This window comes from Cumulibacter soli (assembly GCF_004382795.1).
GTDB classification, from domain to species: domain Bacteria; phylum Actinomycetota; class Actinomycetes; order Mycobacteriales; family Antricoccaceae; genus Cumulibacter; species Cumulibacter soli.
Genome location: NZ_SMSG01000003.1, coordinates 402,830 through 460,500, shown reverse-complemented (window position 1 = coordinate 460,500; position 57,671 = coordinate 402,830). Strand labels below are relative to the sequence as shown.

The following is a 57,671-nucleotide window of genomic DNA, read 5'->3' as shown; positions in this document are numbered from 1 at the left end:
CACTTCCCGAAGGCCTCCCGCGCGGCACGGGAATGTCTACGAATCGCCGCGGAGTGGCTCCCGAACTTTCGCCGTCTTGCGCCTACGGTAAATGGCATGTATAGAGCACGCTCTCTCGCTTCGGCCATCGTCGCGACCGTGATCACCGCGGCAGCCCTCGCGGGCGTCGTATGGTTCAGCGCTGTACTCGCGGCGCGCGGCACGAGCCAGGCGATTCTTCCCACTCTGCTCACTACCAACAACTTCGCGGGTCTGGAATGGCCGTTCCGGACCGACTCGCCGCCGACCTCGGTGCACGTGACGTTCTATGTTGCTGTTGCGCTGGTCGCCATCATCGCCGGTGTCGTCACACTGTTGACTACTCGCAAGGCCTCGCCACGTAATGGTGCCAGCGCGCTGCTGGGCACCTGGTTCGGTGTGCTGCTTGGTTCGGTTGTGGCGTCCGTGGCGGTCTACTTCATCCGAGTTGATGCGCTGGCGCCCACCGAGGCCGCCCGAAACGGCGTACTCGCCGAGCTGGTGCGTTCGTTCGCGTTCGGCGGCCTGCTGCTCGGACTCGTGCCGGCGGTGCTGTCCTGGGTGACGTTCAAGATCGCCAATCGCAGCCGTGCTGCCGAGTACGCCGCCGCGATGGATCTGGCTGAGGGGCGCGGCGAAGACGAGAACCCGTTCGATCTCGCTCCGGGCTCCAACGGCGACATTCGCCCGGTAGAGCCCGGGTTCACCTATCCGGCCGGCGACGTGTACGACGATGCTCCGTACCGTGACGCAGATCTGCCGCCGTCGGAACGCCGCACACCGTCGATGACCTTCACCGACGTCACCGACGCGACCGGCGAGGACTTCGCCGAGCGGGACCCCGCCGCACAGACGCCCGAGCCGACTCACGATCAGGAGCCCGTCGACGTGTCGTTTGGCGCTCCGTCGGCGCACGACGCGGCGGACGCAACGGCCAACTCGACCGAAACCGTGAGTATGGAGACGTCCGAGGACGCCACGTCGAGTGCGAACGACCTCGGCGAACGCGCTGCGGACTACGGCTACGCCGGCGATACGAATGCCTCCGGCGAGGAGCCAGTGCTACGGCAGACGGGGACGTAACCGCTTCTTCTGTTGCGGCTGTTCCGCCTCGAGATCGACGGCGTTCGCGTGAGCGAACGCCGTCGTTTCGTCTGTCTGGACGGCTTCACCCGCGACGGCCGCGCGGGCGGTGGTTGGCTTGCGGTGTCGCGAGGGCGCGCTCACGCCGTCCGACAGACGACGACTGGTCACGATGAACGCCGTGTGCGCGATCATCCGATGATCTGGGCGGACGGCGAGCCCCACCACATGCCAGGGTCGCTCGAGGGTTTCCCACGCAGACGGCTCGGTGAACGAGCCATGCGCGCGCAGAGCTTCGACGAGTCGTGAGAGTTGCGGAACGGTCGCCACGTAGCCGATCAGAACCCCGCCGGGACGCAGCTTCGCCGCGACGGCTTCCAGCGGCTGCCACGGGGACAACATATCTAGGATCACCCGGTCGTAGACCTCATCGGTGGCGCCCACCTCGGCGAGGTCCCCGATTCGCAGGCTCCAATTCTCTGGCCGCGCGCCGAAAAACACGTCTACGTTCTGCTCCGCGATGACCGCGTGATCTTCACGGATCTCGTACGACGTCACCGAGCCCGTGGGCCCGACAGCACGCAACAGCGAGCAGGTCAATGCGCCAGAACCAGCGCCGGCTTCCAGGACGCGGGCGCCAGGGTGGATATCGCCCATTGCAACGATCTGCGCGGCATCCTTGGGGTAGATCACCTGAGCGCCGCGGGGCATCGACAACACGTAGTCGGCCAGCAGTGGTCGTAACGCGAGGTAGGCGGTGCCATCGGTCGAGGTGATCACGATTCCCTCCGGACCACCTAGCAGACTGTCGTGCTCAATGGCGCCGCGATGCGTGTGAAACTGCTTGCCGGCCTCCAACGTGATCGTGTACATCCGCCCCTTGGGGTCGGTGAGTTGGACACGTTCCCCTACGTGGAGCGGGGCGTTGTGGGTCGATGCGGCGGAGTCAGTCACTCGGTCAAGGCTACCGGTTCGCCGGCGAGCGCTTGCGCGCCCACGATGCCCAGCGGTACGCCGTCCGCGGCGAGGACCACAAACCATGGTGCGTCGTATCGGCGAATAGCGTGCAGCAGATCCAGGCAACTGGCATCCTCGGCCAGCAGGCGGTGCTCCGGTAGGGGTGTCGCGTGGTCCGTGAGCGTGCCGGTCGCCGAAGACACGATGGCGCGGTCGGCGTACGCGAGACCGTCAGCGGTGCGAACCAGCACGAGCGCATCGGGCACGATACTTGCACTCGCTGCGGGCTCTCGACCGTCCAGTACGGGAACTGGCATAAGTCGCTCGTACAACGGTTGACCGGCCAGGCGCGCTTCCTTGATCGCGTTGTCGCGACTCGCGGTTGCCATCGCCCACAGCGAGGCCGACATGATGGCGATGGCGAGTACCCAGGGGATCTCCCGCGACGGTTGCGTCGAGCTCAGTACGCGCCACAGGGCGTACGCGGCGAGGCCGGCGGAAATGACCTGGCCGAAGTAGGAGGCCATGATGGTGGCCTTGTGCTGGTTGCCGGTCGCTTTCCACAACACCGCGACCGCGACTCGGCCGCCATCGAGTGGCAGTCCGGGCAACAGGTTGAAGACTCCGATCGCGAGGTTCGCGAGCGTGATCGCCGACAGCAACATCCCCCATGCGCCGTCGACACCGAATCCAGGGCCGTTGCCCGTGAGGAGACTAATGGCGCCGGGCAGTCCGATGGCCAGTGAGACCGCTGGGCCTGCTGCGGACACGACGAGTTCACTACGTGGCGAGTCGTCCTCGCTGCGCACGGTCGTCGCGCCGCCCATGAAGCCAAGTTCGACCCGCTCGACGTCAAAATGCATCGCGCGCGCTGCCGCGACATGTCCAAACTCGTGCAACAACACCGACAGGCCCCACATCAACGCCATCACGGCTCCCAGCGCGATCGCCTGCGCCGTACCGAGCCACGACTGCAGCTGCCGCGCGTACAGCGGCACGATGACCAGCACGAAGAGGAACCACGAAGCGGTGATGTAGATGGGTGCGCCAAGAAACCGGCCTAACGGCAGGGGCGGAAGTGAAAAGCGCACGTCACCATCGTAGGCGGCTCACGAAATGTGTCGGCACGCTCACCTACTCTGGGAAACGTGCCAGACGAAGAGCTACTTGAGATGCCGATAACCGGTTCGCTGTCGCCGTCCCGCGCGGCCGACTTCAAGACGTGCCCGTTGTTGTATCGCTTTCGCAGCGTCGACCGGCTCCCGGAGAAACCGTCTCCGGCCGCGGCCCGGGGCACGGTTGTTCATGCGGTCCTCGAGAAATTGTTTGAGCTGCCGCGAGCCGAGCGCACACCCGAGCAGGCGCAGAGCATGGTAGAGCCTGCATGGTCTGAACTGCTCACCGAAGAACCCGTTCTCGGCGAGTTGTTTGGCGACGACCAAGGCAAAGAGCTCGCGACCTGGCTGGGCACGGCGCGAACGTTGGTCAAGAAGTATTTCGCGCTGGAGGACCCGCGACGCTTCGACCCGTCCGAGCGCGAAATGCTCGTGCAGACGGTCCTCGATGACGGCTTGCTCCTGCGTGGATATGTCGATCGCATGGATATCGCTCCGGACGGCCAGGTGCGCGTAGTCGACTACAAGACCGGCGCAGCGCCGCGCGAGATGTTCGAGGCGAAGGCCCTGTTTCAGATGAAGTTCTACGCGCTCGTGTTGTGGCGCACCACGGGCGCCATTCCAGCGCAGCTGAAACTGATGTACCTGGCGGACCGCGACGAACTCACCTACTCCCCCGACCAGGTCGAGTTGGAACGGCTGGAGCGACAACTACGCGCGCTTTGGGCCGCGATCGAGAAGGCGATCGAGACACAGGACTTCCGCCCTAACCCCAGCAGGCTGTGCGACTGGTGCGATCACCATGCGCTGTGCCCGGCGAAGGGCGGCACACCGCCGCCCTTCCCCGAGGAGCACGCGCTCAGCTACACGATCGACCGGCGGGCTGAGCGACCCACCGACTAGTCAGCCGACGATAGGGCCGGTGAGCGGCCAGTGGGTCTGGTGATTAGGTGGCGAAGTACTTCGCTTCGGGGTGATGGCAGACGAGTGCTGACGTCGACTGCTCCGGATGCAACTGGAAGCCATCACTGAGTTCAACGCCGATTCGAGACGGGTCCAACAACTCGACGAGTTTGGTCTGCTCCTCCAGATCCGGGCAGGCCGGGTAGCCGAATGCGAACCGCGCACCGCGGTAGCCGAGCTTGAAGTAGTCGTCCAGGCTCTCCGGATCCTCCGCGGACGCCGCGCGACCGTCATCGAACGTGAGTTCGGAACGGATCCGCTTGTGCCAGTACTCAGCCAGCGACTCGGTGAGTTGCACGGACAGTCCGTGCAACTCCATGTACTCGCGATACGAATTGTCCGCGAACAACTTGGCCGTCGCGTCTGAGATCTTGTTGCCCATCGTGACGATGTCGAACGCGATCACGTCCGGACGCCCTTCGGCGTCTGCCTGCTTGCGGCTTCGGAAGAAGTCCGCCAGACATAAGTGCCGATCGCGCTGCTGGCGAGGGAAGGTGAACCGCACCCGGTCCGAGCCATCCTCGTTCAGCACGATGACGTCGTCTCCTTCAGATACACACGGGAAGTATCCGTACACGACTGCGGCCTCTGAGAGCGCCTCAGTGTGAATCCGATCCAGCCATTGCCGCAACCGCGGACGACCCTCGGTCTCCACCAACTGCTCGAAGGACACTCCGTCGCGGGTGCCACGTAGGCCCCACTGCCCCATGAACGTGGCCCGTTCGTCGAGCATGCCGGCGTAGTCGGCCAGCGGGATCCCCTTGATCACGCGGGATCCGTAGAACGGGGCGGTCGGTACGGGATTGTCATCGGCGACGTCCGAACGAGCGGGAATCACCAGCGGGCCCTCTTTGGCCTTGCGTTCCTCCGCGATACGCAGCGAGCGAGCCCGCCGCTCTTTACGTTCTGCCTTCTTGCGCGCGCGCTCCTCCGACTCGGCCACGGTTACCTCCCCGCGGCTCGCGGCCTTGATGTCGTCCATCACCCGCAGGCCTTCGAAGGCATCGCGTGCGTAGTACACGTCCGACTGGTAAATGTCGTCCAAATCGTCCTCGACGTATGCGCGAGTCAGCGCTGCGCCGCCGAGCACCACCGGGAACCGGTCCGACAGCCCACGAGAGTTGAGTTCCTGCAGGTTCTCCTTCATGACTACGGTCGACTTGACCAGGAGCCCAGACATCCCGATCACGTCGGCGTTGTGCTCCACCGCTGCGTCGATGATTGCGTTGACCGGCTGCTTGATGCCCAGGTTGACCACGGAATAGCCGTTATTGCTCAGAATGATGTCGACGAGGTTCTTACCGATGTCATGGACATCGCCCTTAACCGTGGCCAGTACGATCGTCCCTTTGCCGTCGTCGTCCGTCTTCTCCATGTGTGGCTCGAGGTGGGCGACGGCCGCCTTCATCACCTCAGCCGACTGCAATACGAACGGCAACTGCATCTGGCCGGAGCCGAACAACTCGCCGACGGTTTTCATTCCGTCCAACAGCAGTTCGTTGATGATCTTCAGCGGCGGTATTGACTGCATTGCTTCGTCGAGATCATCCTCGAGACCGGCACGTTCACCGTCGATGATCCGACGCTTGAGACGCTCATCGAGGGGCAATGCGCGCAGTTCTTCTGCCCGGGATTCAGCGCTGCCGGCGACCTTGACCCCATCGAAGATCTCCAGCAGTCGGGTCAGCGGGTCGTACGCCGACTCGGTATTGGTGGCGGGACGGCGACGGTCGTAGATCAAGTCGAGCGCGACCTGCTTCTGTTCATCGTCAATCTTCGACATTGGCAGAATCTTGCTCGCGTGCAGGATCGCGCTGTCCAGCCCGGCCTGTTGACACTCGTTCAGGAACACCGAGTTCAGCACCTGACGCGCCGCGGGGTTCAGCCCGAACGACACGTTCGAGAGACCCAGCGTCGTACTGATTGTCGGGTACTTCTCTTTCAGCTGGCGGATACCTTCGATGGTCTCCAGCGCATCGCGCCGAGACTCTTCCTGACCGGTCGCGACGGTGAACGTGAGCGCGTCGATGATGATGTCGGGGTACGCCAGGCCCCAGCGGTCATGTAGTTCGTCGATCATCCGACTGGCGATCCGGACCTTTTCCGATGCCGTGCGGGCCTGGCCTTCTTCGTCGATAGTCAGTGCGACGACGGCCGCGCCGTGCTCGACAACGATGGGCAGCAGCCGCGACCAGCGGGAGTTTTCGCCGTCGCCGTCCTCCAGGTTGACCGAGTTGATGATGCAGCGCCCGCCGAGTCGCTCCAGCCCGGCTTCAAGGACGGGTACTTCGGTGGAATCAAGCATGATGGGCAGCGTCGTGGCGGTCGCAAATTGCTCTGCGAGTCGGCTCATGTCGGTGGCACCATCGCGCCCGACGTAGTCAACGCATAGATCGATGACATGCGAACCATCACGCGCGAGGCCTTTGGCCACTTCAACGCAGTCGTCAATGCGGCCATCGATGAGCGCTTCGCGGAAAGCCTTGCTGCCGTTGGTGTTCGTGCGCTCGCCCACCAGCAGCACACCGGCATCCTGCCGGTACGGGACGTGCTGGTAGAGCGAGGAGATCCCGGGCTCACTCACGGGCGTGCGCTGCGCCGGCTGCACGGCGTCGACAGCGGCGCGTAATGCGCGCACGTGCTCAGGTGTCGTGCCACAGCAGCCGCCGACGAACCGGACTCCGTAATCAGCGACGAACCGGGCGACCGCGGCGCTGAAGTCCTCCGGCCCGAGTGGGTACTCGGCGCCGTTGGCTCCTAGTACGGGCAGACCAGCGTTCGGCATCACCGAAATCGGAATCGGTGAATACGTCGAGAGATAGCGAAGGTGCTCGCTCATCTCGTCCGGGCCAGTGGCACAGTTCAACCCGATCAGGTCGATATCGAGCGCGCTGAGCGCCGTGAGCGCGGCGCCGATCTCCGAGCCCAGCAGCATCGTGCCGGTCGTCTCTACGGTGACGTGCACGATGATCGGCACATGGCGACCCTTGGCCGTCATCGCGCGTTTGGCACCGATCACGGCACTCTTGGCCTGCAGGAGGTCCTGGCAGGTCTCGATCAGCAACGCGTCCACGCCCCCGTCGATGAGACCATCGACCTGCTGACGATAAGCATCGCGCAACGTAGCGAACGTCGTATGCCCTAGCGTCGGCAGTTTCGTGCCCGGGCCAATTGATCCGAGCACGAACCTAGGGTCATCCTCGGTGGAGGAGAGATCGGCGCGTTCGCGTGCCAGTTGGGCGCCGGTGAGCGCGAGTTCGTAGATGCGTTCGGGGATGTCGTATTCAAGGAGGTTGGCGTAATTGGCGCCGAAGGTGTTGGTCTCGATGGCCTGCGCACCGGCATCCAGATAAGCGTCGTGAATAGCGCGAACGACGTCCGGGCGGGTGACGTTCAGGATTTCATTGCAGCCTTCTAGCTGGTCGAAATCCTCCAGGCTCAGGTCGTATCCCTGCAACATCGTCCCCATCGCCCCATCGGCCACGAGGGTGCCAGATTCGAGCGCAGCAATTAACCGGGAGGATGTAGGGGAAATCATGGACTCAGTCTATGGCCGCCGTGATCGGCCCCTGCCCGTAGGCTGGGGTGATGATGGCCTCAGACGACTACCTGCCGGACCTGGTCGACCCTACGATGATCTGCGCGTTTTCTGGATGGAACGACGCCGGCGAGGCCGCAACGACGACCGTCGAACACCTCGCACTCACCTGGGACGCCCGGGCGTACACCTCGATTGATCCCGAGGACTATTACGACTTTCAGGTGAACAGGCCGCACGTCGCCTTGGTCAACGGGGTCTCCCGGCACATCGTGTGGGGCACGGTCCGCGTCAGCATCGCCCGGATGCCGGTCTCTGGTCGCGATGTCGTGCTGCTGTCTGGGCCGGAACCCAATCTGCGTTGGAAGACGTTCTGCGAGGAGTTTCTCGAGATCGCCCGCGATCTTGGGGTCGAGCGGATCGTGCTGCTCGGCGGGATGAGCACGGACACGCATTACGAACGTCCTGTACCGGTGACCGGTAGCGCGTGGGACCCACGCTCAGCCGCCCAGTACCGGCTCGCGCAGTCCTCCTACGAAGGGCCGACGGGTATCACCGGCGTACTGCACGACGCCGCCGTCCGGGTCGGCATCCCTACGGTTTCCTTTTGGGCCGGGACGCCGTATTACGTGACGGCGCCGACCTGGACGCCGGCAACCGTCGCGCTGCTGAGGCGTTTGGAAGACGTACTCGAGGAACCGATCAGTGTGGAGTCGCTTGAGCAGCAAGCGGCGGCAGCCATCAGCGTTGTGCGGACGCTCGTCGATCAAGACCCGTCGATCCGCGAGCAACTCGACGCACTGGCCGTCGAGGAGGACCACGTCGACGAGGACGCAGCCGAACAACTCGCTGCGGACTTCGAGCGTTACCTGCGACGTCGTGATAGCCCCGGCGATGACGGCATCTAGGACCGCCAGCCGCGCGCCGTACGCCGTTCACGCGTAGTTAAGGATCCAGTCGGCCTCGCTCAGTAGGTTCACCTCGGCCATATCACGACATGCCGAGGAGTACCGATGACTGCTGCGCGAGGGCGCCGCTCCCTGTTGCCAATGTTCACGCCAAAACACGCGAATCGCTCGTCGCTGACCTGCCTGATGCGATGCGGGAATGCGTGTGACCATCAGCCGCCGAACAAGTCAGGCAACGATTACTTCGGCAATATCCTCACCTCGGCGCTGTCGCGCCGCAAGGTGCTGAAGGGCACGGCGGCGGCGGGCGCCGCAGGTGCCGGCACGATGTTGCTGAGCGCGTGCACATCGGATAACGACGACGAGCCCGGCACAGGTGAGAAAGCCGGCGCGGCCGACGGCCTACGGTTCCCACCGATCGCGCCTTCAGCGATCGACGAGGTCGTGATCCCGGACGGTTACGAGCAGAACGTGGTCATTCGATGGGGTGATCCGATCCTCGCCGACGCGCCGGAGTTCGACGCAGCGAATCAGACGGCTCAAGCCCAGCAGGGCCAGTTCGGGTACAACTGCGACTTCCTAGGGTTCTTCGAGCTCGAGGCCGGCACGCAATTGATGATGACGAATCACGAATACACCGACGAATACATCATGTTCCCCGATTACGACGCGCAGAATCCGACCGAGGAACAAGTCAAGATTGCCTGGGCAGCCCACGGGTTGTCGGTCGTCGCCGTCGAGGCACAAGAGAGCGGCGGTTCCGTCACCCCGATCGTCGGTCATGAGCTGAACCGCCGTTTTCACACGACCACCGAGTTCCAGCTCACCGGGCCCGCCGCAGGACATGACCTGGTGAAGACCTCCGCCGATCCGTCCGGCGAGATCGTGTTGGGCACCCTGAACAACTGCGCCGGCGGTCTGACCCCGTGGGGCACCTGGCTTACAGCGGAGGAAAACTTCAATCAGTATTTCGCGAACGCCGACAAGGTTACCGATAAAGCCGTCAAAGAGCGCCTAGAGCGCTACGGAGTCAGCGGCGAGGCCAGTGAGCGCCAGTGGGAGAAGTTCGACGACCGTTTCGACCTTACGAAAGAGCCGAATGAGGTCAATCGATTCGGGTGGATCGTGGAGATAGACCCATTCGATGGCTCATCGACGCCGAAGAAGCGCACCGCATTAGGCAGGTTCAAGCACGAGGCAGCAACGATCCGGGTTGCCGATGACGGTCGCGTGGTTGCGTATCTGGGCGATGATGAGGTGTTCGACTACTTTTACAAGTACGTGTCGAACGGAACAGTCGATACCTCCGACGGTGCCGCGGCGAAAGAGAATAACGACAAACTGCTCGACGATGGCACGCTCTATGTTGCGAAGTTTTCGGGCAACTCGCCGGAAGCAGAAATCAGCGGCGACGGCACACTTCCTTCAGACGACGCGTTCGACGGCACAGGTGAATGGATCAAATTGGCGTCCGGTGACGAGTCCTTCGTTGAGGGGATGACCGCCGAGGAGGTGTATCTGTTTACCCGTCTCGCCGGCGATAAGGTCGGCGCGACTCAGATGGACCGGCCAGAAGACGTCGAACCGCACCCAGAAACAGGGCACATCTATCTGGCGCTGACGAACAACAAGGATCGCGAGGTGGCCGAGGAGCCGAACCCCCGCACCAGCAACAAGGACGGTCACGTCCTTGAGGTCATCGAAGATGACGACGACCCCACCGGCGAATCCTTCGGATGGAATATCTTCCTGTTGTGCGGCGACCCTTCGGACGCGTCGACGTACTTCGCGGGCGCGGACAAAGAGAAGGTATCCCCCATCTCCTGTCCGGATAACCTGACGTTCGATGCACACGGCAACTTATGGATTTCAACAGACGGCAACACGCTCGGCGCGCACGACGGCTTGTACGGTGTCGCGCTGGAAGGCGACTACCGTGGTGAAGTCCGTCAGTTTCTCTCGGTCCCTGTGGGCGCGGAGACCTGTGGCCCCTGGGTGGCCAACGAGCGGGTATTCGTGTGTGTCCAGCACCCGGGCGAAACCGATGAGGCAACATTCGAGGCACCGAGTTCGCATTGGCCGGACGGCGGCGATAGCGTGCCCCGTCCATCGGTAGTCGGCGTCTGGCGTACCGGCGACGACATCGAGATTGGGATGGAGCAGACTGCCGCGGACGTCATCCAGGAACTCCCCGCGTAGGCACCCCGCGACCGACGGTGCGGCGATCCCTATGATCGCCGCACCGTCGACGTTCGACGTTCGACGTTCGACGTTCGACGGGAGTGTGCCCGACCGCTGCAGCATCCGCGCGCAACGCTGTAACCGATCGCGCCAGCCGCGGCCGCCTACAGCGCGATACCGAGCAGGGCGTCGATCGCCGTGCGCATACTCAAGCCCGCATCGGCGGAGTCCCCGGGCCCGGGCACTGTCTTGGCCCAGCGGCTGATCGCATCCACCGCACCGGCGGTATCAAGGTCATCGGCCAGTCGGTCACGGACGTGCACGAGCGTCGCAGTGATATCGGCGCCGCGGTCACGCGACACCGCCTCGCGCCATTCGACCAGCGTGCGTTCGGCCTCGCGAAGCAGCTCATCGGTCCACTCGCGGTCATCACGGAAATGGCCTTGCTGCAATAGGGCGAGCCGAATTGCCATCGGATCAACGCCGCCGGCGGTGAGGGTGGAAACCAGCACCAGATTGCCCAGCGACTTCGACATCTTCGTGCCGTCGTAACCGATCATGCCGGCCTGGCAGTAATGCCCCGCGAACGGGACGACGCCGGTCAGCGACTCGGCATGCGCAACCGACATCTCGTGGTGTGGGAACCGCAAGTCGCTCCCACCGCCCTGCACCGTGATCTGCTCACCGAGACGGGTCAGCGCGATGACCGCGCACTCGATATGCCACCCCGGTCGTCCGGCGCCCAGACTGCTGGGCCACGACGGATCACCGTCCCGCGCGCCCTTCCACAACAGCGGATCGAGGCGGTTGCGCTTTCCGGCGCGATCGGGGTCCCCGCCGCGCTCGGCGAAGAACTCCAACATTTGATTCTCGTCGTACCCGCTGACGTAACCGAACCGCTCGTCGGCCCTCACGTCGAAGTAGATGTCGCCGGTGCCGTCTTCAAGCCGGTACGCCGACCCATTGACCAGCAACTTCTCGATCGCCACCACCACATCATCGATCGTCTCCACGACGCCGAGATACTCCTGCGGCGGAATGATCCGTAGGGCTTCCATATCGGAGCGGAACAGGTCGGTTTCGCGCTCCGCCAGTTCTTGCCAGCCGATCCCGTCGCGGTGAGCGCGTTCGATCAGCGGATCATCGACGTCCGTCACGTTCTGTACGTAACGCACGTCGTGGCCCTGATCGCGCAGGACCCGCTGCACCATGTCGAAGGTCAAGTACGTGGCCGCGTGCCCGAGGTGAGTCGCGTCGTACGGCGTGATTCCGCAGACGTACATCGTCGCCGTACCGTCGGCGCGGACCTCGCGGACCGACTCGGTAGAACTGTCGAACAAACGCAACGGCGGTCCAGATCCAGCCACCGCGGGGACACACACATCAGGCCACGAACGCATGGATTTCAGGCTACCGTCAGCCCGAGAGATGTGCCCCAGCGGTAGTCGGAATCTCGCGACTAGCTGGCCACCGCGACGCCGCGGGCCTCGACGCCACCGGCGACCGAAATGCTCACGCCGGACACGTTGTCGTTGAATGCCGATGCGCTGTTTACCATGCATATCGGCATCATGTGCGGTGGGTTCTCAATCCACATGTCCATGAACTCTTCGTAGATCGGCGCGCGGTCCTCCGCGTCGACCGGGCCAGCCGCCTCGTAGGCCTTGTCCAGCATCTCCTGCGGGGTCTGCTCCCCCGGGTTATACAGCGCGCCTGGGATCAAGTACCGCACGATCGGGCCGTGCGGGTCTGGAATGCCGGTGTACGGGTTGATGTTTCCGTGCGCGGTCTTATCGACTGCGTACAGTTGCACGCCTTCGGCCGACGGCCCCGGCTTGATCGTCATGTTGACGCCGATCGCCTTGAAATTTTCCTGCAGGACTTCGGCAAGTTGTTGGTATTGGGTGATGTTGGTGGTGATCGCAGTCATCTCGACCGGTTCGGTGACGCCGGCTTCCTCCATTAACTTCTTGGCCTCTTCTGGGTCGTAGCCCCAGATGTCGCTACCGTCGCCAACTTTGTCGCTGTACGCGAAGCTGCTGGATGGCCAGGGCTGGATTTCCGGAGTGCAGAAGCCCTCGTAGAGACCTTCGGCGATCCCCTCTCGGTCGATCGCTAGGTTGACGGCTTTGCGGACCCGTGGGTCGTCGTACGGTTCAACCGCTTCGTTCAACATGAAGTAGACGAAGGTCGAAGTTGGAGCCGAGATCACATTGAGGTCGGAATTCTGCGCCGAATCGACGAAACTCGGATTCAGATACGCGCCGTCGAATTCTCCCGATTCCAGACCATTGAAACGAGTCTGATCGTCCTGCACACCGTAATAGGTCATCGTCGCGACATTCTGCGCCTCGGGATCCCAATAGTCGGGCGTCTTTTCGTAGGTCACGCGATCGCCGGGAATCGATTCAGTCACGGTGTAGGGGCCGATGCCAACCGGGATGTCGGAGATGGTGTCGGCCTTTGCAGCGGTAGGCGACACCATTATTCCGGGGCGGACGGCGAGTGCGGAGATAAGTGCGCCGAGCGCATTCTTTACCGTGATGTCGACGGTGTGCTCGTCGACCACCTCGACGGTTGAGATCTGCTCGACCTCGCCAGCGATGGTGCTGCCTTCTTCCAGCGCGCGGTCCAGGTTGAACTTAACGGCTTCGGCGTCGAACGGCGTCCCGTCCGTGAATGACACGTCTTCCTTGAGGTGCATGGTCAGCACCGTGCCGTCGTCGTTAGGTTCCCAGGACTCTGCCAGCATGGGCACGATGGTGCCGTCGTCTTCCATCCGCAACAGGCGATCGTAGACGGGATAGTAAAAGTTCAGGTCTCCACCGGTGATGCTTTGTACTGGGTCCCAATGCGTCACCGCCTGGCTCCACGCCCAGTCGAAATGGCCTTCCGGATCGTAGTCATCGGCGAGCGGAATCGCGTCCTCGACACCGTCAGGCGTGTTAGCGGGATCTTTCTCTTCCACGTCGCCGCATCCGGCAAGAAATAATGCCGCGGCGGTAGCGCCCGCGAGGGCTTGAACTCGTGTACGCATCTGTTGTCCAATCGATCGCTCGCTGGTTCATGATGCTTAGGGACCGTATCGAACAACTAATCGTTATGTAACAACGAATCCGACATCGGCGTATAACGAATTCGAACTTGTCCTCAGAACGGTGGGTACGGCACGGACGGCCAATCCGCAGACGGCAGCGGGTGGGTCCCGTCGCGCACCATCGATTCAATTCGCGCGCGGGTACGCCGCACCTCGGTGAGGGTGAGGTGCTCATGGAGCGTCTCACCGAGATCTGCGTCCAACGCATCGTGCAGTAGGTGCAGCACTTCGAGCGCCTCATCGGTCAGCGGTTCGCCAGCCCATTGCCACAGCAGCGTGCGGAGTTTGTCCTCTGCGCTGAAACTGACGCCGTGGTCGACTCCCCAAACTTCGCGCTCAGTGATTGGCGTGTCCGGCGCTGCCGGACGCACGATGATGTGTCCACCTTTACGGTCACTGTTGTTAATGACCGCGTCCAACACCGCCATTCGCCGCAACGAGTCGGGCGCGGAATTAATCAACTCGATCAGGTCGACATCTTCGTCGCCGTCCATCCATAGTTGCAGCATGCCCGTGCCGTACGGGGCGTCGTGCCGCAGCACGGTCGGCGGGATGATCCCCCAGCCGGTTTCCTCGGACACCGCGTACGCCGCGAGCTCCCGTCCAGCGAGAGTGCCGTCGGGAAAGTCCCACAGCGGCTGCTCGCCGCGAACGGGCTTATAGACCGCATGCGCTGTGCGATCGCCAAGGGTCACCGTGCACAACAGCGTCGCGTTGCTGGCTTCGACGATGCGGCCGAGAATCTCCAGCTCGCCCTCGCACAGCAGGGCTCGATCGTCGTCGTTCACGACAACGTGGCGCGGTGATACCCGTTCTGCCGCGGGCAGATGTGTCCGGCCGGATCGAGCGGGATACCGCACAGTGGACACGGCGTACGCCCGGCGTGGACTACCGCGTTGGCGCGCACGGCGAAGGCCCGAGCAGCTGCGGCGTCGATCGTCACCCGCAATACGTCCGGTGCGTCGTCGTCATCGGAGAAGATCTGATCCTCATCCAGCGACCCGGACTCCCCCGAGACCGCCTCGATCACGACGGCCTTGAGATCGTCGTCCCATGCCAGCCCGAGCGCGCTGACTCGGAACTCCTCGTCAACGGGCATCTCCAGCGGATCGAGGTCCTCCTGGGGCGACTCGATCGGCGGAACGGTCCCACGGCGTACTACCTCATCGACGATGTCCTCAAGTCGGTCGGCGAGTACCTGGACGTGTTCCTTTTCCAAGACGACGGACACCGTGCGGTTGGCATCGCTGGCCTGCAGGTAGAACGTGCGATCCCCGGGCTGTCCGACGGTGCCGGCGACGAACCGGCGCGGGTTGTTGAACTCGTAGACCTTGCGTGGCATAGGTGATTGACCTGCCGCCCTTTCACAGGTGGTGCTGGGACAATTCAATCTATCGCGCGCGTCGAGGGTGCGCCGAGCCCGACGGTCCGGCGCCGCCGCCGACCGCGGCATCACTGCCCGATGACGCCCCCGCAATATACGGCGCGAGGGTTCCCGAGGTGGAATTGGTGACCGCGACGAACGGTCGCTGCTCGGTATACCGAATCACCGTGATCGACGCTGGGTCGATCATGATTCGCTGAAACTGATCCAAGTGCAGACCCAGCGCATCGGCGACGATCGACTTGATGACATCCCCGTGACTGCAGGCCAGCCACACGCCGTCCGGACCGACCTTCGCATTGTGGCGACGAACAGCCCGGATCGCGCGCGCGGCCATATCGGTCATCGCCTCGCCGGTGCGGCCGGGGAAAGTCACCGCCGATGGGTGATTCTGTACCACCGGCCACAGCGGGTCTTTCGCCAGTTCGCTGAGCTTCTTGCCCGACCAACTGCCGTAGTCGGCCTCGATGAACCCGTCGTCCGTGACCACCTTTCGGCGACGAGTAGCGGCAACGGCGGCGATGGTTTCCTGGCACCGCTCCAATGGGCTACTGACCATCCGATCGAGCGCGATGTCGGCGATCCGTTCGGCGGCCTTGGCCGCTTGCTCGCGGCCGAGGTCATCCAGGTGCATGCCCGGTCGTCGGCCCGCCAGGATGCCCTTCGTATTCGCCGAGGAGCGCCCGTGGCGTAATAACAGCAGGGTCGTCATCGCAGGTCCAGCCAGGTTCGATTACCCGGCATCACGCGACACCAGATTTTTCCAGCGCCTCAATCAGCGCGCGCATCTGCCGGACCTTCTCCGGGAGGTCCTCGCCCGTGGGTGTGACGTTCAGGGTGTCCACACCCGCCTGCTGCAACGCGACAAGTCGGTCGGCTACCCGATCGACGGGTCCGATCAGCGAGGTGCGATCGACCAGTTCCAGCGGAATCGCGGCCTCAGCCTCGGCATAGTGCCGCCGCAGGTACAGGTCCTGGATCTGCTCAGCGGCCTCGGCGTAACCCAGGCGAACGACTGTGGCGTTGTAGAAGTTCTGTTCGCGGCTACCCATACCGCCGATGTACAACGCCTGGTGCGGACGGATCCGATTGGCCATGGCTTCCAGATCGTCACCGATAGCGACGCTCGATGACATGCCGATATCGAGATCGCTCAGCGCGCGTCCGGCCTTCGCCGCTCCGGCAGCGATACGTTCGAGTACCGGATCGAGTGCGTCGTACGCCGAGAACACGCCGAGCCAGCCGTCCGCGATCTCCCCAGTGAGTTCGAGGTTCTTCGGGCCGACCGACGCCAGATAGATCGGCACGTCCTCGCGCAGCGGCGGGGTCACCAACATCAGCGCCTTGCCAGGGCCATCGGGAATCGGCAACTGGAAGTGTTCGCCGTCGTACCGCACGCGTTCGCGTCGCAGCGCCATCCGGACGATGTCGATGTACTCACGGGTGCGCCCGAGCGGCTTCGCGTAGCCGACGCCGTGCCATCCTTCGGAGACCTGCGGTCCGGACACGCCCAGCCCGAGGCGGAATCGCCCGTCCGAGAGGGAATCGAGCCCGGCTGCGGTCATCGCGGTCATCGTCGGCGTACGGCCCGGGATTTGCATTACGGCCGAGCCGATGTCGATCCGCTCGGTTTTGGCTGCGACGTACGCCAGGGTCGATACGACGTCGTTCCCGTACGCCTCGGCAGCCCACACGACATCGAACCCGAGCTTGTCTGCCTCAATTGCCAACTCGATGTTTGAGCGGTCGTTGTGCCGGTTCCAGTAACCGAGATTCAGTCCGAGTTTCATTCGTCCTCCAGTGTTTCAGCGAGCCTCGGCTATACCAGGGCGCCAAGCGGGTATTTTGCTCCTCGTGGAGCAGCGTGTTGTAGGTAGAAGCGGTTTGGTCGTGTCCCGACTCGGTCTCGGCACGATGACATGGGGTCGGGACACCGACCGCGACGAGGCGACCGCTTGCTTGCTCGCGTACGTCGAGGCCGGTGGCAACTTTATCGACACTGCCGATGTCTATGTCGACGGCGAGAGCGAAAAGGTCGTCGGCCGCCTGCTACGGACCGTCGTACGGCGCGATCAGATGGTGCTGGCGACGAAGGCAGTCGGGCGCACCGGACCGGGTCCACTAGGCCGCGGCGCCTCGCGCGGACATCTGTTGTCGGCGCTCGATGCATCGCTGAAACGGCTGGGCACCGATTACCTCGACCTGTGGCAATTGCACGCGTGGGATCCGCTGGTACCGCTGGAGGAGACACTCGCGGCGCTGGATACCGCAGTTCGTTCCGGACGCGTGCGGTACGTCGGCGTGTCCAATTACGCCGGATGGCAACTAACCCGCGCCGCGACTATTCAGGCCCTGAAGAAGTCCGAGGCTCCGGTGGTGACCAGCCAAGTCGAGTACTCATTACTCGAGCGAGGTGTGGAGCGCGAGGTGATCCCGGCAGCTAGGGCGCTCGGCGTCGGCACCATCGCGTGGTCGCCGCTAGGGCGCGGCGTGCTCACCGGTAAGTATCGGCACGGAACTCCATCGGACTCACGAGCCGCTTCCCCGCACCTCGGTGAATTCGTACGTCGCTATCTGGGTCCGGGGCCGAACAGCATCGTGGAGGCAGTGGCGACTGCGGCCGATGGCCTCGGGGTCTCACCATTGGCCGTGGCGTTGGCGTGGGTGCGCGATCGACCGGGTGTGACGTCGGCAATTCTCGGCGCACGCACCGCCGGTCAGTTACAAGCGTCGCTGTCTATTGACGACCTGACCTTGCCGAACGAGATTCACCAGGTGCTCGATGAAGTATCGGCCCCCATCCTCGGATACCCGGAGCGCCGTCGCTAGTGGCTGAGTTCCGCCGGGTCCAGTGGCCCGAGGATGCGGACCCGACGTTCGCGGCATTTTGCGATGCAGGCCTGTGGCCGGGTCTGGGCATTACCACGGCCGCGGCGCTGCCGAAGGCCGGAATCGTCCGCGCCGATTTGGTCACCGAGGAGGCGCTACTGCGCATCCCTAAAGTGAAATCACAACGCGCGAACAGGCTGCTGTCGGCCTGGCTCGGTGCCCAACCGGTGTACGACGTGGTCCGCCTGCTGGTGCCGGCCGGTATCAGTGCTCGCGTGGCGTCGGCGATCATCGAGGAGGTCGGCGACGATTGTGTGCGGCTGATCGAACACGATCCGTGGCGGATCGTGGGCGTCCGCGGCATCGATGTGGCGGCCGCCGACATCGTCGCGAGGAACGTGCTCGGCTCACTCGATCGGCAGGACCCGCGCCGTGGACGAGCCGTGGTGATAGAGGCGCTGCGGGCAGACGCGATCGAGGGACACACCGAGACCGAGGTGCACGACGTTCTGGACGCGGTCCGCGCCGCCGGCATCGCGGACGTCACCGGCGCGGTGGAACGGGCGATATCCGACGACCTGGCTGTACGTCGTACGGACGACCTGCTCGCGCTCAAGGAGTACGCCGATTCCGAGGACTCCATCGCCGCTGACGTTGCGCGGTTACAGGCCGGCGCCAAGAAATGGGGGAACAAGAACTCGCTGCGTGATGCGGTCGAGGGACTCGACCAGAAACAGGCCGACGCGGTGGCGCTCGTCATGCGTGAGGGCGTCAGCGTGCTGACCGGTGGCCCGGGAACGGGTAAGTCACGTACGGTCCGTTCGATCGTCCAACTCGCGCTGGTCCATGAGAAAGAAGTCGCGCTCGCCGCCCCCACCGGTCGGGCCGCCAAACGCCTGGGCGAGCTAGCCGGCAGCGAAGGCATGACCGTGCACCGGCTGTTGGGGGCTCAAGGACGCGATGGCGGGTTCACCCACGATTGGGAAGACCCGATCTCGGCGGACATCGTGGTCATCGACGAATCGTCGATGCTCGACGTCGTGCTGGCCGCAGCGCTACTGGATGCCATCGCCGATGGCGCGCACCTGCTGATCGTCGGCGACGTGGCGCAGCTGCCGTCGATCGGTCCCGGGCGCGTGCTCGCCGACCTTATCGATGCCCGAACGATCCCGATCACTGAGTTGACCACCCTGTATCGGCACACCGAGGGCGGTCAGATCGCCCTGTTAGCGGCACAGGTGCGCGAGGGCGAGCTACCGCCGGTAGATGACCCGACCCGTGAGGTCGTCGTGGTCGGTGCGCGCGGCTCGGCCGAAGCGGCGCACCGGACCACGCAGCTGGTGACCGATTCGATTCCACGAGTCTTTGGGCTCGCTACCGAGGAGATTCAGGTAGTCACGCCGGTGCACCGCGGACCGGCCGGCACCCGGGAGTTGAACCTGGCGTTGAAGAAGCGGTTGAACCCCGGTCCGGGTGCGGTGTCCGGATTCGATCTCGGCGACCGGGTCGTGGCCACCGCGAACCATCTAGACGCCTCGCCGTTCGGGTATGCAAACGGCGAGGTGGGCACGGTCGTGGGCCTGGGCGATAAAACACTGACCGTTGAGTTCTCCTCTGGAACGGCAGAGATATCCGGAAAGGCGCTCGGCGATCTGCTGCACGGATGGGCGATCACCGTGCATCGGGCGCAGGGCTCAGAGTGGCCGGCCGTCGTGGCCGTGATACCGCCGGAGTCGGGGCGGTTGCTGGTCCGCGCGCTCGTCTACACCGCATTCACCCGCGCACAGCGCCACCTATCGATTGTGCACGGTTCCGGACCAGCACTGGCGTACGCCGTACGGCAGAAAGCGGCCCGCGTGCGTCGCACGTCCCTGGTGCCGCGGCTGAAGGGTCGCGCCGCATCCCGGTAGTTGGTAATCGCGGTGAAGGTGCTGACCACCGCATAGCATGCGGTCACGCGACGGCGGGTCAGCGTTGTCACGGATCCGATTGCTTCTAGACTGCCAGGATGCACCAGCCGATTGCGTACGAGGATCAGTGGGAGTACGCGCCAATTCGGATCCCAGCCGGGACGGGCGTGAAGCACGCCGCGCAGATGCTCGCCGCGCAGGCCGGGGTTGGCGGCTGGGAGTTGGCTCGCCTACTGAAGTACGCCGACGGCACCCGCAAGGTCGTCATGCGTCGCCGCCGACGCCACGAGCACCTGCCCCGCCCTATCCTCTGAGCTCCGCTACGCAGACAGCGACCGAGGGACGCCGATATCAGTGATCGCTCACTGATCCGGGCGTCCCTCGTCGTCCTACTCCCTCGGCCTCGTTCGACACCCTCGCTTCGTCGACAACCGACTGAATGATTCCGTGCCAGGCCCGTCGGCGGACGGTTGTCGGGACATGCATGGGGTGGCCGACGAGCGGGCTGCGGGTTAGTCGGGGATGACGACTACCTTGCCGGTGGTCTTGCGGCCGCCGAGATCGATCAGCGCCTCAATGACCTGCGACATCTTGTAGACCTTCGACACGTACGGCTTGATCTTGCCGTCGGCGTACAACTGGGTGAGCGCGGCATCGGCCTGTCCGATGGCTTCAGGACGCATCTGGCGGTAGTAACCCCAGTGCACCCCGACGACGCTGTAATTCTTGATCAGCACGTGGTTGGTCGCGGCCTGCGCGAATCGGCCCGAGGTGAACCCGATGATGAGGATGCGGCCTTCGAACGCAATGCACTTGGTCGACTTGTCGTAAATGTCGCCGCCCACCGGGTCATAGATGATGTCGGCACCGCGGCCGTCAGTCGCATCCTTGACTATCTGCACGAAGTCCTCGGTCAAGTAGTCGACTGCGATGTCGGCACCGAGCTCGGTGAGGATCCGCTTCTTCTCCGGGCCGCCGGCCGTCGCGATGACCGTTGCTCCAGCCGCCTTGGCGATCTGAATTGCCGAGGAACCCACGCCGCCGGCACCCGCGTGAACCAGCACGACCTCCCCCGCTTTGATGTTGCCGCGGATGTGCAGTGAGGCCCAGGAGGTCTGGTACGTCACTACGTAGCCCGCGGCCTCCTCGGCCGGCATCCCCGCTGGCACGGCAAAGATTCCATCGGCCTTCATCAATGCGTATTCGGCGTAGCCGCCGCCCGCGCCCGCATCGCTGAACGGTCCACCGCACACGCGGTCCCCAACCTTCCAGCGGGTGACGTCCTCACCGACCTCGACGATCTCGCCGCAGATCTCGACACCCGGGGTGAACGGCAGCGTAGGCGTCTGTTGGTACTTGCCCTGGCACAGCAGGATGTCCGGGAAGTTCAGCGCCGCGGCGAGCACCTTCACCTTGACCAGGCCTGGCCGTGTCTGCAGGTCCGGAGTGTCCTTCCATTCCAGGACGTCCTGTGGATCGCCGTTCTTCTCGACCAACCAGGCCTTCATCGATGTGCCTCCTCGGCATTGTGGTGTCTGCGGGTGATGGTTTAGAGACTCAGCAGGAATCGGTTCAGTACGCGCGTGCCGAACAGCAATGCGTCGACCGGGACACGCTCATCGATGCCGTGGAACAGTGCGGCGAAATCGAGGTCTGGTGGCAGTCGCAGCGGCGAGAAGCCGTAGCACTGCATGCCCAACTCGGAAAACGCCTTCGCATCAGTGCCACCGGACATCAGATAAGGCAGCGTGTGGCTGCCGGCGTCCTCTTCACGCAACGCGGCGGTCATCGCTTCGACGATCGGTACATCGAACGAGGTCTCGAGCGCTTTATCGTGCACGATCCATTCGCGGGTGACGTCGGGACCCAGCAGTTCGTCGATCTGCCGCTCGAACTCGGCCTCCTGGCCGGGGATGATCCGGCAGTCCAACGTTGCCGTGGCAGTGCTGGGAATGACGTTCGCCTTGTAGCCGGCTTGCAAACCGGTTGGATTCGCGGTGTTGCGCAGCGTAGCGCCTACGATCTTGCCCAGGCCCCCGAGCTTGTCGATCAACACCTCGGTATCGACATTCGTCAGGTCGGTATCCATGATCTCGCCGAGTCCGCCGACGAACTGGCGCAACGTGTCAGTCCACACCACCGGAAACTCATGCGCAGCGACACGCGCTACCGCTGCAGCGAGCTTCGTCACCGCGTTGTCACGGTGCACCATGGACCCGTGACCGGGGGCGCCAGTCGCGGTGATCTTCATCCAGGCCAGGCTCTTCTCGCCGGTCATGATTGGGTACACGTGAGTGGCGTCGTCGACGGTGAAGGAAAATCCGCCAACCTCACCAACCGCCTCGGTGCAGCCGTCGAATAACTCGGGGTGATGTTCGACGAGCCAATGCGCGCCGTGTACGCCGCCATGTTCTTCATCAGCGACGAACAGAAAGACCATCGGGCGATCCGGCTGTTCACCCGACCTCTTCCAGTGACGTAGGACCGCGATCATCATCGCGACCATGTCCTTCATGTCGACCGCTCCGCGGCCCCAGATAAATCCGTCCTTGACGACGCCACCGAACGGATCAACGGACCATTCCTCGGCGATCGCCGGTACGACGTCCAGGTGCCCGTGAACGAGTAGCGCGGGTTTGCTCGGGTCGCGCCCGGGTACATTCACGATCACGCTGGCGCGACGTTCTATGGACTCGAGCAAGGTAGTTTCGTAGCCGACCTCGGAAAGTACCTTTACGACCCACTCGGCTGCCTCCCGCTCGCCGACGATGGTCGCGGGGTCACCGGTGTTAGTCGTGTCGATAGTGATGAGCTCCGAGCAAAGGTCCACTACCTCGGAGAAATCGGGCTGGGTTGAGGGTGTCGAAGTCACACCCCATTCATACCTCACCGTTGGGTGCATCACAGCGGGTGGAGACCCCAGTCACGACGCACCCGATTCGAACGCCTGGTGATCTATTCTTTAATCCATACGGCATGTGCGCAGTACATGACGCGCGGGACGACTCCCCCGCCGTCAACGGATGGTGAGCGCTCAGCCTGGCATCGCAAGCAACCGCTTGCTGGTGTACGCGAGCGCAGATCGCACTGCGTCAGATTCTCTCCCGCCGACGATCGAGTTGGTAGTCGCCGCCCTTGTGGGCTCGCGGCGGGTTTTGCGGTGCGCCCATCTGCCTCACAGCAACGTGAGGAACTTTCACGATGGTAAAGAACTTCTCCGGTAACCCCGGAAAACAGAACCGCACAACAGGTGCGCGCAAGTCCGAATTTTCCGCGGGCGGACGTAAGCCGCGCCACGGTCAGGTCAATCGCGCCGAACGACGCGCTGAGCGCTATGCCGGGCAGGATCGCCCGCGCCGCTATGAGCGCGATCATGCGAACGAGTCGCGTGCGGACCGCTTCGAACGCGGCGACGCTCGAGGCGATCGAGGGCGATTCAATCGCGCAGAGCGCTCCGACGGGGCCGATAACTCGCGCCATGCGCAGAACTACTCCCGTGATGATCGCCGTGGCGGACGTCCCGAGCGGTTCGGGACTCGCCCAGAACGCAATAGCGGTCGGTACGAACGGTCGGAGCGCTTCGACTCGCGCGGTGGTCGTTCGGATCGCTTTGAGCACGGCGATCGCAGCGGCCACTCTGATCGCTCCGATCGTTTTCCGCGATCGGAGCGCGGTGGGCGTTTCGAGCGCGACAACGACCGCTTCGAGCGCCCGAATCGGCGTCCGGCTGGAGCCGATACTCGGTACGACCGTCGGGATGCGCGTTCAGGCCATCGCCACACCGATGGCGGACAGTTCGATCGTGGCGATCGCGGTGGGCGTTTCGAGCGCCGCGACGATGCCCGCTACAGCGATCGGCCTCGTCGCCGGTTCGATGACCGCGGCAGCGCGCCGAACCATGGTCACCACGTCGCTGGTCACGCCGACCACCGTCGCCAGGATCGGGATGATCGCGCGCGCAGCAACTACTTCAGCCGCGCCGACGAAGAGGCCGCTCTCGAGGGCAACTTCGACGAGTTGGTCCCGGTCGAGACGAAAGCCGCCGTGGACGTCGACGAGGCTAACGGTTTCGCCGCGATGGGGATCCCTGCACCGCTGGTCGCCGCACTCGCCGAACGAGGGATCGGTGCTCCGTTCGCGATCCAGGTCGAGGCGATCCCGTCGGCGCTTGGCGGAGCGGACGTATTGGCTCGGGCCGCCACCGGATCGGGCAAGACGCTGGCGTTCGGCCTACCGACCCTCACTCGGCTCACCGGCGGCACGCGCGAACCTAAGCGTCCTCGCGCGCTCGTCCTCACGCCCACGCGTGAACTAGCGATGCAGGTCGTCGACGCGCTGGCTCCGCTGGGTAAGGCTCTGGACCTGCGCACGCTGTTGGTCGCCGGTGGGATGCCGTACAAGAAGCAACTTGATTCCCTCGATCGCGGTATTGATCTGCTCATCGCGACGCCGGGCCGCTTGATCGACCTGATCGAGCGCGGTGCCGCGGACCTCTCCGGCATCGAAATGAGCGTGCTGGACGAGGCCGATCAGATGTGCGATATGGGGTTCGCCCCCGAGGTGCGTCGGATCCTCGAAGAGACACCCGCCGACAGCCAGCGGATGCTGTTCTCGGCCACCCTCGATGGTGACGTCGACGTACTCGTCAAGCGCTTCTTGACCGATCCCGTTCTGCACTCCACGGCGGACGTCGGCGCCTCAGTCGAGTCGATGGAACACCACCTATTCGTCGTCCACCCCGCCCGTAAGGCCGCAGTCGCTGCTGAATTGGCTTCGCGGCCAGGTCGCTCGATCGTGTTCGTACGGACGAAGTTGGGCGCGGACCGCGTTGCTGAAAAGATGCGCGAGGTCGGCGTGAACGCTCTGGCGATCCACGGTGGGTTGAGTCAGGGCCAGCGCACCCGTGCGCTCAACGCGTTCCGCGGCAACCACGTCCCGGTGCTCGTCGCGACCGACGTCGCCGCCCGTGGCATCCATATCGACGACGTCGAGCTTGTTATCCAGGCTGATCCGCCACAGGAGCACAAGACCTACCTGCACCGTGCCGGTCGCACTGCGCGTGCCGGCGAGGATGGCACCGTCGTCATGTTGGCCATGCCGCGCGAGCGTCGCGGCGCCGAACGGCTCATCGGTCGCGCCGGGGTCGAGCTGCGCGGCGTGTACGTCGAGCCAGGTGACTCGGCTATCACTGACATCACCGGCGGCGCGCAGCCGTCCGGCGAGCCGGTCGAGGAGTACCGTCCGCCGGTGAAGGCGCGTCCGGCGCGCGGCCCACGTCAGGGTGGCGGCTACCGCGGTCGCTCGGGCGGGTTCCGCGGCGACCGACGCGGCGGTGATCGCCGTTCGTTCGGAGACCGCCGACATGATGGCGGGGACCGTCGCGGTGGTGGTTACCGACGCGATAGCCGCGATTCGCGAGGACGCCGTCCGGACCGTCACGAGGCGTAAATCGGCCCCTTTCCTGCCGGTCGCGACCGCTGCTCGTGTGGTCGCGACCGGACGGAGGAAATAGGGGTACCCGCGCGGCAGAGGCGTTACCAGTGCTGTAACATTCTCTGCGCACCTTGTCCAGGTGGCGGAATGGCAGACGCGCTAGCTTGAGGTGCTAGTGTCCTTTATCGGACGTGGGGGTTCAAGTCCCCCTCTGGACACCAAAACGTAGGATGACCTGCATAAACATGACGAAACCCCGGCCCGGTTGGCCGGGGTTTCGTCGGTACCGCGCCTCACGTACGGCGGGACGTACAACGCAATCCCGCCGGCAGATCAGCGGCGGAAACTGCTGATGCTGCGCAGCAGTTACCCATCGTGCGAGTCCAATCGTGCTCAGCGCTGGCTGCGGCTGAACGGCAGCGACTCCTGCTGAATCAACAAGGTCGGGACGCCGGTGCGGCGATCGCGGATGGTGCACACCTGGGTGCCGGGCTTGCGGCCATCGCGTATCTCGCTGATCTCGATCCCAGCGGCCTTCAGCCGCTGAGCGGTGGCGTTGAGGTCGGCAACGCGCCACGTCACGCCGTAGAGCTGGTCGCCACCGGTGTGCTGCTCATCGCCGATGGGTTGCACGATCTCCAGGATGTCCTCGCCGCAGCGGAAGAACAGCATGTGCATCCCCCACTGCGGTGCGTGTCGTTCCAGCCGCAGTTCGATGCCCAAGCGCCCGCCGTAGTTAGCGATCGCGCGTTCTGCGTCGGCGGTACGCAACACCACGTGATCGAGTTCGACCTCCGGGTTGGGTACGGGAATAGGCGTTGAATCGGTGAGCCCGAAGCTGAGGCCGTTCACGACGAATCCTTCGTCGTCCAACTCAATCCCCCGTCGCCGGATCCGTTCGGCGGTCTTCGCCGGGTTCGCGGTGGCAAATACGGCTCGCGTCGTTTCAGCGGCCACCACCCTCAGGTTCCCGGCGGTGTGAGCGGGACCGAGCAAAATGTCGTACAGCGACTCGTCCGCTCCGGCGATGTCAATGCGGGCGATTCGATCGATCATGTCGGTGGGTCCTCTGCGTCGTGGCGGCGCCGCTGCTACGCGGCCGGTTTCTGCCGAAGTATCCACGACGACGCGATCCACCAGGTGAGAGTGGTTCGACGGCGCCCTGTCGTTGCGGCAAAATAGACACTCATGTCAAATGGCTTGGAGGTTGCTAGTGAACGTCGATGACTACCTGGCTGAGGCCGAGCGACGCCGGGCCAGTGTGCGCCCTGCCGACGTGCCCACTGAGGTTCGGTATCCACTGGGTGAGATTCCCATCGGCGATCAGGTTCGCGAGTGGGCGAAGCGCCGCGGGGATGCTGTGGCTGTGGCGTTCTACGGCCGCGAGATCACCTGGGCTGAGCTCGATGAGCTGACCGACCGCGCCGCCGGGTGGCTGGAGTCGCACGGCGTTCGCGCCGGGGACAGGGTCGGCGTGCTGCTGCCGAACTCGCCCCAGTTCATGATCGCGTTCCTCGGCATCCTGAAGCTCGGAGCGGTACACGTACCGATCAACACGATGTTCCGCGAGCACGAACTGCGCCACGAGTTGACTGACGCCGACGTTCAGGTCCTGTTCGCGGTCGACTCCATGCTTGAGGTGCTCGGCAATGTCATCGAGGAGACGTCCGTCAGGACCGTGTTGGTGACGTCCGCCTACGAGATGGCCGGGGACGAAGCACCGCCACCGGCACCACCGGCGACCACCAGCGCAAAGGTCCCCGAATACGACACGTGGGCGGATGTGCTGGCTGCCGACCGCGCAGCGTCGCGCGAGGTCGACCTCGACGCCCTCGCGGCGCTGAACTACACCGGCGGCACCACAGGGCTGCCCAAGGGGTGTGAGCACACCCAGCGGCACATGGTGTACGCCGTGGCCGCGTGGATGACCGCGAGCAACATCACAGCTCACCCGGTCCTGTTGTGTCACGTACCCGTGTTCTGGATTGCCGGCGAGGACATGGGACTGTTGTCCCCGGTCATCACCGGCGGAACCGTGGTGATCCTCGCCCGCTGGGACGCCGAGACCGTGATGCGCACGATCGATAAGTACAAGGTCGAGGTATGGATCGCTACCGTCGATAACTACATCGAGATCATCGAACACCCGCGGGTCGGCGACTACGACTTCCGCAGCCTGCACACCCCCTTGGCGATGTCATTCGTAGCTCGCGTCGATCCCGAGGTGCGCACCCGATGGCGTGCGGCCAGCCGCAGCGACGGAATCCTGCGGGAAGCCGCGTTTGGGATGACTGAAACCCACACGATGGACACCTCGACGTACGGGTTACAGGACGAGGATTGGGACATCTTGAACGAACCCGGTCAGTGTGGTCTTCCAGTGCCAGGAACCGAATTTATGGTCGTGGATCCGGCGACCGGCCAACCGCTGCCATTCGGCGAACGGGGCGAAATCATCGAGCGCAGCCCGTCGATTCTCACTGGATACTGGCGGAAGCCCGAGGCGACTGCAGAAGCGATTCGGGACGGATGGCTGTACACCGGCGATACGGGGTTCATCGACGAGGCCGGGTGCCTGCATTACCTGGTGCGAAACAAGGACATGATCAAGGTCAACGGCATGAGCGTTTTTCCGGCGGAGGTCGAAGCGTTCCTGTGCCGGCACGATGACGTCGAGACAGCTGCCGTCGTACCGCGCCCGGACGCCGACAAGGGACAAATTCCGGTCGCGTTCGTGAAACCGATCCAAGGACGCAGCATTGACGCCGACGAGTTGCGGGCTTGGGCAAAAACGCAGATGGCGACCTACAAGGTGCCGGAGGTGCGGATCGTGACCGAGTATCCGATGACGACCACCGGCAAGATCAAGAAGGCCGAACTCGCGATTGCCCTTCAGCAGCGATAGCACCGATCGGGCCCTTCTGAGCACCAGCGGGTCGGCCCGCGTCACGCAGGTGCCCAATGATCTGCGTTGGCGAAACTCACTCGCGGTAACGGTGCTGACTGGCATAGGCTGAATCGCCATGTCTCGACGTCCCCGTAACCGCCGCACCCCGCCGCGACGTACGCCGCACCAACTCGAGGCACGCCGTGCTGGGGTTCCCGCGCTCACCTATCCGGATCAACTTCCAGTCACTGCCCGCAAGGACGAGATCGCCGAAGCGATCCGCGACAATCAGGTCGTGGTGATCGCCGGCGAAACGGGGTCCGGCAAGACCACACAGATCCCGAAGATCTGCTTAGAGATCGGCCGCGGTATCGAGGGCCAGATCGGCCATACCCAGCCGCGCAGACTCGCGGCTCGCACCGTGGCCGAACGCATCGCCTCGGAGCTCGACGTCGCGATCGGTGCCGAAGTCGGCTATGCCGTGCGGTTCACCGACAAGGTGAGCCGGGACAGCTACGTGAAGGTAATGACCGACGGCATCCTGCTCGCCGAGATTCAGCGCGATCGCATGCTGCGCCGCTATGACACGATCATCATCGATGAGGCACACGAGCGAAGCCTCAACATCGACTTTTTACTGGGGTACCTCAAATCCCTGCTGCCCAAGCGCCCAGACCTCAAACTCATCATCACCTCGGCGACGATCGATCCCGAAGCATTTAGCGAGCACTTCGACCACGCGCCGATCATCGAGGTATCCGGCCGCACCTACCCGGTCGAGATCCGCTACCGGCCACTGGTCGACCCGGACAACACCGCTGCCCCGGAGCGTGACCTCGTCACCGGAATTATCGACGCGTGCGCCGAATTGGCCGCCGAACCTCCTGGTGACGTGCTGGTATTTCTGTCCGGCGAACGCGAGATCCGGGATGCCGCTGATGCGCTGCGGGAGCTGGATTTGCCGCGGACCGAAATCCTGCCACTGTATGCGCGACTATCAGCTGCCGACCAACACCGAGTGTTCAGTTCCCACCGCGGACGGCGGATTGTCTTAGCCACCAACGTCGCGGAGACATCACTGACGGTGCCCGGCATCAAGTACGTCGTCGATGCCGGCACCGCCCGGATATCGCGATACTCGCTATCTACGAAGGTGCAACGCCTGCCCATAGAGCGGATTTCACAGGCTTCGGCGATGCAGCGCAGCGGACGATGCGGCCGCACGTCCGATGGCATCGCCGTCCGGCTGTACTCCGAGGACGACTTCGATTCTCGCCCACAGTTCACCGATCCGGAGATCACCCGTACGAATCTCGGATCGGTCATTCTGCAGATGACCGCGGCACGGCTCGGCGACATCGAGACCTTCGGGTTCATCCAGCCGCCGGATAAACGCAACATCGCCGACGGAATGGCGCTGTTGCAGGAAATCGACGCGCTCAGGCGGGTCGACGGACGCGTGGAGCTGACGCAGACTGGTCGCACCATCGCAGCACTGCCGATTGATCCGCGGTTAGCCCGGATGATCGTGGAGGGCGGCAAACGCGATGCCGCCCTCGCGGTGATCGTCGTTGCTGCCGCACTGGCGATTCAAGACCCTCGTGAGCGGCCCGCGGAGCACGAAGCGCACGCGGATCAGCTACATGCCCGCTTCGTCGATAAGACATCGGACTTCCTGGGAATCCTTAATCTGTGGCGATACCTACGCGAGCAGCAGAAGTCATTGTCGTCCTCGCAGTTCCGCAAACGATGCAAGACCGAGTACATCAACTACTTGCGGGTGCGTGAGTGGCAGGACCTCGTCGCACAGTTACGAGAGGTCGCTGGCGCCGCCGGCATCCACACCTCCGCCGCTCGCCCGTCGGACGACGACGTTCATAAATCGGTGCTCACCGGGCTGCTCTCCCAAATTGGCCTGCAGGATGTCCGCAATAAGCGGGAGTACGTCGGTGCGCGCGGCGCTCGGTTCGCTATTTTCCCTGGATCGTCGTTATTCAAGAAGAATCCGCCGTACGTTATGGCCGCTGAACTCGTTGAGACGTCGCGGCTGTGGGCGCGCGACGTCGCGCGGTTAGACCCCGCGTGGGTTGAGGAAGTAGCGTCGCACGCCCTCAAACGTACATATAGCGAACCGCATTGGGAACGTAAGCGGGCCGCGGTCGTCGCGACCGAAAAAGCCACGCTGTACGGCGTGCCGATCATCGCCGACCGGCGAGTGAATTATGGGCGCATCGATCCCGTCGCGTCGCGGGAGATCTTTATCCGGCAGGCTCTCGTCGAGGGCGATTGGGACACCCGGCACCACTTCTTCAGACACAATCAAGATCTACTCGGTGAGATCGTCGAGTTGGAGGACAAGGCACGCCGACGCGATCTCATCGCCGATGACGAGTCTCTGTACGCGTTCTATGACGCACGTGTCCCATCCGAGGTCGTCTCGGGGCGCCATTTCGATAAGTGGTGGAAGCACCAGCGTCATGAGACTCCCGAACTGCTCAACTTCGGTGCCGATGACGTACTGCGTGATGGCGCGCAGCGCCCGGATGACGATGCGTTTCCTAATGTGTGGCGCGACGGAGACCGTCCGCTAGAGCTTGTATATACATTCGATCCGAGCGTAGTTCCGGCGGCCCGTGATGCCGAAGCTGACGGGGTCAGTGTTGACCTTCCATTGGTATCGCTGTCGCAGACCGATCCAGAGGAGTTCCGGTGGTTGGTACCCGGCCGTCGCGAGGAACTCGTCACCGCTTTGATCAAGTCCCTCCCGAAGGTGATCCGTCGTAATGTGGTTCCCGCTCCGGATCGAGCCCGCGCGGCGTTGAAAACCATCAGCCCACAGAAGGGCGCCCTGCTGCCTCAGCTTGCTGACGAGTTGCGCAGGCTCACTGGCGCGGCAGTCACGGAGTTCGATTTCGACTGGTCCAAAGTTCCCGACCACCTGCGGATGACCTTCCGAATCGTCGACGAGACGGGGAAGGTTGTCGCCTCGGGAAAGGACCTCGCTGTGCTGCGGGAGCACCTCGGTAGCGCACAGCGCGCACAAGTTGCGAAAGTTGCCGTAGCCAACGAACAGCGCGGCATTACTTCCTGGTCGATCGGCACACTCGATCAGGTGGTGGCGCTGCAGACCACGCACGGGCCGGTCGATGGCTTTCCGGCGCTGGTTCGTGAAGGCGACTCACTCGCGGTACGAATCCAGACCACGCAATTCGCTCAACTCAACGCGATGCGCGAGGGGGTCGCATGGCTCCTGGTCCATCAGTTGCCGCCGGTCGGCAGCCAAGTCACGCGCGCGCTCAGCGCCGCACAGAAGGTATCCCTCACGCAGACGCCGCACGCCAACCCCGCGGCACTGCGCGATGACGTACAACACGCGGTGGCCCTTCAGGAGATCGATACTGTCGGGATTCCTTGGTCCGAATCCGAGTACCTTGCGTTGCTGCAGACTGCCCGCGAGCGGCAGGTCGCGGGCACGCTCGGTGCGTTCGAAAAGGTGGCCGCCGTGCTCGAGCAGAAAATGGCGGCGGACCGCTCGATCGCGGACCTACCGCCCAAACCATTTGCCGTGCAACTGGCTGACATTCGAACGCAACTAGCTTTCCTGGTGCCGCCCGGATTCGTCAGTCTGCACGGCGTCGCGCGTCTGAACGACATCGCCCGGTATCTACGCGGTATCGCTGTACGCGCGGATCGGCTTCGCGCAAACCACCAACGCGATCGCCTGTCGATGCTGGAAGTGCACGACCTCAGCGCAGAGTACGACGACTTCGTGGCGACCTTCCGCAGCGATGAAGAGCTACCGGCAGAGTTGCGCGAGGTCCGCTGGATGATCGAGGAGTTACGGCTCTCCTTGTTCGCCCAAGCGGTGAAACCGCGTTACTCGGTCTCGACCGCACGGATCCGCAAGATTATGGACAAGTACTAGTCCGCTGGCGATCTAACGATGGCTGCCCGCGCAGGATGGGCGGCTGATTCTCGATACCGATCAGCGTCGACATCACGACGAACCCGCTGCTCCGGCCGCCCGCAAACCTCGCTTCAGGATCTTGCCGGAGGCATTCTTCGGCAATGCGTCCACCATTCGGTAGATGCGAGGCCGCTTGTATCGCGCCAGGTTGCTGATACACAACTCATCGAGTTCGGCTTCGAGCGGTTGCTGGGCCCCAGAGACGACGTAGGCGCAGACGACTTCACCCCACTTCTCGTCCGCGACCCCGACAACTGCACACTCGACGACCGCGGGATGCGCGGATATTACCTCCTCAATTTCGGTCGGGAAGATGTTCACGCCGCCAGAGATGATCATGTCCTTAGCCCGGTCCACGACATAGAGGTATCCCTCGTCATCGAGGTAGCCCAGATCGCCGCTGGTGACCCATTCCCCACGGAACGCCTCGGCTGTTGCCGCTGGGTTCTTGTAGTAGCGCACTCCTAGAGCCAGGCCCCGTTTGAAGATCATTCCGACCTCGTTTGGTGGAAGCTCGACGCCTTCGGCATCGAGGATTCGAAGCTCGCAGCCGAACCATGCTTGTCCGACACTTCGCGTTTTCCGCCGCTGGTCTATTGGCTTGAGTATCGAGTAGAAACCGGCTTCCGTTGCGCCGTAATACTCGTACAGTCCGGCGGAGGTGAAATAGTCGAGCAAGCCTTCCTTGGTGACGGTCAGCAGCGGGGCTCCTGCCGATACCAACACCCGCATCGATCTGACGTCGTAGTCCTGCCGGTCGGGCACCGAGAGCATCATCGTGTATAGCGTCGGCGCTGCTGGGGTGACGCTCACGCGCTCGCGTTCGATGAGTTGCAATGCCTCCTGCGGGTCGAAGGTCCGCTGCATTACGACAGTTCCGCCGACCATCAGCTGCTGCAGGCCCCACATGAATCCGAGCCCGTGATAGAAAGCGCCCGAAATCAGCATCACGTCGTCTTCTCGGATGCCGGTCTCGACCGTGATGTCGTACCAGTTTTGCCTAGCCATCCGCTGTGGGACTTCACATGCCTTCGGATAGCCGGTCGTTCCACCGGTAAAGGCCAGGTGGTAGATATCCATTTCCTCGGCGGTGAGACCATCCTGAACGGCGGGGGCCTCCGCCAACGAGACCTCGTAGTCTCCATACGGATGTGCGCGGACCGCCTCGCCGATAACGAGCACTCGATCAGCGCCGATCGGCAAATCCTTCAGCGCCTCCTCGAGAGTGTCCAGTACATCGGCGTCGACGATGACGATCGATGAATCACTGTGCTCGATCGCGTAGACGATCTCGCGCGCGACGAACCGATAACTGATCGGCACGATCGCTGCACCCAGCGCGGCAACTCCGTAAATGAGCTCCGGAAACTCGGCACGGTTCTGCAGGATCACCGACACCTTGTCCCCACGCTCAATACCAAGACCGCGCAGCATTCCCGCTACCCGCGCGCTGCGCTCGCTCAGCGCGGCCCAGGTGATTCGCTTCTCCCCCTCGATTACCGCAGGCTTATCCCGCAAGTGGTGCTTCTCGGCATGCCGATGTGGGATGTCACCAATCGTCAGCTGCTCGCGGTAGATCGACATTGGGCTCCTTCGCATTCCTGTGGGCGCCGGTCGGGACGATGAGGCGATCTTCCGGAACGGGCTCGAGATCCGTCACAAGCGAGTCCTCGAGCCAGTCAACCGCGCCCACTTTACAACTGTGTTAGGCACGGTAGTTCAAGCTTGTCTCGTTTGTAAAGTCGCGCCTCGCCCCCCACAAGACGCAGCAGGGTACTACTCGATCAGGTTTGCCAGTTTCAGCATGAGATCCGCAAGGTCGTTTGCGCACTCGACCCGAACAAGACGACCAGCGACGATCCCCTGAGCAAACTGACGTGTTGCCCCGGTGATCACCTCGGCCACGACCGTCGGGGCCAACAGCGGCGTCGCCCGACCCGAGTGACGCAGGCGCTCCAGATAACGCTCGTGGCGGCGGTGTAGCCGAAATTGCACATCGTCCAGCAAGTCCGAAAAACTCGGGTCCGACATCGACCGGTGCTCGATCAACGACAGAATCCCATAGTGCTGGGTCCAGCCCTCCAGGTATGCCCGTACGGCGCCGGTGAGCACATCGCGATCGTCCGTCGCCTCGCGTTCTTGAAGGGCCAAGAATGAATCGCGAACACCGTGGACAACGCCGCGCAGCAGGTCCTCCTTTGACGGAAAGTGCGTATAAATCGTGGGCCGCGAGACCCGGGCGCGGGCGGCAACGTCCGACACGCTGGCACCATCGAATCCGCGTTCGGCGAAGACCTCTTCCGCGGCGGCAAGGATGCGACTGACGGTTGACCCCGGTGGTGGTGCGCCGCTTGGCGACCTTTCCGTCGTGAGCCCCAGAAGTCGTTCATATATAGCGACCAGTTCTTCTACGGTCAGCGCACGGCGTTCGCGGTGCGCGGCGAACCCCGCATGGATCAGATTCGCGACCGCCGCCTCGCTCAGTGCTTCAGCGCTGGCGGCAGGGAGGGCTTTTCCCTCGCGCGCGAGGCCATCGATGAACGCCCGCCCCGACCGTACAGGCGTCGAAACGATCTCGTCCCACGCCTCACTGACGTGGGGATCGACTAGCGCTTGGTGCTGGATCACGGTCAGTATGCCGGCATTGCGGGTATAGACGTCCAAAGCTGCCGTGATCGACGATCTGATGACGGTTTTCGGATCCGTTCCCTTGGCTGCCTCGTGCTGTGCCAGCGACACCTCGGACCGTACGCGGTTTGCAAGTTCTCGCAGGACGTCCTCTCGCGAGGAGAAGTACACGTAGAACGTCGGCCGAGCCACCCCTGCATGATCAGCGATATCTGAGATAGGTGTGCCTTTGAAGCCCTGACGCGAGAAGAGTTCACCGGCTGAATCCAGTAGCCGCTGGCGCGTCGCATCATCGCCTCGAGGCTGCGTACTCCGAGATCGATTCGGCCTCATTGATCCACCTTCCCAGTCGGATAACGCTCGATCGATCCCAATCGCTCTACACGTCGGGCCTCGAAGGCTTAAGGAGGGCTCAGCTCGCCGCGCCTGATTGACAGTATCGTCAACATCAAGAACACTGGCGATCCCACACCATGACATTTTAGTCATCACCTCGTGTGCTCTGACCAACTCTGAAAGGGGCGTCTACGTGGGCCCTACCCACTCCGAATTGCTCGCGGAACTCGAACGACGGACATACCTGGCTTCCGATGAGGCGCGTGCGGAGCAGATTCAGCGGCAGCACGATCGAGGTAAGTACTCGGCGCGTGAACGAATCTCGATGTTGGTGGACAAAGATTCCTTCTGGGAATTCGGCGGACTGGTAGATGCAGCCCGTGGGACCCCCGACCAGCAGGACCTCCTCGCGCCCGCCGATGGAGTAGTGACCGGGATCGGTCGTATTGATGGGCGACCAGCGGCAATTATGTCGTTCGACTTCACCGTGTTCGGCGGCAGCAATGGAGTCGCCGGCGGATTAAAAGTCACCCGCTGCTGTGAACGGGCACTTCAAGATGGGATACCACTGGTGATGCTGCTCGATGGCGGCGGTCACCGGATCCAGGAAGGATTGGACAGTCACCACTTCGCCTGGGGATTCGAGACATTCAAGGAGTTCGTCGAGCTGTCGGGCTATGTGCCCATCGTCGCGGCAATGCTCGGTCCCGGTTTTGCGGGCCCGTCGAACTTCGCCGCATTCGCGGACTATGTGGTGATGGTACGGGGAATTTCCACCATGGGCATCGCCGGTCCCGCACTGGTCGAGGCAGCTACCGGCGAGCAGACCACCAATGAAGAACTTGGCGGCGCGGACCTGCAAGCGACTCTAGGCGTCACCGACCTCGCAGTGGACTCCGAACAGGAGGCGATGGATTCGGTCCGCTTGTACCTGAGCTATCTACCTTCATCAGCCGACCTGGCGCCGCCGCGGGACGCGTCGTACGAGCCAGGAGTCACTGGTCGACTTCGCACGATCGTGCCCACCAACCCCATGACCGGGTACGACGTCACGGAGGTGATCGAGGCAATCGTGGACGAGGCAACAGCGTTCGAATTGAAACCGACGTACGCCCCTAATCTCGTCACCGCGCTCGCGCGACTCGACGGGCGACCGATCATGGTCGTCGCGAACCAGCCGCTGCACATGGGTGGATCGTTGGACAGCCCAGCGTGCGAGAAGGCCGCCCATGCCGTCAGCGTTGCGGACGCATTCGGGTTGCCGCTGCTGTTCCTGATCGACATTCCTGGATTCCTTGTCGGCACGCGATCAGCCACAACGCAGTTGGCCAGACGTAGCGGCCGGCTGATGTTCGAGCTTGGTCAGGCGACGGTCCCACGATTCAGTGTCGTGCTGCGCAAGGGCTACGGCGCCGGCTACATCGCCATGGCCGGCGGACGAAGTTATCAGGCCGACGTCGCGCTCGCCTGGCCGACCGCGGAGATCTGTGCAATGTCGATCGAGGGCGCAGTCGATGTTGCGTTCCGCAAGGCGGTACTTCAGGCCGACGACCCCGCACAAGAGCGCCGCAATCTGATCGATAAGTTCCGCCGGCAGGTAGACCCGTTCCTCGCGGCCCAAGGCTTCGGCGTCGATGACGTCATCGACCCGGACGCGACGCGAGACATTCTCATCGGCGCACTCGATCGCGCACCGGCTCGCCACAAGCGTGTACCGGTGCCCAAACACCATGGCATCTCGCCGATCTAGGAGACTCATGCGTTTCGAAAGACTGATGATCGCGAATCGCGGCGAGATCGCGGTGCGGATCGCTCGCACCTGTGCCGAGATGGGTGTCACCTCGATCGCCGTGCACTCCCCCGCTGACCGCGGCGCGCTACATGTCCGAGAATGCGATGAGGCGGTGCAGCTCACGGCCGACGACGGAATCGAGCCATACCTGGACATCGAGCAGATTGTGCAGCGCGCCGTGGCCGCGCGCGCCGACGCTATCCACCCTGGTTACGGATTTCTTTCCGAGAACGCCTCCTTCGCAGCAGCCGTCCGCGCAGCTGGCATCGAATTCGTGGGTCCAAGCGCTGCAGCAATCGAACTGCTTGGCGACAAGGTGCGTGCCCGGGCTGTTGCTCAGCGGACGCAGGTTCCGGTGGTCCCCGCGCTCACCGGCGACTTGAGCCCGGATCAGGTTGCGGCGTTCGGCAACGAGGTTGGTTGGCCGGTGCTGGTGAAGGCCGCGAACGGCGGCGGCGGCCGAGGGATGCGGGTGGTGCATGGTCCCGATGAAGCTGCACGAGCCGTGGAGATCGCCCGTGCAGAAGCGCTCGCGGCGTTCGGGCGATCGGAGGTGTTCTGCGAAAAGTATCTGGTGAATGCTCGGCACATTGAGGTCCAGGTGCTCGGCGACCGATCCGGTCAGGTCATCACCCTTGGCACCCGTGATTGCTCCATTCAGCGTCGGCACCAGAAGCTCCTCGAGGAGGCTCCGGCCGCAGGGCTAACCCCTGACTTAGTGGAGGCGCTCAGCGCAGCTGCGCAACAGATCGCCCTAGAGGTCGACTACCAGAACGCCGGCACAGTCGAGTTTCTGGTGTCGACTGACGGCTTCTTCTTCCTCGAAATGAACACTAGGTTGCAGGTCGAACACCCGGTCACTGAACAGGTGTACGGACTGGATCTCGTGCGGCTCCAACTCGCGATCGCCCAAGGCGATGAGTTGTCTGAGGATCTGCCGCGCTCCCCCACGGGTCATGCAATCGAGTTCCGGATTACCGCTGAAGACGCGCACCGGGAGTTTGTGCCTCGGCCCGGACCTCTCGGGACGATCCGCTTCCCCCGGTCCCCAGGGGTGCGTGTCGACGCCGGGTACGACGCTCAGGATGACGTCTCCGCTCGATACGACAGTCTGATTGCCAAACTCATCGTGCATGCCCCCGACCGGGCGTCAGCAATCGCGCGGCTACGGGAAGCGATCCGCGCGACGGACATCTCCAGCACGAGCACGCTATCGATTGCCGCCGCGATCTGCGATGATCCCGAATTCCGCGACGGTCCGGTGAACACCACGTGGTTCGAGAACTGGATTACGCAGGCTCTCGATACGATTCCTGCCGCCGGCGAAACGGTCGGTCCAGCTACTCAACCCGCTGAGGGTCCCGGGGTCTGGATCAATGGTCGTTACTTTCGCGTGCCGGCATTCGGCACCACCGCGAAACCGCGCGCGCAGGTGAGCGCAATCGCCGGCTCCCCAGCAGAGAGTCGCTTGACCAACCGCGAGCGTGTGCCAACAGCACGCGGATCCGGCGAGGTGATTAGCCCCATGCAAGGGACCGTCGTAGAACGACTCGTGGAGCCCGGCCACGAGGTCGCAGCCGGTGAGGTGGTGGCGACGATCGAAGCTATGAAGATGCAGAACCACATTCGCGCGCCGAGGACAGGTCGCGTCACCGAAGTCCTGGTCGATGTTGGGGACTCGATCACGGCCGGACAGACCGTCGCTCGTATTACTTCACCCGGGAACGCGGATGCCTAGTCGAGCATATGGCGCCTGCGATGCCGACTATGAAAGGAAACCATGAACGCATCAGCACAGGCACTGCCCACCGTCATCGCCCAACGAGCTGCCCAGACACCCGACGCGCCCTACGTGATTAGTGCCGAGAACGGATCGATCTGGACGTATCGCGATGCGCACCAGGACATCCAACGGTGGGCGCGCGCATTGCGTCGAGCAGGTATTCGCGCCGGAGATACGGTGCTGACGATGATGCCGCCGCAGGTGGATGCCGTGGCCGCGTGGCTAGGAATCGCGCAATTGCGCGCGCTCGAAGTCCCGGTAAACGTTGAATACATCGGAAGCATGCTCACGTACATCATCGAGGACTCATCGGCCTCCATCATGGTCGTGCATGAGAACTACCTTCCCGCCGTTCTACAGGCAAGCTCCGATCAGCTACGCACGATCGTTGTCGTCGGGTCCAGTCCCATTGACACGGCTACGTCCGTCGAACTTGTCAGTTCTGCTGACTTCCTCGCACGCGCCGAGGGCGATGTGGACAGTTTCGAGGATCCGCAGGGGCGCGATACAGCCGCCATTATCTACACCTCCGGGACGACCGGACCTTCCAAAGGCGTGCTGGTCACCTGGCGGCAGGCCGAACTCACCGCCACCGGCATCATGCCGTCAGAACTATTCGACTCCGCGGATGCGTTCTACTCACCTTTCCCGATCTTCCACATGAGCGGTAAAGGCCCCTTGTTCGCGTGCGCGTTGGTCGGTGCCCGCGTCATCATGCGGCAACGCTTCAACACAACCGAATTCTGGAGCGATGTCGCCGAGTACGGCGCTACCACGACGATTCTGCTGGGCGCGATGGCGAACTTCCTGTACCAACAGCCCGCCGCTCCGGGTGACCGCACGACTCCACTGCGAGATGCAATGTTCCTTCCGCTGATTGACGACCTGGACGGGTTCAGTGAGCGGTTCGGGGTACGCGCTCGTACCACCTTCAACATGACCGAGACCGCGTGCTGCATTCTCAGCGACGGGTACAACCTGGCGAACACGACGAGTTGCGGGCGGATACGCCCTGGATTCGACGCTCGCGTGGTCGACCCGGACGATCGCGAGGTCGCGCCGGGTGAACTCGGTGAGCTGGTCCTGCGCAGTGATGAGCCTTGGACCCTCATGAACGGATACTGGGGCAAACCCGAGGCTACGGTCGACGCGTGGCGCAATCAGTGGCTCCATACCGGCGATGGGTTCACCCGCGACGCCGAGGGCAACTTCTACTTCGTCGACCGGATCAAGGATGCAATCCGTCGGCGCGGAGAGAACATATCTTCGGCCGAGGTAGAGGCACTCGTACTCACTCATCCCGATGTACTCGAATGTGCGGCGATCGCGGTTCCAGCCGATGTCGGAGAGGATGAGGTCAAGATTGTCCTCGTCCTGCAGCCGGATCGAGAACTGGCCCCGGAGACCTTGGATGAGTACCTCGCCGCTCGGATGCCGCGCTTCATGATCCCGAGGTATATCGAGATCGTCGACGAGTTGCCGAAAACGCCGACACAAAAGATTCGCAAGGTCGAACTGCGAAAGGTCGGGGTCAGCCCCTCAACCTGGGACCGTCGATCGACCGCTCCCTCCACATGGGATCAGCGCAAGCCCGGCTCCCGCGGCGCGGAACCCCGTTAGCCCGACCCAACGGCTAGGCGCCTACGCAGAGCGAGCAGGATCGCGACTGCTGTGGTCCTCCAGAGGGTTCAGCCCAGCGAGTCCATGAAAAGTTTGACCGCCAGACCAAGCCCAAGCAGACCGATGACCAAACGCATCGGCCTTTCGGGGATCTTGCGCAACACCTTCGGTCCAACGTATGCACCGACGATCCCACCTACCGCGATACACGCGGCCGCGCCCCAGTGGATATCGCTGATGAAGATGAACCCGATCGCTGCCGCCAGGTTCGAGGCACCCAGCAGCACGTTCTTCTCAGCCGCGCAGTACGCGAGATCATCATCGGTGGTGAGCATGAGCCACGCCAGCAGAATCACGCCCGCCGCGGCACCGAAGTAACCGCCGTACGTCGCGATCAACGCCAGCACGATCCAGAATCCAACGCCGGCCGAGCGCAGTTGCTTTCCGGCCCGCATCGATGCGTTCTGCACCTGCTCGCGGAAGATCAGCAGCACTGATGCAAAAGCGATGAGCCAGGGAACGACTGCTTCGAAACTGCCCGGCGGGCTGTGTACCAGCAGCCACGCACCTAGGGCACCAAACACGAGGAACAGGGCAATGCGTGGCCACAGCCGCCGCCACGTGCCGCCCAATTCCGGCCGGGTGGACACCACCGAGCCGATGGTAAAGAACGTAATCCCGGTAGTATTCGTCACGTTAGCGAGCACCGGCGGTAGACCGAAGGCAAGCAGTGCAGGGTAGCTGACCAGCGACGCGAGGCCCGCGGTCGAGCCGATGAGTCCCGCGCCGAAACCTGCAACGATCAGCGCGAGCACCGATAGCACCGTCACCTGCAGGTCCCCCTCTCCGCTGCGCCACGCGGCGCCGTCCTGGCCAGATCGATGCGTTGCTACCGATTCATACGCCGTCCCCATAAGTTAGCGTCACTAACCATCTGAACTGAATCGGGATGCGCAGGGCGCTGCGCCGTGTGCCGGCAAACGCCTGAATCGCGAGCGATGGCTGGGTCTACTGAGCCTGCTCACATTGGCCGGGCGCGTGATCGCGTGCTGCGGTCCGCTGCGGTGTTGAGCCTGCAGGACGCGGCACCACCATCGGTGTTCCGGTCAATGGGTCGGGAACGACCTCAGCCGACAGCCCGAACACCTCACGGAGCATTCGTTCGCGCATCACCTCGGCTGGTGATCCGGTCTGCCAGATCCGGCCCTCGCGCAATACGACGAGTTCGGAGGCGAACCTGGCCGCCTGGTTGAGATCGTGCAAGACGACGACGATCGTGCGTCCTTCTCGATTGAGCTGCATGCACAACTCAAGCAATTCGTACTGATGGGCGATGTCCAGGAAGGTCGTGGGCTCATCCAACAGGATGATCTGCGTGTCTTGGGCCAGCACCATGGCCACCCAGGCGCGTTGACGCTGCCCTCCTGATAACGCCGCTACTCGCCGTGATGCCAGTTCGGTCAACCCGGTGCGGTCCAACGCGTCATCGATTGCCCGCTCATCCTCGTGGCTCCACTGCCGCAGCAGGGTGTGGTGTGGATGACGGCCACGAGCAACCAGGTCTCGCACGGTGATTCCGTCCGGTGCGATGGGGCTTTGCGGCAACAACGACATGCGCCGGGCAACAGCGCGGCTGCGCATCGAGTTGACGCGCTCCCCTTCCAGCAATACCTGCCCCGCGCTGGGGCGGATCACCCGCGCGAAGGTCTTCAGCAGAGTTGACTTGCCACATCCGTTGGGGCCGATGATCGCGGTGAATGATTGTGACGCGATCTGCAGAGAGAGGTCTTCGATCACGGGCTTATCGCCGTAGTCCACGCGCAAGGATTCGGCGCTCAGCGCACTCATGCCGTGCCTTTCTTCCATTCGCGAACCAGCAGGAAGCCAAGGTAAGCTCCGCCGATCCCGAGCGTGAGGATGCCGACCGGCAGCCCCTCGAACCAACTCACCTGCTCAGCGACCACGTCCGCGGTACACAGCAACAACGCACCGGCTAGCGCGGACAGGGTGAGCTGAGGTACTGCGCTGTGCGCTAGGCGACGAGCAATATGCGGTGCGGTCAGCGCTACAAACGCGATCGGCCCCGCCACCGTCACGGCGGCGGCTGCCAACAACACACTGATCGCCACAGCCCACCGCCGCGTGCTTCGCGGATGCACGCCGAGTGATTGAGCGACCTCGTCACCCATCTCGGTTGCGGCCAGACGCTGGCTGATCACGATCAGGGGTACGACGCACACGGCCAGCACGATCCAGATCGTCAGCGCATGAGTCCACGAGCGCGCGTTCAGACTGCCATTGATGTATGACTGCAGCACCGAGGCTCGGTCCCGTGCCACAACGAAGGTGACGTACTGTGTGAAGGCAACGGCCATCGCCGAGACGCCAATCCCTGCGAGGATCATCCTGCCTGGATTGGCGAATCCGGATCCGGTTGCCGCCGCGACCAGCACGATCGCCGCGGTCGCGCCGATCAGCGCGCCGGTCCACACCGGTAATGCGCCCGGCATCAGTAGCCCAAAGAGCGCGGCACCCGCTCCTGCCCCGGCCGCAATCCCGATGACGTCGGGGCTCCCGAGCGGATTGCGCGTCACTGATTGGAACAACGCACCTGAGATACCGAGCGCGGCTCCGGTGCCGGCAGCGACCACGAGCCGGGGTCCTCGTAGCACCTCCAGTACAAATCCCGCTTTTCCGTCGGCACCGGTAAGCACCGCACTGGGCAGTTCCGGTAACGGAATTCCCAGGCGCCCCAAGCTCAACGTCAAGACCGCGACGACGAGCAACATGACGACGAATACGCCGCCGACAACGAGGCTTCTGGTGCGCACCGGCATCGCCACCCGGCGTCCAGCGCGGATCACAACCTCGCCGCTACGGGCGGGAGTTGACTTCTTCATGCGGCGTGCAACTTTCGCACCGCGAGCAGCAGGAATGGTGCCCCGACGAAGGCGGTCACCACGCCGACCATGAGTTCTTGCGGCCGGACGATCGTCCGGGCTAGCACATCGGCCAACAATAAGATCGTCGGGCCGACCAGTATCGCGACTGGCACCTGAGCCCGGAAGTCCAGACCGGCGAGGTAGCGCACAAGGTGCGGGACGGCGAGCCCGATGAACGCGATCGGTCCCACGGCCGCGGTCGCTGCCGCGGCCAGGACAGTCCCGGTCAGCAGCGCCGCGGCACGAACGAAGGTGGTGTTCACGCCTAGCCCGACCGCTGCCTCCGAGCCAAGTGCGAGAGCGTTCAACTGTGATGACAGCAGCAGCGCGATGACCAGACCGATCACGATGAACGGCAGGATCGCCAGCACCGTGGACATCTGCGAGCCCGATAACGAACCGACCACCCAGAACCGATAACTGTCGAAAGCGTCCGGGTTCGACAGCGTGACGGCTTGGGTATACGCGTGCAGTACGGCGGACACCACGGCGCCACCAAGCAGTAACCGCACTATCCCGGCGCCCGTATTGCCCGCCGCGCCAAGCGCATACACCACCAGCCCGGCCAGTAGCGCTCCCGGGATCGCGATCCACACCGCCGCCGTCGTGCCGGTGACACCGAAGAACGCGGACGCCGTTACCAATGCTGCTGCCGCGCCCGCGTTGATACCGAGCAACCCTGGATCGGCCAACGGATTGCGCGTTACGCCTTGCATGAGTAGGCCGGCTATGGCCAGCGCCGCACCGGCCAGGATGCCCACGAGGGTGCGGTTGATTCGGCTGTCCAGCACTAACCGCAGATAGTTGTCCGCGCCGGCGCCCAGCGCATCGGTCAGCTCCCCCAGCGACGTGACTTTGGTGCCAAGCACGAGGCTCGCGATAACTGTGACGGCGAGGGCCGCCAGTGCTCCAATGAGCACGGCGGCCGTACGCGCCACGGACACTAGGCCGGGATCTTCGCGATCGCTGCGTCGATCATCTCCGTGTATTTATCGAGTACCCACGGAACCGTCAGCGGGTTCACGATCGACGACCCGGTGACGAATGGGTTCTCCGTCGGCGCCACAACCGCGTCCGACTCAATCGCCGGAATCGACGCATACAACGGGTTCGACAGTGCGTCCTCCTTGGCAGCCGCGTCCGAATAGAAGGTGAAGATCACGTCACTGTTATCGAGTTGGTCGGCGTTTTCGTACCCGATGATTGCCGAGTCGGTGCCCTCGGCCTCTTCGAGCGTCTCGACGACGGGATCGACCTGCAGGCCCATATTGCTCAGCATCGCTACCCGCTGCTCATTGGGCATGAAGACGCCGAGCGTCTCGGGTGTGGAATAGATGAACGAGAACGTGGTGTCGGCGTACTCGGGATGCGCTTGCGCCACCTCCGCGAACTGTGCGTCGATCTCGTCGATCAACTTCTCGGCGTCCTCGGGCTGCCCTACCGCCTCGCCGATGATCTGGATCTGCTCGTCCCAGTCCGTGCTCCACGCGAGGTCGGGATACGCCACAACAGGTGCCAATTGGCTGAGGGTGTCAAACTGCTCCTGGCTGATTCCGGACCACGGGGCCAAAATGACGTCCGGATCGAGCTCGACGATCGCGTCGATGTCTAGATCCTCGCCACCGGTGAACTGCTCCGGCAGTTCGTCGCCAGACTCCTGCACGGCCTCATACACCCACGGCAGGTAACCCGTGTCGTCCGAGCCCCACGCGTACTCTTCGATCCCGACCGGGGTAATCCCCAGCGCGATCGCGGTCTCGGTGGACCCCTGGCCTAAGGTGACGATCCGTTTGGGCTTCGACTCAATGGTGGCCTCGCCCAGCGAACTTTCGATGGTCACCGGAAACACGCCCGCGCCGTCGCCGCCATCGGCGCTGCCCTCGTCACCCGAGCCGCAGGCGGCCAACATCGTGACCGCCAGCAGACTTGCCGCGGCCGTCGCGACTGCACGGTGCCAGACTCGTCTCATGTATCCCCCAACTGTCCTGCGCGCCATCGCAGCGCTGCCGAGTTAGGGTAGCCACAGTTAACTCGAAAATGGACCCCAGACACCCGTGAGTTACCTCTCGGTGGTCACGTCTGATCCGGCGGCGGGTTGGGCATGGATCATGCGGCCATCATCGACGGCGGACCGGTACCCAACCCGTTCAGGGGCTCCTCGAACTAGTCGACCAGGCTCTGGTAAACCAGCCCCTTGAGTTCGGTGCGAATCGGGTACGTGCTCGAGGGCAGCAATTGGGTCATGAAGATCAACGTCAGGTCCTCCAGCGGATCAACCCAGAACGCAGTACTTGCTGCACCGCCCCAGCCGATCTCGCCGACCGAGGTCAGCGTCCCGTACTTTATGGGGTCCATCACCACGCTGAATCCGAGCCCGAAACCGACGCCGTCGAACTTCGTCTCGGCGAATAGCGGGATACCGACCTCGGTCAGGTCCTTGTCATCCGGCAATGAGTTCTGCGACATGTAATCGACCGTGCGATTGCCGAGCAGTCGCGCCCCATCCAGTTCGCCGCCGCGGCGAATCATCTCGGTGAACCGTGAGTAGTCCGCCGTCGTCGCGGCCATCCCACCTCCGCCAGACAGCATGGTCGGCGGGTTCTTAATCCCATCACCAAAGGCATCCAGACGCATTGTCTTACCTTCCGGGGTCGGCGCATAGAGCGCCGCGAGCCGATCCTGCTTGTCGGCGCCAACCTGGAACGACGCATCCTTCATGCCCAGCGGCGCGAAGATCCGTTCCGCCATGAACTTGTCCAACGACATCCCCGACGCAACCTCCACAACGCGCCCGAGTACGTCGGTGGACACGCCGTAGTTCCACTGCGTGCCCGGATCGAAACGCAGCGGCAGCGACGCCCACGTATCGCACGCGGCAGCAAGGTCCGTGCCCGGCGGTGGGCCCCATTCATGCCCCGCGTTTCGGTAGATCTCGTCCTGTACGTGGATGTGGTGGAATCCGTAGGTCAGCCCCGAGGTGTGGTTCATCAGATGACGGATCTCCATCGGATTCGCCGCGGGGCGAGTCACCGGCCTCGCCGCCATCCCTTTCTCATAGACGGTGAGGTCCTTGAAGGACGGAATCAGCTCGCTGACCGGCGTCGTCAACTCGAAGGCGCCCTCTTCGAACAGCATCATCGCGGCGACCGTGGTGATCGGCTTCGTCATCGAGTAGATCCGGAAAATCGTGTCATCCTCGACCGGCAGCCCGGCCTCGATATCTCGCTGGCCGTACGACGAAAAGTGCGCGACTTCGCCGTGGCGGGCGATCTGGATCTGCCATCCAGGGAGCCGACCGTCGTCGACGTACTGCTTCAGGTAGTCGTCGATGCGCTGCAGGCGCGAAGGGTCGAAACCGAGATCGAGGGCGTCGCTGGTGGGCATTCTTCCTCCAGATTGGTGAGAAGTGCGAAGGAGCTTTGTCGATACTGTCAGGCGACGTAATGTGAGGCAAATGACTCGACGTGATTGCTTCCTAGCGGCCGGGGTCGCCGCGATTTGGGGAATCAACTTTGTCGTGTCCGCGGTGATCCTGCGCGATCTGCCACCGTTCCTGTTCACCGCACTGCGCTTCTTCTTGGTGGCTTTCCCCGCAGTGTTCTTCGTGCCCCGACCTTCGTCCGGCTGGAAACCAGCGGTCGGTATGGGGATATGCATCGGATGCATCCAGTTCGGCCTCATGTTCTGGGCCATCGACCTGGGCATGCCGGCCGGGCTCGCCGCCCTGCTCATCCAATTCGTCACGATCTTCACGCTCATTCTCGGCGTGGTGCTACTGAAGGAGCGACCATCGCGGATCCAAGTGATCGGCGTACTCGTTGGCCTCGTCGGGCTCGCCGTCATCGGCATTGGCCGAGACGGAGCGGCCCAACTCATTCCGTTCTTCATGATGTTGGTGGCTGCATTGGGTTGGGCCTGCTCGAACATCATCGTGCGCAAGTCAGGCGAACAGTCCGGATTGTCGATCTCGGTCTGGTCGGCGTTGGTGCCGATTCTGCCAATGCTGATCGTCTCGTTCTTCGTGGACGGTCCGCGTGTCATGGGCGATGCACTCGCCACCATCGATGTACAGATGGTCTTGCTATTCATCTTCGCCTCGCCGGTCGCCTCGCTGCTCGGCTTTGCGATCTGGATGAACCTCCTGAAGAAGTACCCAGCGTCGACCGTGTCCCCGTGGTCGCTGTGGACTCCACCATTCGGCATGATCGCCGGCGTGATATTCCTCGGCCAGAATCCGCAACCAATCGAATGGGTCGGAGCCGCTGTTGTGCTGTTCGGCATCCTGATCTCGGTGGGCGGAACCGCTCGGCCACTGCGCGTCACCAACCCGCAGAGCGAGAATCGCGCCGTCGCGGAGCGCGGCGGATGATCGGCGCCGGGAGATTCGCCCCGAGCCCTTCTGGCGATCTGCATATCGGGAACCTGCGCACCGCCGCGTTGGCCTGGCTCACCGCACGCTCCTCGAGACGCAGATTCCTGCTGCGCATCGAAGACCTCGATGCGCAGCGCAGCCGTGCGTCGTATGCCGACCGGCAGTTGGCCGACCTGCACGCCATCGGTATCGACTGGGACGGCGAGGTAGTGCGCCAATCGCAGCGAACGAGCCTGTATCGCGAGGCACTGGACGTTTTGGTGCGCGGCGGGCACACGTTCGAGTGCTATTGCTCGCGCAAAGACATTCGCGAGGCACAGTCGGCGCCGCACGCCGACGCCGCGCGCTACCCCGGGACGTGTCGCGAACTAAGCGAGGGTGAACGCGCAGACCGACGAAACTCCGGCCGCCCGCCCACCATTCGGTTGCGCAGCCCGCGCGGTGAGTATGCCTGGGAGGACCTCGTTCTCGGCCCGAGCGCATCAACGCCAGATGATGTTGTACTCGCGCGATGGGATGGCGAATTTGCGTACAACCTCGCCGTTGTCGTTGACGACCTGGACCAAGGCGTGGACCAGATCGTGCGTGGTGACGATCTCGCCGACCAGACGGCCACCCAGATCCACCTCATCGAACTGCTCAGTGGTACGACGCCCGAGTACGCACACGTGCCACTCGTACTCAACCGCCACGGCCAACGATTGTCCAAACGCGATGGCGCTGTGACGCTGGCGGACTGCGCCGTGCAGGGAATCAGCCGCGAACGTGTCGTGGCGCAGATCCTCGAGTCGCTCGGCAGCGTCGGGCAACGCACACTGCGCGAGAGTGTCGCGGACTTTGCTCTCGCCGACTTACCGACCGCGCCATGGATCTTCGTGTCACCCGCCGATTGCTAACATCTGCGATGGCAGAAACGCGTTGGGGCAGCAACGCGATCCGGATCTAGACAAAGGAACGCACCATGGGTGCCCCGATCGCGAATGAGGTAAACGCCTCGCGCAGTGCGTCATCCGCCTCGCACTATGTCACTGTCGTCGCAGTGTTCTGCGGACTGCTGCTGATCTCGAATGTTGCAGCGGTCAAGCCGATAGAAATCGGCTCACTGATCTTCGACGGAGGGGCGATCCTCTTCCCGTTGACGTACGTTCTCGGCGACGTGCTGGCCGAGGTGTACGGATTCCGCCGCGCAAAACGCGCGATCTGGATTGGGTTCTTCCTCGGCGCTGTGGCTTCGTTGTGCTTCTTCGCCGTCGATTCGTTACCCGCACCCGATTGGGCCGCCGAGAACGCGGAGGCGTTCAGTATGGCGCTCGGGTTCGTGCCGGCCATCGTGCTGGCATCCCTCTGCGGTTACCTCGCTGGCCAGTTACTGAACGCCCGAGTGCTGGTGTCGATGAAGAGGCGCTCCGGCGAGAATGCGCTGTGGAGCCGGCTGCTCGGCTCCACTCTCGTCGGCGAGTTCGCCGACACTCTCATCTTCTGCATGATCGCCACCGCGATCGGCCCATTCATCTGGGCAGACTTCTGGAACTACTTCCTCGTCGGCTACATCTTCAAATGCGCCGTAGAAGTGATCATGCTGCCGATCACGTACCGCGTCATCGCGTTCATGAAGGCACGCGAGCCGTCGTACAGCAGCGCGTCGGCATGAACCGGGACGCATTCGGATTCGCCGTAGCGGATCGCCTCGAGAACGGCCTGGGCCGCACCGGTGAGATCCGTACGCCGCACGGCACGATCAGCACCCCCGCGTTCGTCGCCGTCGGCACGAAGGCGACGGTCAAGACCGTGACCCCGGAGCAGGTCGCGGCCACCGGCGCGCAGACGGTGCTGGCTAATGCATACCACCTATACCTGCAACCCGGACCCGACATCATAGATGAGGCGGGCGGCCTGGGAGCGTTCATGGGGTGGCCCGGACCCACCTTCACCGACTCAGGTGGGTTTCAAGTGATGTCGCTGGGCGTCGGGTTCAAGAAGGTCCTCGCGATGGATGCCAAGGGCATCGCCAACGATGACGTGATTGCCGAGGGCAAGGAGCGACTCGCGCATGTCGACGATGACGGGGTGACCTTCAAGTCGCACCTCGACGGCGCGATGCACCGTTTCACCCCAGAAATCTCGATGCAGATCCAACACAAAATCGGCGCCGACATCATCTTCGCGTTCGACGAACTGACCACCTTGATGAACACCCGCGGGTATCAGGAACGTTCGCTGCGCCGTACGACGGATTGGGCACGACGTTGCGTAGCCGAACACGAACGTCTCACCGCCGAACGGTCCAATCGGCCGTATCAGGCGCTATTCGGCGTGGTCCAGGGCGCACAGTACGAGGATCTGCGTCGGCTGGCCGCCGGTTCGCTGGCGGATATGGACTTCGACGGCTTCGGTATCGGCGGAGCGTTGGAGAAAGAAAACCTCGGCACGATCGTCCGGTGGGTCAATGAGGAACTCCCCGAGGACAAGCCGCGGCACCTACTTGGCATCAGCGAACCCGATGACTTGTTTGCGGCGATCGAAAACGGCGCGGACACGTTCGATTGCGTCTCGCCGTCGCGGGTAGCGCGCAACGCTGCTGTCTACTCCCCCGACGGGCGCTTCAACATCAATACCGCTCGGCACCGCAGCGCCTTCGAACCGATCTACGACGGGTGCGATTGCTACACCTGCCAGCGGTACACCCGCGCCTACATCCACCACCTATTCAAAGCGAAGGAGATGTTGGCGTTCACCCTGTGCACCATTCACAATGAGCGGTTCATCTGCCGCCTGGTCGATGACATCCGCGCCAGCATCACCGATCGCACGTACGCCGCGTTCAAGGCCGAGACGCTCGGACGCTACTACAGCGCGTAGCGCCCGAGGCCCGAACTATCGGGCCGGCGGCGGTGGCGGTGCGGACGGACCGGCCCCACTGCCCGGTTGCCGTGGCGCTGGAGGTTCCGGATCGGCTGCATGCGCCGGCGGACGGAAGGCCGGATTATTCGACAAATCCGGCGTTTGCGGGACACTCGGCGCAACCTTCTCGACGGGCTCCAACTTGACGTCGGCGGCCTCAGTCGCATGCGCTACCTGTTCCTTGAGTTGGGACTCGAACCAATCACCGGTATCGATCCTCGATGCGGTACGGCTGCCCTCGCTCTCGGAGAGATTCGCGAAGGTCGATAGTTCTTCCTCATCGACCCCGGTCAGCTTGCCCAAGCCCTTGAGCGCGTTGGAGAACTCGCTCGGCACGATCCACACCTTGTTCGCGTCGCCCTGCGCGATCTGCGGCAACGTCTGAAGGTACTGGTATGCCAACAGGCGCGGGTCGGGGTTCCCGTCGTGAATAGCCTGGAACACCGTCTCGATCGCCTTCGCTTGCCCTTGCGCCTGCAAGAACTTGGCGGCGCGATCGCCTTCGGCACGCAGAATCTGTGACTGCCGCTCCGCCTCTGCCGACAAGATCGCGGCCTGCTTCTGCCCCTCCGCTGACAAGATCGCGGCCTGCTTCTGTCCCTCCGCCGTGCGGATCTGCGACTCACGATTCGCCTCAGCGCCCAGGATCATCGCCCGCTTGTCGCGGTCGGCGCGCATCTGCTTCTCCATCGAATCCTGGATCGAGGGTGGCGGATCGATAGCCTTGATCTCGACTCGAGCGACCCGCACACCCCACGTTCCCGTGGTTCCGTCGAGGACCGCTCGCAGTTGGCCGTTGATCGAGTCGCGCGAGACCAGCGCTTCCTCGAGTGTCATCATGCCGACCAGGTTGCGCAGCGTCGTCGCTGTCAACTGCTCCAACGCGCCGGCGAGGTCGGAAATCCCGTACGTGGCCATCCGCGGCTCGGTGATCTGGTAGTAGATCACCGTATCGATGCCGACCATCAGGTTGTCCTTGGTGATAACCGGCTGCGGCGGGAACGGGACAACTTGCTCGCGCAGATCAATCGTCGAGCGGGTGCGGTCGACGAATGGCACGAGGAAGTGCATGCCCGGCGACAACGTGCGACTGTATCGGCCCAGGCGCTCGATGACCGCGGCACGAGCCTGCGGAATCACCTTGATCGCACGCGCGATGATCAGCACGATGAGCACCGCCACCACGATGAGGACGATTACTCCGGTACTCATATCTCCTACAGCTCCTTATAGTTCGTCGCGTCGGTTGCCACGACGGCGTGCGCACCGCGGATCTGCACGATGATCACCGCAGTGTCGACGTCGTACACCTCGTACGGCAGCTGAGCGACGGCGGACCATTCTTCGCCGTTGACGAGGATCCGGCCGCCGTGCGTGTCAACGGTCTGCGTCACGGTGCCCGACATACCGATGAATGCCCCGGCACCATCCACAACGTCGGACTGTCCACGCAGCAACATCCTCCTCGCCCACGGACGCACACCCAGTACCAGCAGCACCGAGACCACGCCGAACAGGACGAGTTGTAGCCACACCGGCGCACCGAGCGCCGCACCGAGGGCCGCGGCAGCTGCGCCACCGCCCACCATCAGCAAGAAGAAATCGCCACTGAGGACCTCGGCACCCGCAGCAACGGCAGCCAAGATCAGCCAGATAGCCCACGCAGACATGACACCATCCTGCCCGTCGATACGCCTGCGTGCACGTTTCCGCGCCCCGTCAGCGTTCCAAGTGTGCGCCGCCGGTCTCGAAAATGAAGTCGATCAGCCGTTCCACGGACGAAATCAGCGGCGTCTCGATGTCCTTGTACGTCGACACCGACCCGAGAATTCGCTTCCACAGCAGGTACTCCTCCGAGACGCCAAGCGCCGCACACACGCCCGCTTTCCACGGGGTGCCCTTTGGAATGACCGGCCATTCCTTAATCCCGACGATCCGCGGTTTCACCGTCTGCCAGATGTCTACGAATGGGTGGCCGAGGATCAGCACGTTCGGATCATGGATGCGTTCCACGATCCGCGACTCTTTGGAGCCCGGCACGAGATGATCGACAAGTACGCCGAGTCGTCGCCGCGGCGTCGGCGCGAACTCCCGGATAACGGCTTCCAGGTCGTCCACACCGTGTAGTGGTTCAACCACGATTCCTTCGGCGCGTAGATCGGCGCCCCACACCTTCTCGACGAGGGCGGCATCATGCACGCCTTCGACGTAGATGCGGCCGGCCTGCGCCACCTTGGCTCGCTGGTCTGCGGCGGCGCGCGACCCAGACGCCGTACGCGCGGCGGCCGGAGCACTGGGCGCTTGTGGACGTCGCAGCATGATCGCCGCTCCCTCAAGCATGAACCCGTTGTGTTTCAGCGGAAACACGCGTCGTTTACCGACGCGGTCTTCCAACGTGACGGTGTCCTTGCTGAACTCGATTATCGCGCCACAGAACTCGCTCATCCGATCCTCCAGCACGAGATCGATCTCGGCCGGCACCGACAGATGCGAGGTCTTGGCTTGCTTCTGCGTGATGTCGCGAGAGTAGGAGTGTGAGCGCACCCGCAGAGGGTACGTTCCGCGTGACGGAGACTGGGCTAGGCTCGCCGTCGTGCCAGGTTCTACGACAGGTTTGCTCGCCGCCTGGGCGAGCGCCTACCTCCAGCATCGGGCGTCGGTGGACGACGTCATCGAACACGTGCTCGGTCACAAGTCATCGGCAGTCGCCCAATCCACGGACCGTGCTGAGCGGGCTCCGTGGGATGACCCGCTGCCGGAGGTACGGCTTGTCGCCTCGGGTGAGGTCGCGACGCTGGTCGAATTGCTGATCGCGTTACGCGATCGCGGCGTTCGCAGGCTGTACGCCGCCTTCCCCATCGAGGGGGACGCCGCGGGAATCGGCCCGGGCCCGGCATTGGCACCGGCGTACGCCGCCGGGAGCGCCGTACTCATCGACGGCCTGCCTCTGGTATTGGTCGTGAGTGCAGAAGACGAGGACCAGGTCGAGTTCACGATCTTCACCAGCGGATCGCGGCTGCAGTATGTGTCGGTGACCGAAGCGACGGTGGAACTCACCGAGGCCATTCACCGATCGACCTCGATCTTGACGGATCTCGATGTGGGATCGTGGAACCCCCGCCTCGGCAGCGTCTCGCGTAAGGCACTTGACGACGTCGATGCGCACACCCTCCCGCGAGACTGCCCACCTCGCGCGACGCACCTGCTGGTACGCGCGCATCAACTTCGCACGATCCTGCTCAGTGCTGCCGCGGATCCCGGCGGCGGTGCGGTGAACACTCATCAGGCCGCCGCGCGCGATGCGGCACTGGCCCCATTGCGTCGGCAGGTCGCCCGAGCACTGACCGCGGCGTACAACAGCTTCCCGTACCCGTAACGGTTACAACGAACGCGCTCGGCAGCAACCCACCGTGCACGGTGCGCCGTCGACACCCACACCGTTCACGCCCTGCAGCACCTCGCAGTAGGTAGCTGGGGCAGGGCCGCCACTCACCCGAGCGATAATGAGGTCGGCGTACAGGTCGATGAACCGCGGATCATCGCTCGCGGTGCGTGCCCTCGCCATCCGTAACCCGAGTTCGTCTGCCTTGGCCTGGGCTTCGGTATCCAGATCCCAGATCACTTCCATGTGGTCACTGACGAAGCCGACCGGGGCGATCACGACATGGGTGACACCAGCCGAGGACAGAGTTTCAAGATGGTCGCAAATATCAGGCTCGAGCCACGGGATGTGCGGAGCCCCGGAACGGCTCTGCCACGCGACGTCCCACGTTCGAGCGCCCACCCGCATGGCCACCTCGGCCGCGACGGTCTCGACCTGTTGCTGATAGAGCCTGCCCGCCGGTCCGCTCTCCTCGTTCGCTTTAGTCGGCACCGAATGCGCCGTGAGTACGAGGCGCACGTCATCGGTGAAAGTATCTCGCCCGAGGTCCCGCAGCGCGCGCCGCACAGCGTCAGCATTGATCTGTGCGAAAGCTTCGGTGTGGTACGTCTGAGGCAGCTTCTCCAAACTCACCCTGCCGCCTCCCGCACGCACGGCGCGCGAAATGTCCTCGTGGTACTGACAGCAAGCCGAATACCCGCCGTACGCGCTGGTGGCCAGTACTAGCGCGCGTCGTACGCCGTCCTCAGCCATCTGCGTCGCGACGTCTTCGATCAACGGACTCCAGTTGCGATTTCCCCAGTACACCGGCAATGCGAGGCCACGTTCACGCAGCGCCGCACGCAAGCGCTGCTGGATTCCTCGGTTGATCTCGTTGATCGGTGACACGCCACCGAAGTGGTAGTAGTGCTCGCCTACGACCTCGAGGCGCTCATCGGGGATATTGCGTCCGGCGGTCACTCGGCGCAGGAATGGAACGACATCCTCGACTCCTTCCGGCCCACCGAACGAGGCTAGGAGGATCGCATCAAAACTCTCGGACACGTCAGGCGCCGACTGCGTGATACCCGCCGTCAACATGAACCAGTTCGCCAGTGGTTGCCGGGAACCAGTCCGAAAGCAGTGCCACACAGGCGCGTCCGGACGGCTCGGTATCCGTCACGCTCCAGCCGAGCGGCGCGCGCTGCTCCCACGCGTCCTCGAATGCCTTCGAGCCGGGGATCGACTTCATCGCCATACTCCGCAGCGGGCCGGCCGCGACGAGGTTGACCCGCACGCCATGTGGGCCGAGCTCGCGCGCGAGGTAGCGAGAAGCGCTTTCCAGACCAGCCTTCGCCACGCCCATCCAGCCGTACACCGGCCAGGCCGTGGTGGAGTTGTCGAAGTCCAGACCAACCACACTGGCTTTCTCACCGAATAGCGGCAGGCACGCCTTCGTCAGCGCCGCAAACGACCACGTAGACACGTGGAACGCGGTCTGCACGTGTTCCCAACTCGTCTGAGCGAAGTCATCGCCGAGCGCTTCCTGCGGCGCGAACCCGATGGCATGGAGTACGCCGTCGAGACCATCGAGATGCTCGCCCACCCGGGCCGCGAGCGTGGCCAACTGCTCGTCGTTGGTCACGTCAAGTTCGATCACTGGTGGTTCCTGCGGCAGCCGCTTGGCGATCCTCTTCGTCAGGTTCAGCCCGCGACCGAAGTTGGACAGCACGATCTGCGCGCCCTCCTCCTGCGCGATCCGAGCGGCAGCGAAGGCAATCGACGCCTCGGTCAGCACACCCGTGATGAGCAGTCGTTTTCCCTCGAGCAGTCCGGGCATGGTGGCGTCTCCTTCGCGGTTCAGGACATGGTTCGGCGCAGTGGTTAAGCCTACGGCAGAGCCTAATGACCCATACCGAGCCCGCCATCAATCGGGATGACTGCGCCAGTGATGTAGCCGGCCGCGTCACCGCCCAGGAACACCGCCGTGCCAGCGATCTCCTCAACCTCGGCATAGCGACCCAACGGCACCTGCGAGAGGATCTGCGTCTGCTGCTCAGGTGACAATTCCGCGGTCATGTCGGTGTTCACAAATCCCGGCGCGATGACGTTCGCGGTAATTCCGCGGGATCCCAACTCCCGCGCGATGGAGCGGGCCAGCCCCACCAGGCCAGCCTTGCTGGCGGCATAGTTCGCCTGTCCAGGATTACCCATCAGCCCAACGACCGAACCGATGAAGATGATCCGCCCGAACCGGGCGCGCAACATCTTCGATGCCGCGCGCTTGGCCACCCGGTATGCCCCGGCGAGATTCGCGTCGATCACCGATGCGAATTGCTCGTCCTTCATCCGCAGCAACAGCGTGTCCTCGGTGATGCCGGCGTTGCTAATCAGGATTTCGACCGGGCCGTGCGCCTGCTCAACCTCTTTGAATGCGGCATCGACCGACTCAGTGTCGGTAACGTCGCACCGCACTCCCAGTAATCCGTCCGGCGCGCCCGATCCGCGGTGGGTCACCGCCACCTTGTGACCGGCCTCGGCAAATGCCTGTGCCACGGCGAGACCAATTCCTCGGTTTCCTCCCGTGACCAACACGGAACGGGCCACAAACTGATCAGACACACTGCACCTCGGGTCGTTTCGGCGACATTTCCATCGTCACCAAACCTAAGGCCTGCACCGTGTGGGTCAACGGATGCCTCGCCGCACGGCGCGACTTACAGCAGCCGATTCGACCACAGCAGGCTCGCGGCCGCCGAAGCGAACGCCAGCAATAGCCCCCAGCCGACGAACCGGGTCGGGACTTCCTGGAACTCCTCGGTGTAACCAATCTGCTCACCGATGTCTTGCCACACCTTGGCGATTTCAGATTTGGACTCCGCGTCGAAGTAACTGCCGCCGGTCTTGTCCGCGATCTCTTTCATCTTTTCGATGTCGACCGGGACCGGGATTTGCTGTCCGTCATTCTCGATCGTCCCGCCGTTACTGCCGAAGGCGATCGTCGATACCGGGATCTCCGCCTCGACCGCCGCATCGATCGCGGTGTCAACGTCCGTACCCACCGTTTGGTAACCGTCCGACAGCAAGATGATCCGCGCGGCCGGTACGTCCTGTTCGTTGCTTTCTAGGGTCTCTTGGAAAGTCTTGATCGATTGCAGACACGCGAATATCGCGTCGCCGGTGGCTGTCGCCTGGTCGAGTTGGAGCCCGTCGATCGCTGCGTTCACCGAGTTGCGATCGATCGTCGGCGGCTGCACCACCTGAGCGGTCCCGGCGAACGAAACCAGACCGAGGTTGATGCCCTGCGGAAGCTCGTTGACGAACTGCGTGGCCGATTCCTTCATCGCCGTGAAGCGGTCCGGTTCGATATCGGTCGCCTGCATCGACAACGAGACGTCGAGCGCCATACACACTGTCGCTTCGTTGCGCGGCACCTTGACCTTGGTGGCAGGCTTCGCCATGGCCGTCGTGAATGCGATCAGTGCCAACGCCATCAACGCGAACGCGATGTGCCGTCGCCAACCGGGACGCTTCGGCGCGACCTTGTCCAGCAGCGACACGTTAGTGAACTTGGCGGCGTATCGCTTACGGCGCAGTTGCATCACCAGGTACAGCGCAATCAACGCCAGCACACCGACGAGAACCAGCAGCCATAGCGGTTCCAGG

General features: G+C 63.5%; 45 protein-coding genes and 1 tRNA gene (1 of these 46 cut by a window edge). 19 read left to right on the top strand and 27 right to left on the bottom strand.

Annotation, left to right across the window (positions count from 1 at the left end; genetic code table 11):
- Positions 1–96: 96 nt before the first annotated feature.
- Positions 97–1,101, top strand: coding sequence for an AI-2E family transporter (locus E1H16_RS08905; protein ID WP_134323331.1), 1,005 nt, complete (start codon positions 97–99; stop codon positions 1,099–1,101).
- On the opposite strand, the gene E1H16_RS08900 is transcribed toward E1H16_RS08905, so the two are convergent.
- Positions 1,081–2,055 carry a tRNA (adenine-N1)-methyltransferase gene (locus E1H16_RS08900; protein ID WP_279586365.1) on the bottom strand — a complete coding sequence of 325 codons (975 nt, stop codon included), beginning with the start codon at positions 2,053–2,055 and terminating at the stop codon, positions 1,081–1,083. The genes E1H16_RS08905 and E1H16_RS08900 overlap by 21 nt on opposite strands.
- The gene (locus E1H16_RS08895) at positions 2,052–3,149 is read right to left on the bottom strand and encodes a site-2 protease family protein (protein WP_134323330.1); all 1,098 of its coding nucleotides are present in this window, start codon (positions 3,147–3,149) and stop codon (positions 2,052–2,054) included. Before E1H16_RS08895 ends, E1H16_RS08900 begins: the two co-directional genes overlap by 4 nt.
- Before the next feature lie 57 nt (positions 3,150–3,206).
- On the opposite strand from E1H16_RS08895, the gene E1H16_RS08890 reads away from it, so the two are divergent.
- The gene (locus tag E1H16_RS08890; protein WP_243837800.1) at positions 3,207–4,076 is read left to right on the top strand and encodes a RecB family exonuclease; all 870 of its coding nucleotides are present in this window, start codon (positions 3,207–3,209) and stop codon (positions 4,074–4,076) included.
- A 43-nt stretch (positions 4,077–4,119) separates the two neighbouring features.
- On the opposite strand, the gene metH is transcribed toward E1H16_RS08890, so the two are convergent.
- Positions 4,120–7,674 carry a methionine synthase gene (gene metH, locus E1H16_RS08885; RefSeq protein ID WP_134323329.1) on the bottom strand — a complete coding sequence of 1,185 codons (3,555 nt, stop codon included), beginning with the start codon at positions 7,672–7,674 and terminating at the stop codon, positions 4,120–4,122.
- A 50-nt stretch (positions 7,675–7,724) separates the two neighbouring features.
- On the opposite strand from metH, the gene E1H16_RS08880 reads away from it, so the two are divergent.
- Together E1H16_RS08880 and E1H16_RS08875 are read left to right on the top strand one after the other, a co-directional pair.
- Positions 7,725–8,582 (top strand): PAC2 family protein, encoded by an 858-nt coding sequence (locus tag E1H16_RS08880; RefSeq protein ID WP_134323328.1) that lies wholly within the window; start codon positions 7,725–7,727, stop codon positions 8,580–8,582.
- 105 nt (positions 8,583–8,687) lie between these two features.
- Positions 8,688–10,781 carry a PhoX family protein gene (locus E1H16_RS08875; protein WP_134323327.1) on the top strand — a complete coding sequence of 698 codons (2,094 nt, stop codon included), beginning with the start codon at positions 8,688–8,690 and terminating at the stop codon, positions 10,779–10,781.
- 146 nt (positions 10,782–10,927) lie between these two features.
- On the opposite strand, the gene mshC is transcribed toward E1H16_RS08875, so the two are convergent.
- The 6 genes from mshC to E1H16_RS08845 all read right to left on the bottom strand — a co-directional run bounded on the left by mshC (position 10,928) and on the right by E1H16_RS08845 (position 17,034).
- Positions 10,928–12,163, bottom strand: a complete 1,236-nt coding sequence (gene mshC, locus E1H16_RS08870; protein ID WP_134323326.1) for a cysteine--1-D-myo-inosityl 2-amino-2-deoxy-alpha-D-glucopyranoside ligase — start codon at positions 12,161–12,163, stop codon at positions 10,928–10,930.
- Between the two features lie 59 nt (positions 12,164–12,222).
- Positions 12,223–13,800: an ABC transporter substrate-binding protein gene (locus E1H16_RS08865; RefSeq protein ID WP_134323325.1), complete on the bottom strand. Its 1,578-nt coding sequence runs from the start codon at positions 13,798–13,800 to the stop codon at positions 12,223–12,225.
- Between the two features lie 113 nt (positions 13,801–13,913).
- Positions 13,914–14,648 (bottom strand): SCO1664 family protein, encoded by a 735-nt coding sequence (locus tag E1H16_RS08860; protein ID WP_243837799.1) that lies wholly within the window; start codon positions 14,646–14,648, stop codon positions 13,914–13,916.
- On the bottom strand, positions 14,645–15,202 hold the full coding sequence (locus tag E1H16_RS08855; RefSeq protein WP_134323324.1) for a DUF3090 family protein: 558 nt from the start codon (positions 15,200–15,202) through the stop codon (positions 14,645–14,647). The genes E1H16_RS08860 and E1H16_RS08855 overlap by 4 nt, the downstream gene beginning before the upstream one ends.
- 49 nt (positions 15,203–15,251) lie before the next feature.
- Positions 15,252–15,956: an MSMEG_4193 family putative phosphomutase gene (locus E1H16_RS08850; protein ID WP_134323323.1), complete on the bottom strand. Its 705-nt coding sequence runs from the start codon at positions 15,954–15,956 to the stop codon at positions 15,252–15,254.
- Between the two features lie 31 nt (positions 15,957–15,987).
- Complete coding sequence (locus E1H16_RS08845) at positions 15,988–17,034, bottom strand: LLM class F420-dependent oxidoreductase (protein ID WP_134323322.1); 1,047 nt, start codon at positions 17,032–17,034, stop codon at positions 15,988–15,990.
- Positions 17,035–17,134: 100 nt separating this feature from the next.
- On the opposite strand from E1H16_RS08845, the gene E1H16_RS08840 reads away from it, so the two are divergent.
- The 3 genes from E1H16_RS08840 (at position 17,135) to E1H16_RS08830 (ending at position 20,297) form a co-directional block, all read left to right on the top strand.
- Positions 17,135–18,073 carry an aldo/keto reductase gene (locus E1H16_RS08840; protein WP_243837798.1) on the top strand — a complete coding sequence of 313 codons (939 nt, stop codon included), beginning with the start codon at positions 17,135–17,137 and terminating at the stop codon, positions 18,071–18,073.
- Positions 18,073–19,983, top strand: a complete 1,911-nt coding sequence (locus E1H16_RS08835) for an AAA family ATPase (RefSeq protein ID WP_134323320.1) — start codon at positions 18,073–18,075, stop codon at positions 19,981–19,983. Before E1H16_RS08840 ends, E1H16_RS08835 begins: the two co-directional genes overlap by 1 nt.
- Before the next feature lie 98 nt (positions 19,984–20,081).
- The gene (locus E1H16_RS08830) at positions 20,082–20,297 is read left to right on the top strand and encodes a DUF5703 family protein (RefSeq protein WP_134323319.1); all 216 of its coding nucleotides are present in this window, start codon (positions 20,082–20,084) and stop codon (positions 20,295–20,297) included.
- Positions 20,298–20,495: 198 nt separating this feature from the next.
- Here the strand turns inward: E1H16_RS08830 and E1H16_RS08825 are convergent, their stop codons facing one another.
- Entirely contained in the window at positions 20,496–21,491 is a 996-nt protein-coding gene (locus E1H16_RS08825; RefSeq protein ID WP_134323318.1) for an NADPH:quinone oxidoreductase family protein, read from the bottom strand.
- A gap of 41 nt (positions 21,492–21,532) precedes the next feature.
- Positions 21,533–22,855, bottom strand: coding sequence for a M20/M25/M40 family metallo-hydrolase (locus E1H16_RS08820; RefSeq protein ID WP_134323317.1), 1,323 nt, complete (start codon positions 22,853–22,855; stop codon positions 21,533–21,535).
- A gap of 329 nt (positions 22,856–23,184) precedes the next feature.
- Here E1H16_RS08820 and E1H16_RS08815 point away from each other — a divergent pair, with 329 nt between their 5' ends.
- Both E1H16_RS08815 and E1H16_RS08810 read left to right on the top strand, forming a co-directional pair.
- Entirely contained in the window at positions 23,185–25,431 is a 2,247-nt protein-coding gene (locus E1H16_RS08815) for a DEAD/DEAH box helicase (RefSeq protein ID WP_134323316.1), read from the top strand.
- Positions 25,432–25,549: 118 nt separating this feature from the next.
- Positions 25,550–25,637, top strand: a tRNA-Leu gene (locus tag E1H16_RS08810).
- Between the two features lie 172 nt (positions 25,638–25,809).
- On the opposite strand, the gene E1H16_RS08805 is transcribed toward E1H16_RS08810, so the two are convergent.
- The gene (locus E1H16_RS08805; protein ID WP_134323315.1) at positions 25,810–26,472 is read right to left on the bottom strand and encodes a VOC family protein; all 663 of its coding nucleotides are present in this window, start codon (positions 26,470–26,472) and stop codon (positions 25,810–25,812) included.
- A gap of 139 nt (positions 26,473–26,611) precedes the next feature.
- On the opposite strand from E1H16_RS08805, the gene E1H16_RS08800 reads away from it, so the two are divergent.
- Together E1H16_RS08800 and hrpA are read left to right on the top strand one after the other, a co-directional pair.
- Positions 26,612–28,321, top strand: coding sequence for an AMP-binding protein (locus E1H16_RS08800; protein ID WP_134323314.1), 1,710 nt, complete (start codon positions 26,612–26,614; stop codon positions 28,319–28,321).
- Between the two features lie 118 nt (positions 28,322–28,439).
- A complete protein-coding gene (hrpA, locus tag E1H16_RS08795) occupies positions 28,440–32,228 on the top strand; it encodes an ATP-dependent RNA helicase HrpA (protein WP_134323313.1) in 3,789 nt (1,262 codons plus the stop codon).
- 72 nt (positions 32,229–32,300) lie between these two features.
- Here the strand turns inward: hrpA and E1H16_RS08790 are convergent, their stop codons facing one another.
- Both E1H16_RS08790 and E1H16_RS08785 read right to left on the bottom strand, forming a co-directional pair.
- Positions 32,301–33,854 carry a class I adenylate-forming enzyme family protein gene (locus E1H16_RS08790; protein WP_166741680.1) on the bottom strand — a complete coding sequence of 518 codons (1,554 nt, stop codon included), beginning with the start codon at positions 33,852–33,854 and terminating at the stop codon, positions 32,301–32,303.
- Positions 33,855–34,046: 192 nt separating this feature from the next.
- Positions 34,047–35,231, bottom strand: a complete 1,185-nt coding sequence (locus tag E1H16_RS08785; RefSeq protein WP_166741679.1) for a TetR/AcrR family transcriptional regulator — start codon at positions 35,229–35,231, stop codon at positions 34,047–34,049.
- A 196-nt stretch (positions 35,232–35,427) separates the two neighbouring features.
- On the opposite strand from E1H16_RS08785, the gene E1H16_RS08780 reads away from it, so the two are divergent.
- The 3 genes from E1H16_RS08780 to E1H16_RS08770 are packed head-to-tail and all read left to right on the top strand — an operon-like array spanning position 35,428 to position 40,429.
- On the top strand, positions 35,428–36,984 hold the full coding sequence (locus E1H16_RS08780; protein ID WP_208378941.1) for an acyl-CoA carboxylase subunit beta: 1,557 nt from the start codon (positions 35,428–35,430) through the stop codon (positions 36,982–36,984).
- Positions 36,985–36,991: 7 nt separating this feature from the next.
- The gene (locus E1H16_RS08775; RefSeq protein WP_134323310.1) at positions 36,992–38,764 is read left to right on the top strand and encodes an acetyl/propionyl/methylcrotonyl-CoA carboxylase subunit alpha; all 1,773 of its coding nucleotides are present in this window, start codon (positions 36,992–36,994) and stop codon (positions 38,762–38,764) included.
- Positions 38,765–38,806: 42 nt separating this feature from the next.
- Positions 38,807–40,429 carry an AMP-binding protein gene (locus tag E1H16_RS08770; protein WP_134323309.1) on the top strand — a complete coding sequence of 541 codons (1,623 nt, stop codon included), beginning with the start codon at positions 38,807–38,809 and terminating at the stop codon, positions 40,427–40,429.
- Positions 40,430–40,497: 68 nt separating this feature from the next.
- Here E1H16_RS08770 and E1H16_RS08765 read toward each other — a convergent pair whose 3' ends face one another.
- From E1H16_RS08765 to E1H16_RS08740, 6 genes are all read right to left on the bottom strand, one after another.
- Positions 40,498–41,343 (bottom strand): sulfite exporter TauE/SafE family protein, encoded by an 846-nt coding sequence (locus E1H16_RS08765; protein ID WP_134323308.1) that lies wholly within the window; start codon positions 41,341–41,343, stop codon positions 40,498–40,500.
- Between the two features lie 94 nt (positions 41,344–41,437).
- Positions 41,438–42,277 carry an ABC transporter ATP-binding protein gene (locus E1H16_RS08760; RefSeq protein ID WP_134323307.1) on the bottom strand — a complete coding sequence of 280 codons (840 nt, stop codon included), beginning with the start codon at positions 42,275–42,277 and terminating at the stop codon, positions 41,438–41,440.
- Positions 42,274–43,329, bottom strand: coding sequence for a FecCD family ABC transporter permease (locus tag E1H16_RS08755; protein WP_134323306.1), 1,056 nt, complete (start codon positions 43,327–43,329; stop codon positions 42,274–42,276). The genes E1H16_RS08760 and E1H16_RS08755 overlap by 4 nt, the downstream gene beginning before the upstream one ends.
- Entirely contained in the window at positions 43,326–44,309 is a 984-nt protein-coding gene (locus tag E1H16_RS08750) for a FecCD family ABC transporter permease (protein ID WP_208378940.1), read from the bottom strand. Before E1H16_RS08750 ends, E1H16_RS08755 begins: the two co-directional genes overlap by 4 nt.
- Positions 44,310–44,314: 5 nt before the next feature.
- On the bottom strand, positions 44,315–45,340 hold the full coding sequence (locus E1H16_RS08745; protein ID WP_134323304.1) for an iron-siderophore ABC transporter substrate-binding protein: 1,026 nt from the start codon (positions 45,338–45,340) through the stop codon (positions 44,315–44,317).
- Between the two features lie 194 nt (positions 45,341–45,534).
- Positions 45,535–46,755: a serine hydrolase domain-containing protein gene (locus tag E1H16_RS08740; RefSeq protein ID WP_134323303.1), complete on the bottom strand. Its 1,221-nt coding sequence runs from the start codon at positions 46,753–46,755 to the stop codon at positions 45,535–45,537.
- Between the two features lie 70 nt (positions 46,756–46,825).
- Between E1H16_RS08740 and E1H16_RS08735 the strand changes: the two genes are divergently transcribed.
- From E1H16_RS08735 to tgt, 4 genes are all read left to right on the top strand, one after another.
- Positions 46,826–47,740 (top strand): EamA family transporter, encoded by a 915-nt coding sequence (locus E1H16_RS08735; RefSeq protein WP_134323302.1) that lies wholly within the window; start codon positions 46,826–46,828, stop codon positions 47,738–47,740.
- Complete coding sequence (gene gluQRS / locus E1H16_RS08730) at positions 47,737–48,639, top strand: tRNA glutamyl-Q(34) synthetase GluQRS (RefSeq protein ID WP_134323301.1); 903 nt, start codon at positions 47,737–47,739, stop codon at positions 48,637–48,639. Before E1H16_RS08735 ends, gluQRS begins: the two co-directional genes overlap by 4 nt.
- 65 nt (positions 48,640–48,704) lie before the next feature.
- The gene (locus tag E1H16_RS08725; protein ID WP_134323300.1) at positions 48,705–49,394 is read left to right on the top strand and encodes a queuosine precursor transporter; all 690 of its coding nucleotides are present in this window, start codon (positions 48,705–48,707) and stop codon (positions 49,392–49,394) included.
- A complete protein-coding gene (gene tgt, locus E1H16_RS08720; RefSeq protein WP_134323299.1) occupies positions 49,391–50,602 on the top strand; it encodes a tRNA guanosine(34) transglycosylase Tgt in 1,212 nt (403 codons plus the stop codon). Before E1H16_RS08725 ends, tgt begins: the two co-directional genes overlap by 4 nt.
- A gap of 15 nt (positions 50,603–50,617) precedes the next feature.
- Here the strand turns inward: tgt and E1H16_RS08715 are convergent, their stop codons facing one another.
- Genes E1H16_RS08715 through E1H16_RS08705 form a run of 3 tightly spaced genes read right to left on the bottom strand, consistent with a single transcriptional unit; the run spans position 50,618 to position 53,188 of the window.
- A complete protein-coding gene (locus tag E1H16_RS08715; RefSeq protein WP_134323298.1) occupies positions 50,618–51,856 on the bottom strand; it encodes an SPFH domain-containing protein in 1,239 nt (412 codons plus the stop codon).
- A gap of 5 nt (positions 51,857–51,861) precedes the next feature.
- Positions 51,862–52,314: an NfeD family protein gene (locus E1H16_RS08710; RefSeq protein WP_134323297.1), complete on the bottom strand. Its 453-nt coding sequence runs from the start codon at positions 52,312–52,314 to the stop codon at positions 51,862–51,864.
- Between the two features lie 49 nt (positions 52,315–52,363).
- Positions 52,364–53,188: a DUF3097 family protein gene (locus E1H16_RS08705; protein WP_208378939.1), complete on the bottom strand. Its 825-nt coding sequence runs from the start codon at positions 53,186–53,188 to the stop codon at positions 52,364–52,366.
- Between the two features lie 49 nt (positions 53,189–53,237).
- Here E1H16_RS08705 and E1H16_RS08700 point away from each other — a divergent pair, with 49 nt between their 5' ends.
- Positions 53,238–54,020, top strand: coding sequence for a hypothetical protein (locus tag E1H16_RS08700; protein WP_134323296.1), 783 nt, complete (start codon positions 53,238–53,240; stop codon positions 54,018–54,020).
- Positions 54,021–54,023: 3 nt separating this feature from the next.
- On the opposite strand, the gene E1H16_RS08695 is transcribed toward E1H16_RS08700, so the two are convergent.
- From E1H16_RS08695 to E1H16_RS08680, 4 genes are all read right to left on the bottom strand, one after another.
- Entirely contained in the window at positions 54,024–55,070 is a 1,047-nt protein-coding gene (locus tag E1H16_RS08695; RefSeq protein ID WP_208378938.1) for a ferrochelatase, read from the bottom strand.
- Between the two features lies 1 nt (position 55,071).
- Positions 55,072–55,845 carry an enoyl-ACP reductase FabI gene (gene fabI / locus E1H16_RS08690; RefSeq protein ID WP_134323294.1) on the bottom strand — a complete coding sequence of 258 codons (774 nt, stop codon included), beginning with the start codon at positions 55,843–55,845 and terminating at the stop codon, positions 55,072–55,074.
- A 62-nt stretch (positions 55,846–55,907) separates the two neighbouring features.
- Positions 55,908–56,627, bottom strand: coding sequence for a 3-oxoacyl-ACP reductase FabG (fabG, locus tag E1H16_RS08685; RefSeq protein WP_243837797.1), 720 nt, complete (start codon positions 56,625–56,627; stop codon positions 55,908–55,910).
- A 95-nt stretch (positions 56,628–56,722) separates the two neighbouring features.
- Positions 56,723–57,671 carry the 3' portion of a VWA domain-containing protein gene (locus tag E1H16_RS08680; protein WP_134323293.1) on the bottom strand. It continues 8 nt past the right edge of the window, so 949 of the gene's 957 nt are visible here — the last part of the coding sequence; its start codon lies off the right edge, out of view; the stop codon is at positions 56,723–56,725.

Bases quoted from the DNA above. Each gene is read 5' to 3' on its own strand.
- E1H16_RS08865 (WP_134323325.1), bottom strand. From the start codon at position 13,800: ATGCGTACACGAGTTCAAGCCCTCGCGGGCGCTACCGCCGCGGCATTA.
- E1H16_RS08775 (WP_134323310.1), top strand. From the start codon at position 36,992: ATGCGTTTCGAAAGACTGATGATCGCGAATCGCGGCGAGATCGCGGTG.
- tgt (WP_134323299.1), top strand. From the start codon at position 49,391: ATGAACCGGGACGCATTCGGATTCGCCGTAGCGGATCGCCTCGAGAAC.
- mshC (WP_134323326.1), bottom strand. From the start codon at position 12,163: ATGCGTTCGTGGCCTGATGTGTGTGTCCCCGCGGTGGCTGGATCTGGA.
- E1H16_RS08745 (WP_134323304.1), bottom strand. From the start codon at position 45,340: ATGAGACGAGTCTGGCACCGTGCAGTCGCGACGGCCGCGGCAAGTCTG.
- E1H16_RS08765 (WP_134323308.1), bottom strand. From the start codon at position 41,343: ATGGGGACGGCGTATGAATCGGTAGCAACGCATCGATCTGGCCAGGAC.
- E1H16_RS08770 (WP_134323309.1), top strand. From the start codon at position 38,807: ATGAACGCATCAGCACAGGCACTGCCCACCGTCATCGCCCAACGAGCT.
- E1H16_RS08715 (WP_134323298.1), bottom strand. From the start codon at position 51,856: ATGAGTACCGGAGTAATCGTCCTCATCGTGGTGGCGGTGCTCATCGTG.
- E1H16_RS08755 (WP_134323306.1), bottom strand. From the start codon at position 43,329: ATGAAGAAGTCAACTCCCGCCCGTAGCGGCGAGGTTGTGATCCGCGCT.
- E1H16_RS08760 (WP_134323307.1), bottom strand. From the start codon at position 42,277: ATGAGTGCGCTGAGCGCCGAATCCTTGCGCGTGGACTACGGCGATAAG.
- E1H16_RS08800 (WP_134323314.1), top strand. From the start codon at position 26,612: ATGGCTTGGAGGTTGCTAGTGAACGTCGATGACTACCTGGCTGAGGCC.
- metH (WP_134323329.1), bottom strand. From the start codon at position 7,674: ATGATTTCCCCTACATCCTCCCGGTTAATTGCTGCGCTCGAATCTGGC.
- gluQRS (WP_134323301.1), top strand. From the start codon at position 47,737: ATGATCGGCGCCGGGAGATTCGCCCCGAGCCCTTCTGGCGATCTGCAT.
- E1H16_RS08790 (WP_166741680.1), bottom strand. From the start codon at position 33,854: ATGTCGATCTACCGCGAGCAGCTGACGATTGGTGACATCCCACATCGG.
- E1H16_RS08880 (WP_134323328.1), top strand. From the start codon at position 7,725: ATGATGGCCTCAGACGACTACCTGCCGGACCTGGTCGACCCTACGATG.
- E1H16_RS08805 (WP_134323315.1), bottom strand. From the start codon at position 26,472: ATGATCGATCGAATCGCCCGCATTGACATCGCCGGAGCGGACGAGTCG.
- E1H16_RS08785 (WP_166741679.1), bottom strand. From the start codon at position 35,231: ATGAGGCCGAATCGATCTCGGAGTACGCAGCCTCGAGGCGATGATGCG.
- E1H16_RS08850 (WP_134323323.1), bottom strand. From the start codon at position 15,956: ATGACGACCCTGCTGTTATTACGCCACGGGCGCTCCTCGGCGAATACG.
- E1H16_RS08815 (WP_134323316.1), top strand. From the start codon at position 23,185: ATGGTAAAGAACTTCTCCGGTAACCCCGGAAAACAGAACCGCACAACA.
- fabI (WP_134323294.1), bottom strand. From the start codon at position 55,845: ATGCCCGGACTGCTCGAGGGAAAACGACTGCTCATCACGGGTGTGCTG.
- E1H16_RS08830 (WP_134323319.1), top strand. From the start codon at position 20,082: ATGCACCAGCCGATTGCGTACGAGGATCAGTGGGAGTACGCGCCAATT.
- hrpA (WP_134323313.1), top strand. From the start codon at position 28,440: ATGTCTCGACGTCCCCGTAACCGCCGCACCCCGCCGCGACGTACGCCG.
- E1H16_RS08735 (WP_134323302.1), top strand. From the start codon at position 46,826: ATGACTCGACGTGATTGCTTCCTAGCGGCCGGGGTCGCCGCGATTTGG.
- E1H16_RS08710 (WP_134323297.1), bottom strand. From the start codon at position 52,314: ATGTCTGCGTGGGCTATCTGGCTGATCTTGGCTGCCGTTGCTGCGGGT.
- E1H16_RS08725 (WP_134323300.1), top strand. From the start codon at position 48,705: ATGGGTGCCCCGATCGCGAATGAGGTAAACGCCTCGCGCAGTGCGTCA.
- E1H16_RS08740 (WP_134323303.1), bottom strand. From the start codon at position 46,755: ATGCCCACCAGCGACGCCCTCGATCTCGGTTTCGACCCTTCGCGCCTG.
- E1H16_RS08855 (WP_134323324.1), bottom strand. From the start codon at position 15,202: ATGCCACGCAAGGTCTACGAGTTCAACAACCCGCGCCGGTTCGTCGCC.
- E1H16_RS08905 (WP_134323331.1), top strand. From the start codon at position 97: ATGTATAGAGCACGCTCTCTCGCTTCGGCCATCGTCGCGACCGTGATC.
- E1H16_RS08845 (WP_134323322.1), bottom strand. From the start codon at position 17,034: ATGAAACTCGGACTGAATCTCGGTTACTGGAACCGGCACAACGACCGC.
- E1H16_RS08875 (WP_134323327.1), top strand. From the start codon at position 8,688: ATGACTGCTGCGCGAGGGCGCCGCTCCCTGTTGCCAATGTTCACGCCA.
- E1H16_RS08825 (WP_134323318.1), bottom strand. From the start codon at position 21,491: ATGAAGGCCTGGTTGGTCGAGAAGAACGGCGATCCACAGGACGTCCTG.